The sequence below is a fragment of the Micromonospora sp. NPDC048170 genome (assembly GCF_040652795.1).
GTDB lineage: Bacteria > Actinomycetota > Actinomycetes > Mycobacteriales > Micromonosporaceae > Micromonospora.
This window is the reverse complement of record NZ_JBEZMR010000017.1, coordinates 56,696-112,669: the sequence shown is the minus strand read 5'-3', so window position 1 is coordinate 112,669 and position 55,974 is coordinate 56,696. Positions and strand designations below refer to the sequence as shown.

Here is a 55,974-nt window from a genome sequence, read left to right as displayed (position 1 = left end):
AGGCGGGCCGACGTGTGTGTGTTCACGGTCCGTCCGAACTATCTGTGCGATTACCTGCCGGGGCAGTCGCTGCCGGTGCAGGTGCCGCAGTTGCGGACGTGGCGGTATCTGTCGCCGGCGAACGCGCCGCGCCCGGACGGGACGATCGAGTTCCATGTGCGGGCGACGGGCCGGTTCTCCACCCACCTGGTCCGGAAGCTGCGTGAGGGTGACCGGGTGCTGTTGGGCTTGCCGGTGGGCACGGCGTTGTCGTCGTACGACCGGTCGCCGGATGTGCCGTTGCTGCTGGTGGCGGGGGGCACGGGGCTGGCGCCGCTGCGGGCGGTGGTGGAGGCGTTGCGGCAGGGGCCGGGTCGGGCGACGACGCTGGTGGTGGGGGAGAGGACCCCGGACGACCTGTACGACGATCAGTCGTTGCGGGAGCTGGCGTCGACCCCGCCGGGGCGGTCGTGGCAGTCCGGTGGGGGCGGCGGGTGGCTGCGGTACGTGCCGACGGTGGAGTCGGGCTGGCAGTGGCAGGGGGCGGTCGGCACGGCCGGTGACACGGCGGTGCGGTTGGGGCCGTGGCGCGACACCGACGTGCTGGTGTGTGGCAGCGCGGAGATGAGCAGGGCGACGGTTGCCACGCTGACCGCGTCGGGGGTGCCGCCGGAGCGGATCCTGGTGGAGAGTTACGACCATTCCCTCTATCCTCCTCTGGCCGGCGGGGCTGTCGCCGTGCCGGACGACTTCAGTTGGACGGGTGCCCGATGAGCATCGATCACGGCGACCGGGTCGCCGATCCGCACGGTGGGCTGAGCCGGGCGGTGGGCGCGTTGGAGGCGCGCCGGTTCCGGGGCGGCTGGTGGTTGGCCGCCGACGAGGTCGCCGGCCTGGCCCGGTCGGCTGATGAGCGGGCGGTGTTGCTGGACGGTGAGGTGGACCGGCTGCGGCGGGAGAACGAGGGCCTGGCGCGGCAGGTGGAGATGTTGCGTCATGGCGCGTTGCCCAGCACCGCCCCGCAGGGCCCGGACCCGATGATGATCGAGTTGGCGGTGCGGGCGCAGGACGAGGCGAACCGGACGATCAGTGAGGCCAGCGCGGAGGGCGCGGAGATCATCGCTGAGGCGCGGCGGCAGGCCGACGAGATCCTCGCCGAGGCGCGGGCGTCGGCGCAGGTCGCCGGCCCGCAGGGGGTGCGGGGCGGGGAGTTGCCGCGGCAGGTGCGGGAGTTGGAGGAGCGGCACGCGGCGTTGGTGGCGGCGGTGGCGGCGGCCCAACAGCACCTGAGCCGGTGGCAGGCGTACCTGTCGGAGCAGTCCGAGCAGTTGCGGGCCGACGCGGCGGCGGCCGGGGCGGTAGGTGCGCAGTTGCGCGCCGTGCTCGGCGAGTAGCGGGGTCGGGGGTCAGCGCCGGTCGGCGGCGGCCCGGTCGACGGTGTTCCTTGCGGGCGGCGCCCGGCGGCGAAGAGGACCGCGTCGGCGCCGTGCAGGTGGTCGGCGAGTTCGTCGACGCCGACGTGTTCGAGGTCTGGGGGAGGGCTTCGGGACGCCGGCCGGTCGGTGTTCGCCGTCGGGTGGATGCCTGAGGCAGCATGGACGGGTGACGGAGACGGTCGACGCGTTGGCCGGCCTGGTGGCCGGCGGTGGTGTCGTGGTGTTGAGCGGGGCGGGCCTGTCCACCGAGTCGGGCATCCCGGACTACCGGGGGCCCAGTGGCGTGGCGCGGCGGCACACCCCCATGACGTACCAGGTGTTCACGCGCGACGCGCAGGCGCGGCGGCGCTACTGGGCGCGCAGCCACCTGGGGTGGCGGGTGATCGCGCGGGCGGCCCCGAACGAGGGGCACCGGGCGGTGGCGCGGCTGCAACAGGGTGGGCTGGTCGACGGGATCATCACGCAGAACGTGGACGGGCTGCACACCGTCGCGGGCAGCACCGGGGTGGTGGAGTTGCACGGGCGTCTCGACGAGGTGGTGTGCCTGGGCTGCGGTAACCAGACGTCACGGGAGGAGTTGGACCGGCGGCTGCGGGAGGCGAACCCGACCTTCGACGCGCGGGTCGCGGCGGTCAACCCGGACGGTGACGTGGATCTCGCCGACGACGAGGTGGCCCGGTTCCGTACGGTCGACTGCACGTTCTGCCGGGGCGGCATGCTGAAGCCGGACGTGGTGTTCTTCGGCGAGACGGTGCCGGCGCAGCGGGTGGCCCGCTGTTTCGGCCTGGTGGCGCGGGCGCGGCTGCTGCTGGTGCTGGGGTCGTCGTTGACGGTGCTGTCGGGTCGACGGTTCGTGCTGCGTGCGGCGAAGCTGGGCATTCCGGTGGTGATCGTCAACCAGGGGCCGACCCGGGGGGACGGGTGTGCGGTGTTGACGGTCGACGCGCCGCTGGGCCGGCTGCTGCCGGCGCTGGCCGACCGGGTGGCGGGTGCGGCGGTCGGTGCGTGCGGCGGGCGGGGGTAGGACCTTCGGTGGGCAGGCCGGCGCTGGTAGCGTTGACCATGCCGGTAGTACCCACGTGGGAGAGACCGCCCAGCAGCATCTCGGGCGGCGCCGAAGGGGCAAATCCTCCCCGGAACCTCTCAGGCAAAAGGACCTCGTGGGCAGGCACTGTGGAGCGCCTCGCGGGCGCGACAGAGGGGGAGGCCGACCTGTCGACCTCGCCCCCCGGGAGCGCCGCCCATGACCACAGAGCAGTTCGCCGCCCGCCACATCGGCCCCGATCCGGACGACGAGCGCCGGATGCTGGAGGCTGTCGGCTACGGCTCGATCGAGGAGCTGATGGACGCGGCGATCCCCGAGGTGATCCGCTGGCACGGCACCCTGGATCTGCCGGAGCCGGCCAGCGAGCACGACGCCCTCGCCGAGCTGCGGGCCCTGGCGGCCCGTAACACCGTCGCGGTGTCCATGATCGGTCTGGGCTACCACGGCACGCACACTCCGCCGGTGATCCGCCGTAACGTGCTGGAGGACCCGGCCTGGTACACGGCGTACACGCCGTACCAGCCGGAGATCAGCCAGGGGCGGCTGGAGGCGTTGCTGAACTTCCAGACGATGGTCACCGACCTGACCGGGCTGGCCACCGCGAACGCGTCGATGCTCGACGAGGGCACCGCCGCGGCCGAGGCGATGACCCTGGCGCGCCGCGCGTCGAAGAGCCGCAGCGCGGTGTACGTCGTCGACGCCGACACCCTGCCGCAGACCATCGCGGTGATCAGCAGCCGGGCGGAGCCGCTCGGTATCGACGTGCGGGTCGTCGACGTCGCGCGCGACGGGTTGCCGGCGGAGTTCTTCGGCCTGCACCTGCAGTACCCGGGGGCGTCCGGGGCGGTGCGTGAGCAGGCAGGCCTGGTGGAGGCGGCGCACGCCGTCGGGGCGCTGGTCACCGTCGCGGCGGACCTGCTGGCCCTGACGCTGCTGCGCCCGCCGGGGGAGATCGGCGCGGACATCGCCGCCGGCACCACCCAGCGCTTCGGCGTACCGATGGGCTTCGGTGGGCCGCACGCCGGCTACCTGGCGGTACGGGCGGGGCTGGAGCGGATGCTGCCCGGCCGGCTGGTCGGGGTGTCGCGCGACGCGGCCGGCAATCCGGCGTACCGGCTGGCGTTGCAGACCCGTGAGCAGCACATCCGGCGGGAGAAGGCGACCAGCAACATCTGCACCGCGCAGGTGCTGCTCGCCGTGATGGCGGGCATGTACGCCGTCTACCACGGCCCGGACGGGCTGCGGGAGATCGCCCGGCGTACCCATGACATGGCGGCGCGGTTGGCGGCGACGCTGCGGGGTGTGGACGGCGTCGAGGTGGTGCACGACGCGTTCTTCGACACCGTCCTGGTGCGGGTTCCCGGCGGCGCCGAGACGGTCGTCTCCGACGCCGCCGCCCGGGGCGTGAACCTGCGGCTGGTCGACGCCGACCATGTGGGGGTGTCCTGCGACGAGACGACCACTCCCGCCCACCTGCGGAAGGTGTTCGACGCGTTCGGGGCCACCGTCGGCGGGCGGCCGGTGGAGGTTGCGCCGGCGTGGTGGGACGCGCCGGTGGAGGGCGCGGTGCCGGCGGCGCTGACCCGCACGTCGGACTTCCTCACCCACGCGGTGTTCCGCACCCACCATTCCGAGACGGCGATGCTGCGCTATCTGCGGCGGTTGTCGGACTTCGACTACGCCCTGGACCGGGGCATGATCCCGCTCGGGTCGTGCACGATGAAGCTCAACGCCACCACCGAGATGGAGCCGGTGAGCTGGCCGGAGTTCGCGCACGTGCACCCGTTCGCGCCGGACGCGCAGACCACCGGCTACCGGCAGATGATCGCCCAGTTGGAGGGGTGGCTGGCGGAGGTGACCGGCTACGACGCGGTCAGCGTGCAGCCCAACGCCGGCTCGCAGGGCGAGTTGGCGGGCCTGCTGGCGATCCGCGCCTACCACCGGGACCGGGGCGAGGGGCACCGGGACGTGTGCCTGATCCCGTCGTCGGCGCACGGCACCAACGCGGCGAGCGCGGTGATGGCCGGGATGCGGGTCGTCGTGGTGGGCTGCGACGACGGGGGCAACGTCGACCTGGTGGACCTCGACGCGAAGATCGACAAGCACCGGGACGCCCTCGCGGCGATCATGGTGACGTATCCGTCGACGCACGGGGTGTACGAGACGGGCGTCGCGTCGCTGTGCGCGAAGGTCCACGACGCGGGCGGTCAGGTGTACGTCGACGGGGCGAACCTGAACGCGCTGGTCGGGTTCGCCAAGCCGGGCAAGTTCGGGGCGGACGTGTCGCACCTGAACCTGCACAAGACGTTCTGCATTCCGCACGGCGGCGGCGGGCCGGGGGTGGGTCCGGTGGCGGTGCGGTCGCACCTGGCGCCGTTCCTGCCGGGTGACCCGCTGGGCGCGCACGTCGACGGTCGGCCGGCGATCTCGGCGGCCCGGTACGGGTCGGCGGGGATCCTGCCGATTCCGTGGGCGTACCTGCGGATGATGGGTGCGGCGGGGCTGGTCCGGGCCACCGGGGTGGCGGTGCTGGCGGCGAACTACGTGGCGGCGCGGCTGCGCGGGCACTTCCCGGTGCTGTACGCGGGCAACAAGGGCCTGGTGGCGCACGAGTGCATCCTGGATTTGCGTCCGTTGACGAAGGCGACCGGGGTGAGCGTGGACGACGTGGCGAAGCGGCTGATCGACTACGGGTTCCACGCGCCGACGATGTCGTTCCCGGTGGCGGGGACGCTGATGGTGGAGCCCACCGAGAGCGAGGACCTGGCCGAGCTGGACCGGTTCTGCGATGCGATGATCGCCATTCGGGCGGAGGTCGACGCGGTGGGGTCGGGGCAGTGGCCGGCGGGCGACAATCCGCTCGCCAACGCCCCGCACACGGCGGCGATGGTGTCGGCTGACGAGTGGGCGCACCCGTATCCGCGGTCGGTGGGCGCGTACCCGGGCGGGGTGGACCGGGCCGGGAAGTACTGGCCGCCGGTGCGGCGGATCGACGGCGCCTACGGCGACCGGAACCTGGTGTGTTCCTGCCCGGCGCCGGAGGCGTTCGAGAGCTGACGTCGCGTGACGCCGGGGCGGTCCGTGGTGCCGCCCCGGCGGTGCGTCGACCTGGGCGGGGGTGTCCCGACCGGGGACTGGCCTGGATCGACGAGACAAAAACGTGTTACGGAGGGTGACAGGTTAGGCGACGAGGGCGTGTCGGGCCGGGCCGCGGTGCGGGGCGATGCTGCTGCCGTCGGGGAGTAGTTCGCCGGTGTCCTCGAAGACGATGACACCGTTGCAGAGCAGGCTCCAGCCCTGCTCAGGGAAGCAGGCGAGGACTCGGGCGGCGTCCCGGTCGGTCGCTTCGGCGGAGGGGCAGGTGGGTTGGTGCTGGCACATCGGGTTCTCCGGACTGTGGGGGCACTGTGTCATGGTTCACATGACCCAGTGACGCACAGTACCAAGCGAAAGTGGCTGGCATCGAGCAGGTATACGCATGGTTTATGGGAAATCCACTGAACGGATGAGGGAGAATGGGCCAGATGGCGTGGAAGCGCTCCCAGGGCTAGGGGTCGATACGCCGGGAGCGCCGCCCGGCTGCCGCCGTACGCTCGTCGAGTGGGCCCGGTGGCAGTGGTGGCCCACCGACGGCGGGGACCCGGCGGCGGGCGCCGAGGAGTTCCTCGCGGCGTACGGCCTGCCGCTGCACGACCTGGCCCGCCCCGCCCCCCGCCACGATGCGACCGGGGTGTGCGGGGCCGCCCTCTACGTCTCCGCCGCCGCCGGCGCGGCCCTGGTCGGCGCGCCGGCCGGCGCGGCCAACCCGGCGCCCGCGCTGCCGGAGGTCGCCGTGGTCGTCTACGGCCACGGCCCGGCCGTCCCGCCGCCGACCGACCAACCCCGGGCGCACTGGTGGCGGGGCGACTGGGCGGAGAGCTGGACGCCCCGCCAGCACGCCGACGCCGTGACGGCGGTCCGCGCGGCGATCAGCCGCGGCGACGTCTACCAGGTCAACCTCGTCGGCCACGCCGCCGCCCACTACACCGGCGACCCGCTGCCGGCCCTGGCCCGGCTGGCCGCGCTGCCCGGCGCCCGCTACGGCGGCACCCTCACCGGGGCGGGCTGGGCGATCGGCTGCGCCAGCCCGGAGACGCTGGTGGAGCTGGCCGACGGACGGTTGATCACCAGGCCGATCAAGGGCACCCGCCCGGCCACCGCCGCCGGCCGCGTCGCGCTGCTCGCCTCGGCCAAGGAACGCGCCGAGCACGTGATGATCGTCGACCTGGAACGCAACGACCTGGCCCGCGTCGCCCGCACCGGCAGCGTGCGGGTCGACGAACTGTTCGCCGTACGCCGGTGGTGCGACCTGTGGCAGGCGGAGTCGACGGTGTCCGCGGCGGTCGCCGACGGGCTCGGCCTGGCGGACCTGCTGCGCGCGGTCTGCCCCGGCGGCTCGGTCACCGGCGCCCCGAAGCTCGCCGCGCTGGACCGGATCGCCGCGCTCGAGCCGGTCGGTCGGGGCGCCGGCATGGGCGCGCTCGGCTGGGTCGCTCCTGGGCGCATCGACCTGGGGTTGACCATCCGCACCGCGGCCGTGGACGCCGACCGGGTGCACGTGTGGGCGGGCGGGGGCATCACCTGGGGCAGTGACCCCGACGCCGAGGTCGCCGAGGCGGCCGCGAAGACCGCCCCGGTGCGCGCCGCGCTCGCCAGCCGCTGAACGGGCGCCAGACCGACCGGCCCGGCGGCACCTTTCTCGGCCTTCTCCGACGGTCGGGTCCCTTCCACAGGGCCTCACCGACAATAAAGTCTGTCTTGACAGGAAAATATATCGGCGGGAGCATGTTCCTCGTTGAAGGAGCGGGGCCGGCGTCGCGCTGCCGGTCTTCGCCAGCGCCGCACCAGCGGTGCCGTAGACAGGGAGACGGCCATGCAGATCAGCGTCCACACCTTCGTCAGCCTCGACGGCGTCATGCAGGGACCGGGCGGGGCCGAGGAGGACACCAGCAACGGCTTCACCCGCGGCGGGTGGCTCGTGCCCCACAGCGAGGACGGTCAGCTCGACGCCGTCGACGGCTGGTTCCGGCAGGCCGACGCCTTCCTGCTGGGGCGCCGCACCTTCGAGATGATGCGCGGCTACTGGTCACAGGTCACCGACCCCGACAACCTCGTGGCCACCGCCCTCAACACCTGGCCGAAGTACGTCGCCAGCAACACCCTCTCCGACGCCGACGCGGCCTGGGCGAACACCACCGTGCTGCGCGGCGACGTCGTCGCGCAGGTGCGCCAGCTCAAGGAGCGGGCGGGCGGCGAGCTCCAGGTGCACGGCAGCTGGCAGTTGGCGCGCACCCTGCACGACGCGGGACTCGTCGACACCTACCGGTTGCCCCAGTTCCCCGTCGTCGTCGGCGAGGGCAAGCGCCTGTTCGCCGACGGCGCGACCCCGGCGTCCTACCGGATCACCGACTCGACCGTGGCCGGCGGGGGTGCGGGGGCAGTCGCGCTGACCCTGCGCCGGACCGGGTTCGGCTCCACGGCCGCGGGCGAGTTCGTCGTACGCGGTGGCCGCGAGGCCGTGGCGTGAGATTGGCAGCCATGGGGCCGGCCGTCAGCGGCGGCCGGCGAAGTCGTCCAGCGCCGCCACGACCCGCTCGGCCATTCCGTTGCCGGATCCGTGCCCGGCGGCGTCCAGCAGTTCCAGGCGGGCGTCGGGCCACGCCTGCGCCAGCCGCCACGCGGTGTCCGACGGGCTGCTGATGTCGAGCCTGCCGTGCAGCAGCACCCCGGGGATGCCGGCCAGCCGCCCCGCCTCGCGCAGCAGCTGCCCCTCCGGCAGGAAGCACCCGTGCCGCCAGTAGTGGGTGACCAGCCGGGTCATCGCCATCCGGAACACCGGGTCGTCGTAGCGGGGGTCGGGCCGGTGCCCGGGGGCGGTGGCGACGTGGGTGTCCTCCCAGTCGCACCAGTCCCGCGCCGCCCGGTGGCGCACCGCCGGGTCCGGGTCGGCCAGCAGCCGGGCGTACGCGTCGGCCAGGTCGCCGTCGCGGTCGGCCGGCGGCACGCCGTCACGGAAGCGGGCCCACTCGGCCGGGAACACCCGCCCCATCTCCCGCGTGATCCACTCGATCTCCCGTCGGGTGCCGGCGGTGACGCTGAACAGCACCAGTTCACTGACCCGCTGCGGGTGTCGCTGCGCGTACGCCAGGCCGAGGGAGGAGCCCCAGGAGGCGCCGAGCACCAGCCAGCGGTCCACGCCGAGGTGTTCGCGCAGCAGTTCGACGTCGGCGATCAGATGGTCGGTGGTGTTGGTGGACAGGTCCACGTCCGGGTCGGCGGCGTGCGGGGTGCTACGGCCGCAGCCCCGCTGGTCGAACAGGAGCATCCGGTAGCGGGCCGGGTCGAAGAAGGTCCGCCAGCCGGGCCCGCAGCCGGAGCCGGGCCCGCCGTGCAGCACGACGGCTGGCTTGCCGTCCGGGTTGCCGCAGGTCTCCCAGTACACGAGCTGGCCGTCACCCACGTCGAGCATCCCGTGCGCGTCCGGCTCGACCAGGGGGTACCGCTCCGCCATCGTCCTCTCCTCCCGCTCCACACCAATGCAACAGCGCTGTTACATTAGCGGGGTGGCAGACACACCGGAACGGGAGGCACTGGGAACGTTGCTGCGGCACGTCCTCGACGTGCTCGACGGCGACGTCGCCGCCGTCTACGCCGAACGGGGGCTGGCCGACTACCGGCCCCGGTTCTCGCCGCCGCTGCGGGTGCTGGTCGCCGACGGGCCGCTGCCCATCCGGGACCTGGCCCGCCGGGTCGGCGTGACCCACTCGGCGGCCAGCCAGACCGTCGCCCAGATGGCCCGCGCCGGCCTGGTCGAGCTGACCCCCGGCGCGGACGCCCGGCAGCGCATCGTGCACCTGACCGACCGGGCCCGCGAGCTGCTGCCGCTGATCGAGGCGGAGTGGGCGGCGACGACCGCAGCGATACGCGAACTGGACGCGGAGCTGCCCGTGCCGCTGGGCGACCTGCTGTACGAGGTGCTCGCCGCGACGCGCCGCCGACCGATGCGTCAACGCATCGCCGACGCGGGCCTGCCGCCGCCGACCTGAGCCACCCGGCCGGTCACGCCGCGCTCCGTACGGCGCGCACCAGGCCGGCGACGCGATGGTCGGGATCCGAACCCGTGTGCAACCGGTTCAGCACGTAACCGAAGGCGATGCCGCTGGCGGGGTCGGCGTAGCCGAGGAATCCACCGTGCCCGGCGTGGCCGAAGGACGTGGGGGTCCGCCAGGGCAGGCCCTCCGGCGGTAGTCCGAAGCCGAGGGCGGGCCGGGTGGGCAGGTGCAGGATCCGGTCGAGGCCACTGGCCTGCTCGGTGACGGCGGTGGCCAGTGTCGACTCGTCGAGGATGCGGTGGCCGTCGACGTCTCCGATCAGCGCGGCGTAGAAGCGTGCCAGCGCCCGCGCCGTGCAGATCCCGTTGACGGCGGGAATCTCGGCGGTCCGCAGGTCGGCACGGTTGAGGTCCATCGGCTCGCCGGTGGGCAGGAGGGCGCGCATGGTCAGCGACGTCGGATCGGTGTAGGCGGCCGTCAGCTCGCGCAACTCTTCGGGCACCGCGTCCAGGTCGACGTCGGCCTGCTGCGCAGCGGCCGGCGGTTCGACGATCCGGCTCACCCGGGGCAGTTCGGCCTCCGGCAGTCCGATCCAGAAATCCAGGCCCAACGGCGCGGCGATCTCCTGGGCGAAGAAGTTGCCGAGGCTGCGGCCGGACACCCGCCGGACCACTTCACCGACCAGCCAGCCGAAGGTCAGGCCGTGGTAGCCGTGAGCGCTGCCCGGCACCCAGGCGGGGGCCTGCGCGGCCAGCGCGCTCACCACCGGATCCCAGGAAGTGACGTCCTGAAGGGTCACCGTCTTGTCCAGGGCGGGAAGTCCCGCCTGGTGCGACAGCAGCCACCGCACCGGTATGCGGCCCTTGCCGGCCGCGGCGAACTCGGGCCAGTAGTGCGCCACCGGCGCCTCCAGGTCCAGTTCGCCGCGTTGCGCCAGCAGGTGCGCGCAGGCCGCGGTGGCACTCTTCGTCGCCGAGTAGATCACCGCCAGGGTGTCCTCGCGCCAGGGGCGGCCGGTGTCGGCGTCGGCGGTGCCCGCCCACACGTCGACCACCGGGCGACCGTGGCGGTAGACGCACACCGCAGCCCCCACCTCGGCGTGCTGCTGGAAGTGCTGCTCGAACACCTCCCGTACGGACTCGAAGCCGGGTGACACCGAACCGTGAACCTCGAACATTTTGCCGCACCCTCGTCTCGCTGGTCGTGCGCTCAGTGGTGGAGGCGTCAGGCTAGCCGTATGGGTGAAGTCTGGCAATCCTTACCTCTCCTGTCAGGAGAGCCTGACGGTAGGGTACTGTGGTGGCATGGAGATCAAGCTCGACGACCTTCCAGGGCACGCCGGAGCCGTCGCCGTCCGGCTGCCTGACGGGTCACTGACCGTCACCGCCGACCGTCCCGCCGGGGCCGTCGGCATCCGCGCGCAGTGTTCGTGCGGGTGGTGTGGTCCCTGCGATCACCCGCCGAACGACACGGGCCACATGTCGGCGACCTCCGACTGGATCGCCCACATGAAGCCGCTGTGGGCCGCCGCGCCACCGGCATGGCTGGTGGCCCGTTCCGAGGCGCTGCGCGACAGCCTCGCAGAACTCGCCGCCGACTGGCCCCTGCAGGCGCTCGGCGTCCTTGCCCACGTCGAACGGTGGCACCAGGGCGTCACCGCACAGGCAGTCGCCGAAGCCAGGGCCGCGGGCAGGTCGTGGGCAGAGGTCGGCGCCGCTCTCGGCATCACGAAACAGTCCGCCCACGAACGATTCAGGGCCAGCGAGCAGAAACCTGCGCGACCAGGCGCTGCCGGCTCCACCGATCGGCACGGCTCGGGCCGTTGACCAGCGGCCCATGGCGCGGGACGGCTGGCCCCATCAGGTGATCCCGGCCCGGGCCACCGACTCGGCGTTCACTTCGTGGCATCCGTACGCCCGCCGTGCAGCAGCGCCGCCGCACGGCCGGCTGCCACGGCCACAGCCGCGCGCAGCGCGTCAACGTCCACGTCGGCCCCGGGCGGCAGCAGCGGCAGTGTGGGCCCGTCCGGCACCGGCTGCGGCGCGGGTGGCAGCGGCGGCACCACCCGGGCGTACGCCTCGGCGGCGGCCGTCCCCGTCCCCTCGGCCCGCCCGATGGCGGCGGCCGCCGGTGCGCCGTCGCCAGGTACGGCAACACCGTCGGGCACGAGTGTGCGCGCGTCGCGGCCCCGGATCAGCAGCAGCAGGGCCGGGTCGGCGTCCAGCAGCCAGGACACCTGGTGGCACAGTGCGGCGGCGTGCCGGCACGGGTGCTCCCACTGCGGGCAGTCGCACTCCGGGGCGACCTCGCCCAGCCCCGGCAGCAGCGGCACCCCGGCCACGTCGGCCAGGTCGCGGGGCAACTGCCCGGCCAGCAGTGCCGCCTGGTGCCCGGCGCGGGCGGCCACCTCGCCGGCCAGCCGGTCCCAGTCGCCCCCACCCAGCGGCGCGACACGCACCCGGGTGGCGTACGCCTGCTCGGTGTCGCCGTCGTGCACGGCCGCGGCGATTCGGCCGGGGCTGACGGTGATCGCGCCGACGTGCCCGCCGACAGCCAGCCGGCGCCCGGCGCGCAGCGGCCGGACGTCCAGGGCCTCGGCCTCCCACGCCCGGTTCCACGCGGTGCCCCACCAGGTGCGGGGCCGGCGGGCCCGTCCGGGTGGGAAGGCGGGAAAACCGCGCGGCGTCATCGGTCTCCTCCGAGGGCGACCAGGCGGGCCAGTTCGGTGTCGCTGAGCGCGGCCAGTGCCGCCGGCCCGACGTCGAGGACGGCTTCGGCGAGTTCCCGCTTGCCGGCGAGCAGCGCGGCGACGCGGTCCTCGACGGTGCCCTCGGCGATCAGCCGGTGCACCTGCACCGGCCGGGTCTGCCCGATGCGGTACGCCCGGTCGGTGGCCTGGTCCTCCACGGCCGGGTTCCACCACCTGTCGTAGTGCACGACGTGATCGGCGCGGGTGAGGTTCAGGCCGGTGCCGGCGGCGCGCAGGGACAGCAGGAACACCGGGGCCTCGCCGGCGTCGAAGCGGCGCACCAGGTCGTCGCGGGCGGCCACGGTCAGCCCGCCGTGCAGCAGCAGCGCGGCGACGCCACGGTCGGTCAGGTGCCGGTGCAGCAGCCGGGCCATCGCCACATACTGGGTGAAGACCAGCACCGCGCCGCCGGCGGGCAGGATCGCGTCGAGCAGTTCGTCGAGCAGGTCCAGCTTGCCGGAGCGGCCGGCCAGCCGCGGGGCGGCCTCCCGCAGGTACTGGGCGGGATGGTTGCAGATCTGTTTGAGCGCGGTGAGCAGCTTGACCACCAGCCCGTGCCGGGCGAACCCGTCGGCGCCGGCGATCGCCTCGAGCAGTTCGGTGACGCAGGCCTGGTAGAGGGCGGCCTGTTCGGCGGTGAGCGCGACCGGCTGGTCGGTTTCGGTCTTGGCGGGCAGCTCGGGGGCGATGCCGGGGTCGCTCTTGCGGCGGCGCAGCAGGAACGGCCCGACCAGCCGGGCCAGCTCCCGGCCCGCGTCGGGGTCGCGGTCGGTCTGCACCGGCTTCACCCAGCGGGCCCGGAACTCGGTCAGGGTGCCGAGCAGCCCGGGGGTGCTCCAGTCCAGGATCGCCCACAGGTCGGTGAGGTCGTTCTCCACGGGGGTGCCGGTGAGGGCGACGCGGGCGGCGGCGGGGATCGTGCGCAGCGCCGCCGCGGTCTCCGAGTGCGGGTTCTTGACGTGTTGGGCCTCGTCGGCGGCGAGCAGCGGCCACCGTCGGGCGGAGAGCCGGGCGGCGTCGCGGCGCAGGGTGGCCCAGGTGGTGAGCACGAACCCGCCGTCGAGCCCGTCGAGGGTGCGTTCGGGGCCGTGGAAGCGGCGTACGGGGGTGCCGGGGGCGAAGCGCCGGATCTCGCGCTCCCAGTTGCCGAGCAGCGACGCCGGGCACAGCACCAGGGTCGGGCCGGCGGTGGCGGGGTCGGCCTGACGGTGCAGGTGCAGGGCGATCAACGTGACGGTCTTGCCCAGCCCCATGTCGTCGGCGAGGCAGCCGCCGAGGCCGAGCGCGGTCAGCCCGGCCAGCCAGCGCAGCCCGTGGCGCTGGTAGTCGCGCAGCGTCGCGGCCAGCCCGCCCGGAACGGGAACCGGGGGCGCGGCCGCACCGTCGGTGAGCCGCCGGACGGCGTCGGCCAGCCAACCCTCGGCGCGCACCTCGACGCGTTCGCCGTCGACGTGCGTCACGCCGGTCAGCGCGGCGCGCAGGGCGGGCATCGCGGCCAGCGACCCGGCACGCGGCTCGCGGGCGCGGCGGGCCAACTCCGGTGGCACCAGCACCCACCGCTCGCGCAGCCGCACCACGGGCCGGTGCGCGTCGGCGAGCAGCGCCAACTCGGCGGGGGTGAGCGGGGTGCCGTGCAGGCTGAGCCGCCAGTGCAGCGCCAGGTCGCCCGGCTCGGCGAGCAGCCCGGGGCCGTCGGCGCGACGGACCGGGGCGCGCAGCACCGCCGAGGCGGTGAGGTCCCGGTCGAGTCCGGCCGGCCAGTGCACGTCGACACCCTCGGCGGCGAGCCGGGCCGCCGCGCCGGTGGCCAGGTCGACGACCTGCGCGGCGGTGGGCGTCAGCGCGTCGGGCACCGCCGCCTCCAGCAGCCCGGCCAGAGGCGGCCACACCCGTGCGGCGTGCCGCAGGGCCAGCAGCGCGGCGTCCCGGGACCCGGGCGGGAACCCGGGAACCGTGGCACGCCACAGCGTGCCGGTGTCGGTGAGCAGCCCCGGCGTGGTGCGGTGGTGCGCCTGCGCCACCAGCCGCCACGGTTCGTCGAGGGTGTCGCGGTACTCCAGGCGCAGCGACAGTCGTACGGCCGTGTCGGCGTCGGCGGCGACCCGGGCGGCCCAGTGGCGTAGCCGCCCGACCGGGGTGGGTGGCAGCGCCGACCAGGCCCCGCTGCCCGCGTCGTCGCGGGGCAGGGTGTCGGCGACCGCGTCGAGGAAGTCGCGCAGCAGCCGCACCGGGTCGGGCAGCCACGTCGGGGTGCGCCCGGGCACCGGCGTGGCGCGCGCGGCGGCGGGCATCGCGGCGGCGAGTCGCGCCTGCCGGGCCTCGTCGTCGGCGGTGAGCGGCCCGACCCGCCAGGTGTCGTGCCCGGCCGGGGTCACCGCGGGCAGCAGCAGGCCGCGGGCGGCCAGGTGCAGGGCCTCGCGGGCCGCCGCGGCCCAGAACGCCGCCGCCGGGTGAGCGGGCGGCCCGGCCAGCAGCAGTGGTACGCCGGTGGCCACGGCCACCCGCCGTACGGGCACCGGCGTCGGGCGGCCGTGCGGCGGCGTCGCGAGGGTGACCTCCACGGGCTCGCCGGGCACGTCGGGCGGGGCGTCGCCGTCGGGCGACCAGACGAGCAGCGCCCCGGTGCGGGGCGGGTCGGCGGGGGCGAACGTGACGGCGTGGGAGCCGATCGTCACGGCTGTCCTTCCGGGAGCGGGGTCGGCGGTCGGGTCCTCGGGACCGGCCCCGCCGCGACGCCGACGGGGCCCGGGTCTCACCGGCCGAGCCTGCGGTACCGGTGTACCGCCAGGGGCAGGAACACGGCGATCAGCAGCAACGGCCAGGCCACGGCGAGCACGACGGCGTGCTGCGCGGCGAACGACTCGCCACCCCAGCCGGGGTTGCCGAACAGCTGCCGGCAGGCCCCGACGGTAGCCGACAGGGGGTTCCACTCGGCGATCGCGGCGAGCCAGCCGGGCATGGTGTCGGGGGAGACGAACGCGTTGGAGGTGAACCCGAGCGGCCAGACGAGGATCTGCAGCACCACCACAGACTCGGGTCTGCGCAGCACCAGCGCCAGGTGGATGCCGACCCAGATCAGCGCGAGGCGCAGCAGCAGGAGCAGCCCGATCGCGGCCAGCGCCGCCGACGCCCCGGCCCGCCACTGCCAGCCGACGGCGACGCCGCAGGCGAGCATGACGGCCAGGCCGGCGGCGCAGTGCAACAGGTCCGCGGCGGCCCGGCCGGTGAGAACCGCCGAGGGCGTCATCGGCAGGGACCGGAACCTGTCGGTGACGCCGCGCGCGGTGTCGGTGGCCACGGCCGCGTACGTCGACTCGATGCCGAAGACCACCGTCATGGCGAACATGCCGGGCAGCAGGAACTCCCGGTAGTCGCCGCCGCCGGGCACGGTCATCGCACCGCCGAACAGGTAGCCGAACATGAGCACCATCAGCACCGGGAAGAGCAGCCCGATGACGAACTGCGCGGGCTGCCGGGCCCAGTGCGCCAGGGCCCGGCCGGTGAGGGTGACGCCGTCGGCGGCGGCCCAGCGCAGGCGCTGCGGCCGTGGCTGGGCGGTTGTCGCGCTCATGCGGTCACCTTCTTCCCGGTGGGGCGGGCGGCGGGGGAGTCGTGGCCGGTGAGCCGCAGGAACACCTCGTCGAGGGTGGGGCGGCGTACCGCGACGTCGGCGGCGCTCAGGCCGGCGTCGTCCAGCGCCCGCAGCACGGCGGCCAGCGCGGCGACCCGCCCGGTGACGGGAACGCTGAGGCGCAGGCCAGCCTCGTCGACGAGCGGGGTCGCGGCGACGGCGGCGCCGACGACGCGTACGGCCCGGTCCAGGTCGGCGGCGCGGGCCAGCTCGACGTCGACGCGGTCGCCGCCGAGCGCGGTCTTCAGCTGCTCCGGGGTGCCGTCGGCGATCACCCGACCGGCGTCGACGACCCGGATGCTGTGGGCGAGCTGGTCGGCCTCCTCCAGGTACTGCGTGGTCAGCAGCACGGTGGTGCCGTCGGTGACGAGCCGCCGTACCGCGTCCCACACCTGCGCGCGGGCGCGCGGGTCGAGGCCGGTGGTGGGCTCGTCGAGGAAGAGCACCGGCGGGTCGAGGATCAGGCTCGCCGCGAGGTCGAGTCGGCGGCGCATCCCGCCGGAGTACGTGCCGACCGGCCGGTCGGCGGCGTCGGTCAGGTCGAAGCGGGCGAGCAGCTCGGCGGCCCGGGCGCGGGCCCGCGTGCCGCCGAGGTGGTGCAGCCGGCCGAACAGGACCAGGTTCTGCCGGCCGCTGAGCACCTCGTCCAGCGCGGCGTGCTGGCCGACCAGGCCGATGCGGGCGCGGACCCGCTCGGGGTGGCGCAGGACGTCGGCTCCGGCGACCCGCGCCGCGCCGGCGTCGGGCCGCAGCAGGGTGGTCAGCACCCGCACGGCCGTGGTCTTGCCCGCCCCGTTCGGGCCGAGCAGACCGCAGACGGTGCCGGCGGGCACCGTCAGGTCCAGCCCGGAGAGGGCCTCGGTGTCGCCGTAGCGCTTGCGTAGCCCCTCGGCCTCGATGGCCGGTCCGTCGTCGTGCATCCGTGCCCCCGCCCACTCGCGTTTCGTACGCCGTACCGTACAGCATACGGTACGGCGCACGATAGAGTGCCGGGATGACGACCGAGTACAGCGGCACCGGCGACCCCGCGCGCAGCCTCGCCCTGCTCTGGCGCACCCGCGAACGCACCAGCCGCAAGGGCCGGCCCGACCTGTCCGTGGACGGCATCGTGCGCGCCGCCATCGAGGTGGCCGACGCCGAGGGCCTCGCCGCCCTGTCCATGCGCCGGGTCGCCGAGCGCCTCGGCGTCGGCACCATGTCCCTCTACACCTACGTCCCCGGCAAGGGCGAACTGCTCGACGTCATGCTCGACACCGTCTACGGCGAGACCGCCCGCCCCGACGACGTGCCCGGCGGCTGGCGCGGCCGGCTCACCCACATCGCCCGCGAAAGCTGGGCGCTCTACCTGCGCCACCCCTGGCTGTTGCAGGTCGCCACCACCCGCCCCCCGCTGGGCCCCCACGTCATCGCCCGCTACGAGTACGAACTGCGCGCCGTCGACGGCATCGGCCTGACCGACCTGGAGATGGACGCCGTCCTCACCCTCGTCTCCGGGTACGTGCACGGCGCCGTACGCAGCGCGGTGGAGGCCGCCCAGGCCGCCGCGCACACCGGCATGACCGAGCAGCAGTGGTGGCAGGCCCACGCCCCCTACCTGGAGAGGGCCCTCGACCCGCGTCGCTACCCCCTCGCGGCCCGCGTCGGCACCGCCGCCGGCCAGGAGTACCAGGCCGCCGCCGACCCGCACGGCGCGTTCGAGTTCGGCCTGACCCGCATCCTCGACGGCATCGAGGTGCTCGTCGCCGGCCGCCCGGATGCCGCCGCCGCGACCGGCGACCGATAACCTTGCCGGCATGACCATGCGTCCCATCAGGATCATCGGTGACCCCGTGCTGCGCACCCCCAGCGAGCCCGTCACCAGTTTCGACGCCGAACTGCGAGCCCTGGTCACCGACCTGATGGACACCCTGCTCGGCGCACCCGGGCGCGCCGGTGTCGCCGCCCCCCAGATCGGCGTCAACGCCCAGGTGTTCGTCTACGACGCCGACGGGCACCGCGGCCACCTGGTCAACCCGACGCTCGAGGTGTCGGAGGAGCTCCAGGACGACGATGAGGGCTGCCTGTCCATCCCCGGCCTCTACTTCCCGACCCCGCGCGCCCTGCACGCCACCGCCCACGGCTTCGACCAGCACGGCGAGCCGCTCACCATCTCGGGCAGCGGATTCCTCGCCCGGGCCCTGCAACACGAGACCGACCACCTCGCCGGCCGCCTCTACGTCGACACCCTGCGCGGGGACACCCGCCGCCGGGCGCTGCGGGAGATCCGTGCCGGCCGCTTCGACTCGCCCAGCCGCCACAGCTGAGGCACCCGAGCCGCCGGACGTCGACGGCCGTGTGACGGCACACGCCCAGGTGTGCCGTCACACGGCCGTCGGAGTTCGTCACCGGCACGGAAGCCGACGGTCACCGCGGGTGGGCGCTCAGCGCGTACTCGCCGTAGTCGGCCACCCGGGTGAAGCCCAGCCGCCCGTAGAGCCGCAACGCCGCCGCGTTGTCCGCCTTCACGTTGAGCGTGACGTGCGTGACGTGCGCCCGCAGCCGCCGGCACAGCGTGGCCACCACCGCGCCGGCCAGCCCCTGCCCGCGCAGCCGGGGATGGGTGGTGACGTTGCCCAGCGCCGCCACCCGGTACGCCGGCGAGAACACGTGCACCCCGGCGACCGCCACCAGCTCGCCGCCGTCGCGGACCCCCACGTACTGGCCGGTGTCCAGCATTCGGGGATCGAACCAGTTGCCCGGGTAGGCGACGTCGTACAGCCGGCGCAGCGCCGGCAGGTCGCCCGCGTCCAGCACCGTCCCGGCGGGCGTCACCGTGGCCAGTCGCGCCGGGTCGGTCAGCGCCATCCTGTGGTGCGGGCCGGCCGCGTCCAGCCGGAACGCCCCCGCCAGGGCCGACTCCAGACCGGGGGACAGGTGCGCCCACAGGCGCACCGGCAGCACCGGCGCCAGCTCCCGCAGCAGCGCCGCCAGCCGGCCCACCCGCGGCGGGGGCGCGAACGCCAGCAGGGTGGGCGGGTCGGCGCCGTGGTACAGCAACGCCACCTCCTCGTCGCGACGGAACCAGGAGGTGTACGGCCAGAAGAAGTCGTCCAGGTCACCCAACTGGTACGCGTGCAGCACCGGGTCCCGCCCGAGCAGCGCGGCGAGGACGGCCCGGTCGTGTTCGGCGCGTACCGGCATCCGCCGATGATCACACACCGAACCGGCCCGCACCCGCCTCGGCGGCGGTCTTGCCTGGTGTGGCCCTCAGCAGCCCTGCGGCGGGACGGCGTTCGGCTCGGCGGGCAGGTGCTCGTGCGCCCACCGGCCCAGCGCGTCGAGGACCGGCAGTAGTGTGGCGCCCGGCCCGGTGAGCTCGTAGCGCACTCCCACCGGGGGGCCCTGCCGGACCGTCCGGCTGACCAGCCCGAGCCGGACGAGCTCGCCCAGCCGGTCGGAGAGCACCGACTCGCTGATCCCGGGCAGGGCACGGGTCAGTTCGGCGAACCCGGCCGGCCCATCGGCGAGGGTGCTCAGCAGCATGCCGTTCCACCGCTTGCCGAGGAACGCGAAGGCCCGGGCGACGCCACCGTCACACGTACGGGGCGTGGCACCCACCTCCGGCCTGACCGTCATGTCTTCCAGAATACGACGACCACCCCCCAAGGTTGGGGCTACTAAAAAGCTAGCTGCTACCGTGGCCGAAGTAGTTCAGTCGATTCCATGGAGATGCCCCGATGACCGACGTCCACTCGCCCCTGATCAACCTCGACCCCGAGGCCCAGGCGCTGCTGTTCACCGACGCCCGCACCGCCAACACCTTCACCGACGAACCGGTCACCGACGAACAGCTCCAGGCGATCTACGAACTCGCCAAGTTCCCGCCCACCGCCGCCAACATCCAGCCGCTGCGCGTCCTCTACGTCCGCCCCGGCGAGGCCCGCACCCGCCTGACCGCCCACATGAACGAAGGCAACCGGGCCAAGACCGGCAGCGCCCCCATGGTCGCCGTGCTCGCCGCCGACACCGACTTCCACGAGTTCATCCCGCGGGTGTTCCCCATCCGGCCCCAGATGCGCGACGACCTCGCCGGCAACCCCGAGGCACGCGACCACATGGCCCGCTTCAACGCCACCCTGCAGATCGGCTACTTCCTGCTCGCCGTCCGCGCCGCCGGCCTGGCCGCCGGCCCCATGGCCGGCTTCGACGCCGCCGGCATCGACCGCGAATTCTTCGCCGACAGCACCTGGAAGACCCTGCTCGTGGTCAACATCGGCCGCCCCGGCGAGAACGCCTGGTTCCCGCGCCTGCCCCGCCTCGACTACACCGACGTCGTCCGGCACGCCTGACCACCCGGCCGACCAGTGGGTGGCGGCCCGTCAGGCCGCCACCCACTGGTCGAAGCCCAACTTGCCGACCAACGCCACCACCACCACCAACAGCACGACCCGCACGAAACCGGAGCCACGCCGCAACGCCATCCGCGCCCCCAACGCGGCCCCCGCGATGTTGCACACCGCCATCGCCGCCCCCAACAGCCACCACACGTGCCCGGTCGCCGCGAACACCGCCAACGCCCCCAGATTCGTGCCCACGTTCACGACCTTCGCCATCGCCGAACCGTGCACGAAGTCCGCGCCCACCAACGCCGTGAACGCCACCACCAGGAACGTCCCCGTACCCGGCCCCACCAACCCGTCGTACAACGCGATACCCACCCCGGCCACCGCCACCGCCACACCCACCCGCACCCGCGTACGGCGATGCGGCAACGCCACCACCCCCAACCGCGGACGCAACACCACGAACGCCGCCACCGACACCAGCACCACCAGCACCACCGGCCGGTACGCCGACGCCGGCACCGCACCCGCCAACGCCGCACCCACCCCGGCACAGCACATCGCCAACACCGCCGACGGCCCCGCCACCGCCCAGTCGATCTTCGTACGCCGCGCGTACGTCACCGCCGCCGTCGTCGTACCCGCGATCGCCGTCAACTTGTTCGTGGCCAACGCCGACGCCACCGGCATCCCCGGCACCGCCACCATCAACACCGGCAACAGCAACAGCCCACCACCACCCACCACCGCATCGATCCAACCGGCCATCGCGGCCACGGCGAGCAGGGTGCCCAGCGACAAGGGATCCACATCCACGGGCCGCCATTCTTCCCACCAGCACCCACCCCACGACGCCACCTGTGTCCAGCCTCACCTGCCCCGACCACGCCAAAGGCTCACCGACCCCGAACCCGACGCAGCCACACCCCCACCGCCCCCAACGCCACGAACAACAGCACCGAGCAGAACAACACCTTCAACACCGGGCAACCCTCCCACCGCCACGTAGGGTGCAAACGTGCGCCTGGCCACCTTCAACCTGCTGCACGGCCGGTCCCTCGCCGACGGCAACGTCGACCCCGACCGGCTCACCGCCGCCGTCACCACACTCGACGCCGACATCCTCGCCCTCCAGGAAGTCGACCGCGACCAGAGCCGCAGCGGCAAACTCGACCTCACCGCCATCGCCGCCCGCGCCCTCGACGCCCGCGAACACCGCTTCGCCGCCGCCGTCGTCGGCACCCCCGGCGAACAGTTCCGCCCCCTGACCCACGACGACGACGGACACGGCAAACCCTGCTACGGCGTCGGCCTCGTCACCCGCCACCACGTACACACCTGGCAGGTCACCCGACTACGCCCCGCCCCCGTACGCTCACCCGTCTACGTCCCCGGCCCCGGCGGCGGACTCGTCCTCCTGCGCGACGAACCCCGCGTCGTCCTCGCCGCCGTCCTCGACACCCCCCACGGCCGACTCACCGTCGCCGCCACCCACCTGTCCTTCGTCCCCGGCTGGAACGCCCACCAACTCCGCCAGACCGTCCGCGCCCTACGCACCCTGCCCGCCCCGCGCATCCTCCTCAGCGACCTCAACCTGCCCGCCGGCCCCGCCCGACTCCTCACCGGCTGGCGCCCCCTCGGCCGCCGCCCCACCTACCCGGCCGGGCAGCCCCGCGTCCAACTCGACCACATCCTCGCCGACCGCCATGGCCTCGACCAACTGCCACCCGTCACCGCCGTACACACCCCCCTGTCCACCATCTCCGACCACCGCCCCCTCCTGGTCGACCTCGGCTGACCCGCGGGGGAGAGAACACCACCACCGGCAGTCGCGTGACGGTCACCGCACCCAGCGTTGACACCACCTGCGGCATCGGCGAAGGTCTCTGGCGTGACGGCACCCACACCAGGCCCGACGAGCCACCACGACCCCACCACCGAACAGCACCGATACGTGATCATCGGAGCCGGACCAGCCGGACTCCAACTCAGCTACTACCTCCAACAGGCCGGCTGCGACTACATCACCCTCGAACGCGCCACCGCGCCCGCCGAGTTCTTCCGCCACTTCCCCCGGCACCGCCGACTCATCTCCCTCAACAAGGTCCACACCACCAGCACCGACCCCGAGATCCGGCTGCGCTGGGACTGGAACTCCCTGCTGCACGAACCCGCCGACCTCCCCTTCGCCAAATACAGCAGCGAATACTTCCCCCACGCCGACGACATGGTCCGCTACCTCACCGACTTCCAGCGCCACCACCAACTCGCCATCCGCTTCGACACGCCCGTCGAACGCATCGAACGACTCGACGACGACTTCCTCGTACACACCCCCGAGCACACCCTGCGCTGCCGCAGCGTCATCGTCGCCACCGGCTGGGGCCGACCCAACATCCCCGCCATCCCCGGCATCGAACACACCACCGGCTACGAGAACATGCACACCGACCCCGCCGCCTACACCGGCCAACGCGTCCTCATCCTCGGCAAGGGCAACTCCGCATTCGAAACCGCCTCGGCGATCCTCGGCCACGCCGCCATGATCCACCTCGCCAGCCCCCGACCACTGCGCCTCGCCTGGAACACCAAACACCCCGGAGACGTCCGCGGCCACCACGGCGCCGTCCTCGACAGCTACCAGTTCAAGACCCTGCACTCCGTCCTCGACTGCGTCATCGACGAGATCCGCCCCCTCGACAACCGCTACCAGGTACACCTCACCTACACCCACGCCGACGGCGAAACCGCCGTCATGGAATACGAATCCGTCCTGCGCTGCACCGGCTTCGCCATGGACACCACCCCGTTCGACCCCACCTGCCGACCCGACATGGTCCCCAGCGGCCGGCTACCCGCCACCACCGGCGACTGGCAGTCCACCAACATCGACGGCCTCTACTTCGCCGGTACCCTCGCCCAGGACCGCGACTTCAAGAAGGCCTCCTCCGCCTTCATCGACGGCTTCCGGTACAACCTGCGCACCCTCACCGCCCTGCTCCTCGAACGCTACGAGGGCATCCCACTGCCACACGCCCTCGTCCACCCCGACCCCGACACCGTCACCACCCTCGTCCTCGACCGGGTCAACTGGAGCTCCGCACTGTGGACCCAGTTCGAATTCCTCTGCGACGCCCTCGTCGTCGACCCCGACGGACACCTACGCCACTACACCGACCTGCCCGAGGACCACGTCCGGACCCGCTTCCACGACCACCCGCACTACTACACCGTCAGCCTCCGCTGGGGCCGCGACGACTACGGCGACGTGTTCGCCATCGAACGCCACCCCCAACCCGACCGGGCCGCGGAAAGCGCCTTCGTCCACCCCGTCATCCGCCGCTACCACGGCGACACCCTCGTCGACGAACTACACCTGCTCGAAGACCTGCTCGCCGAATGGCGCCGCCCCGACCGCCACGTCACACCCCTGCGCGAATACTTCGCCCGGGAACTGCACCGCGACCGCTGACCCCGACCGGGCGAGCCGGAGACCACCGGCACACCTACACGGGCTGCCGCGCGTCCACCGCCGTCTGCGCGACCAGAAAATCCACCACATCCGTCAGCCGCCCCCGACGACCCGCCGCCCCCCGCTGCCGCACCGCACCGCTACCCACCGCCAACAACCGCCCCGAGAACTCCCGCACCAAATCCTCGTCCCCACCCGCCCGCAACACCGGCGCCAACCACGCCACCACCTCACCCAACACCTCCCGGGCCGGGCGCAACCGACCCGAACCGACCTCCAGCAACGCACCCTCCAGACCGTCACGCGCCGCCCGCCAGTACGCCGCCCGCAACCACTCCCCGGCAAGCTCCGGACCGTGATCACCCCGATCCACCGCCTCCAACGCCCGCACCACCAACCCCCGCACCAACGCCGCCACCAACCCCGACTCCCACGCCGACACCGGCACGTCCGCCACCCGCACCTCCAACGTCGGATGCGCCACCGACGGCCGAATGTCCCAGAACAACGTCCCCGGATCCACGATCGCCCCCGCCGCCGACAACATCTCCACCACCCGCTCGTAGTGCGCCACCGACGTGAACCGCGGCGGCGGCCCCGCCACCGGCCACCGCGGCCAGACCATCGACCGCCAACTCGCGTAACCGGAATCCCGCCCCTCCCAGTACGGCGAATTCGCCGTCACCGCCATCAACAACGGCAGATACGCCCGCAGATGGTTGCTGACCAGCAACGCACGCTCCCGATCCGGCAACTCCACGTGCACGTGCAACGCACAGATCGCCAACTCGTCGTGCAACCCCCGAAACGTCGCCGTACCCCGCTCCTGCCGAGGCCCCTGCGTGACCGGCGGCGCCATCGCTCCCGGCAACACCGACGTACCGGTCGCGACGACCCGCAACCCGTCGACCGCCGCACACTCCGCCACCACCCGCCGCGCCTGCACCAACTGCTCCACCAACTCCCGCACCGACGACGTCGGATCCGTCTTCGTCTCCACATGCAGCGTCGTGATCTCACCCGACACCCGCGACCCCAACCGCGCCGCCGCCCGACCCACCACCGCCCCCGCACCCGGCACCACACACCGACTCACCGGATCAACCAGCAGGAACTCCTCCTCCACCCCCAACCGCGGACCCGACGCCACACCGTCCCCGCCGACCTGCACCGGCACCATGGCCTCCACTCACGACACCCGACGGCCGCGCCGACACGACCCGGCCGACAGGGTAGCCCGAACCAGTGACGAACGGGACACCCACAGTCAACCCACCGACATGCGACCCCACCCCGACCCCGGCCCACCGACATCCACACCAGGGCACACCCGACCCGAACCGCTGTGGCAAGCTGGCACCAGACGCGACTGGCGGCCAGAGGATGGGCACCAAACCATCGGGGAGCTCCACGCGCGGAGGTCGACCGCCTGGGCCCCGCCGGCTGAGGAGCACCATGCCCACCGCCCGACTCCTGCCCGGCACCCCCGTCGCCGAACGCATCCTCACCGACGTCGCCGCCGGCGTCACCGCACTGCGCGCCACCGGCACCACCCCCGGCCTCGCCACCATCCTCGTCGGCGACGACGACGCCAGCGCCGGCTACATCCGCATCAAACAACGCCAGGCCACCGAACTCGGCTTCACCTCACCCCACGTGCACCTGCCCGCCACCGCCACCCAGGCAGACCTGCACCACGCCATCGCCGACTTCAACACCGCACCCGACGTGCACGGCCTACTCATCCAGCACCCCATCCCCGCACACCTCGACTACGACCGGGCCCTGCAAACCATGGACCCCGACCTCGACGTCGACGGCATGCACCCCCTCAACATGGGACGCCTCGCCCTCGGCCTACCCGGCCCCCTGCCCTGCACACCCGCCGGCATCGAAGCCCTGCTCGCCTTCCACGACATCCCCGTCGCCGGCCGCGACGTCGTCATCCTCGGCCGCGGTGCCACCCTCGGCCGCCCCCTGGCCCTGCTGCTCACCCAGAAACGCCCCACCGCCAACGCCGCCGTCACCGTCGTGCACACCGGCGTACCCGACTGGGCCACCCACACCCGCCGCGCCGACATCCTCATCGCCGCCGCCGGCGTCCCCGGCATCATCCGACCCGAACACGTCCGCCCCGGCGCCACCGTCATCGGCGGAGGCGTCCGCTACGCAGGCCGGCGCCTCCTGCCCGACGTCGACGAAAGCTGCGCCGACGTCGCCGGCGCCATCACCCCCCGCGTCGGCGGCGTCGGCCCCACCACCGTCGCCATGCTCTTCCGCAACGCCCTCGACGCCGCCCACCGCGCCACCGACGACCAAACCCCCGCCGAACAGCGCAACGCGCAGTAACCCCGTGGCCCGCCACCCGTGGTGCAGCGAGTCGGGTCGATCGCCGCACCACGGGTGGCGGGCCATCGGATGATCGGATCGGGCCGCAGCGATCGGGCACACCCAGGGTGCCTTCCGCCAGGATCGACGTCGAAGGAGGCCCCGTGATCTCAGCACTCAACCGGCTCGTCGACCTTGTCGAGAAGCACCTCACCGCGGAACTCGACGTCGCCGGACTCGCCGCCACGGTCGGCACGACCGAATACCACCTGCGCCGGATGTTCTCGTCGCTGGCCGGCCTGCCACTGTCCGAGTACGTGCGCCGGCGCCGCATGACCGTCGCCGCCGCCGACGTCGTCCGAGGCGAGGACGACCTGCTGAGCATCGCCGTCCGGCACGGATACGGCTCCACCGAGGCGTTCGGTCGCGCGTTCCGAGCGGTCCACGGCGCCAACCCCGGCGACGTCCGCCGCGACGGAGGCCCCCTTCGCACACAACCGCAGCTCAGGTTCCGCCTGACCGTCGAAGGGAGCATCCCCATGCACACCCGCATCGTCGAGCGCCCCGCGTTCCGGCTCGTCGGACACGCAGCCCGGGTGCCGCTCATCCACCAGGGCATCAACCCGCACATCCAGCAGCACATCACCGCACTACCGCAGGAGGAGCACCTGCGCCTGAAGGCCCTCGGCGACACCGAGCCGGAGGGCCTGCTGCAAGTCTGCGACGACGTCGACCCCGACGGCGCCGAAGGCACCGAACTGACGTACCTGCACGGCGTCGCCGTTTCCCAGGACACGTCGGCCCCCGACGACCTCGACGCCATCGAGGTCCCGGCCGGCACGTGGGCGGTCTTCCGCACCACCGGACCCCATCCGCAGGCCCTACAGGACACCTGGGCCGCGACCGCGACCGAGTGGTTCCCGTCCACCCCGTGGCGGCTGCGACCAGGACCCTCGCTCGTCGCGATCCTCGAGCGCGCGGACGACTTCAGCACCGCGACCTGCGAGCTGTGGCTACCCGTCGAACCGACGTGACGGATCCCGCATAGATCCGGACAGCGCCGACGACCCGGCCCGGCCGCCCTCTCCGTCACCAGACTGGGCGCCGGGCCGGCCACCGAACCTCACGACCGTGCGTCCGGCGGCATCGGCGCCAACGCCGCCAAAGCCCGATTGGTACGGTTGGAACGCACCGCCTCGCGCTGCTGCCCGGCCGTCACCTCGATGTACGTCTGCGACGACGCCAACGACGCGTGACCCAGCAACCGCATGATCTCCGCCGCACTCGCCCCGTCCTCCGCCAACCGGGTCGCGAAGGTGTGCCGCAGCGCGTGCAACCGCGCCCCGCGCGGCACCCGGTCGGTGATGCCCGCCCGGCGGTAGCAGGACTCCACCAGATACTGCAGCCCACCCCGGCGCAGCGGCTCACCCCGACGGTCCACGAGCAGCGGTGCGTCCGGCCGCACGGTCCGCGACCCGAACCGGTGGCGCCGGCTGTCCAGGTAACCCACCAGCACCCGGTCCAACTCCGGCTCGATCGGCACCACCCGGGGCCGGCCGCCCTTGCCGGCGACCTCGACGCGGCGCTCGCCCGGGCGCCCCGTCAGTGAGCCCACCCGCAGCGCCAACAACTCCGACAGCCGCAGGCCCGCGCAGAGCGCCAACGCCAGCACGGCCAGGTCGCGCTCCGGCCACGGGTCGCGCTGCCGGCCCTCCTGCCGGGCCACCGAGGCGAGCAACCGCTCGGGGGTGTCCGTGCCGCGCAGCGGCTTGGGCTGGGGGAGAGGGGCCCGGGGGCGACCGACGGCCGGCATCGGGTTGCCGGCGACCACCCCGTCGGCGACCAGGAAGGAGAAGAAACTGTTCCAGGTGGACCAGGCCCGGTGCACCGAGGCGGCCGCGCGGGGCGCGGCGAACCGGGCGAACGCCGCACGCATGACGCGGGCGGTGAGGGCGGCGACGGGCAGCGCGTCGAGGGGGAGGGGAGGGGCGACTTCGTCGGCAGCCAGCACGGCGACCGTACACAGGTCCCGCCGGTACGCCTCCAGCGTGTGGGGGGAGGGCTTGCGGGTGGTGCGGGCGATCAGGAACTCTTCGATCAACTGCTGCACCGATTCGTCCTGTTTGTCATGCATAAGGAATATTATGCATGATTTTCGGGTTGGCCGGCAACGGCGGGAGAGGGGGAGAGCGTGCGGCGTTACGTACTGACCGGTGCGCCAGGGGCGGGCAAGACGACGCTCGCCGACGCGCTGCGACGACGGGGCTGGAGTGTCGTTGCCGAGGCGGCCACCGACGTCATCGCGACGGAACAGGCACGGGGCGTCGCCGAACCGTGGGGCGGGCCCGGTTTCGTCGACGCGGTGGCGCGGCTCCAGCGGGAGCGCCGGGAGGCGTCGGGGGCGCCCGGGGTCGTGCAGGTTCACGACCGGTCGCCCCTGTGCACCCTGGCCCTCGCGCGGTACCTGGGCCGACCGCCGGGGCGCGCGCTCGTCGGCGAGATCGAGCAGGTGCTCCGGGAGGGCGCCTACCAGCGGCAGGTGTTCCTCGTCCAGCCGTTGGGCTTCGTGACGGCGACCGACGCCCGCCGGATCAGCTACGCCGAGTCGCTGGCGTTCGCCCGCGTACACGAGGAGATCTACCGCAGGCACGGTCATCACCTGATCGTGGTGCCGCCCGCGCCGGTGCGGACGCGCGTCACGCTGGTGGAGGCGCACCTGCGGCGGCTCGCCGACCTTCCGCCCGACGGGGCCGAGGGAGTGCCGGATCCTGCTTACTTTACATAATGTACATTATCGAATCGCCGACTCGGGTTGCCGTGAGCACGACTTTCGTGGCGTATCGGCCACGCGCCGCACGCTTCGGAGGCACCGGTGAACCCGGTGCCTCCGAAGCGTCGGTCAGGTGCCGACGTAGGCCGCGAGGTGCTCGCCGGTGAGGGTGGAGCCGGCGGCGACGAGGTCGGCTGGCGTGCCCTCGAAGACGATCCGGCCGCCGTCGTGGCCGGCACCGGGACCGAGGTCGATGATCCAGTCGGCGTGGGCCATGACCGCCTGGTGGTGCTCGACGACGATGACCGACTTGCCGGAGTCGACGAGCCGGTCGAGCAGGCCGAGCAGCTGCTCGACGTCGGCGAGGTGCAGGCCGGTGGTCGGCTCGTCGAGGATGTAGACACCCCCCTTCTCACCGAGGTGGGTGGCGAGTTTGAGGCGTTGCCGCTCGCCGCCGGACAGCGTGGTGAGCGGCTGCCCCAGCGAGAGGTAGCCGAGCCCGACGTCGGCGAGCCGCCGCAGGATCGTGTGGGCCGCGGGGATCCGTGCCTCGCCGGCGCCGAAGAACTCCTCGGCCTCGGTGACCGACATCGCGAGCACCTCGCTGATGTCGCGGCCACCGAGGTGGTATTCCAGCACCGATGCCTGGAACCGCTTCCCCTCGCACTCCTCGCAGGTGGTGGCGATGCCGGCCATCATCCCCAGGTCGGTGTAGATGACGCCGGCGCCGTTGCAGGTGGGGCAGGCGCCCTCGGAGTTGGCGCTGAATAGGGCCGGCTTCACGCCGTTGGCCTTCGCGAACGCCTTGCGGATCGGGTCGAGCAGTCCGGTGTACGTCGCCGGGTTGCTCCGTCGTGAGCCGCGGATCGCGCCCTGGTCGATGGAGACCACGTCCGCTCCTGCGGGGATCGACCCGTGTACGAGCGAGCTCTTGCCGGAGCCGGCGACACCGGTGACGACGACGAGCACCCCGAGGGGGACGTCGACGTCCACCGACCGCAGGTTGTGCGTTGTCGCGTCGCGGATCTCCAGCGTGCCGGTGGGCTCGCGTGTGGTCTTCTTGAGGGCGGCCCGGTCGTCGAGGTGGCGGCCGGTGAGGGTGCGGCTGGCGCGGAGCCCCTCGACGGTGCCCTCGAAGCAGATGGTGCCGCCCGCCGTGCCGGCGCCGGGGCCGAGGTCGACGACGTGGTCGGCGATCGCGATGGCCTCCGGCTTGTGCTCGACGACCAGCACGGTGTTGCCCTTGTCGCGCAGCCGCAGCAGCAGGTTGTTCATCCGCTGGATGTCGTGCGGGTGCAGGCCGATGGTGGGCTCGTCGAAGACGTAGGTGACGTCGGTGAGTGAGGACCCGAGGTGGCGGATCATCTTGGTGCGCTGGGCCTCGCCGCCGGAGAGGGTGCCTGACGGCCGGTCGAGGCTGAGGTAGCCGAGCCCGATCTCGACGAACGAGTCCAGGGTCTCCCCCAGCGCCGCCAGCAGCGGCGCGACCGAGGGCTCGTGCAGGGATCGGACCCATTCGGCCAGGTCGCTGATCTGCATTGCGCAGGCGTCGGCGATGCTGGTGTCCTTGATCTTGGACGATCGGGCTGCCTCGTTGAGCCGGGTGCCGCCGCAGTCCGGGCAGGTCGTGAAGGTGACGGCGCGATCCACGAACGCCCGGATGTGTGGCTGCATCGCCTCCTTGTCCTTGGAGAGGAACGACTTCTGGATCCTGGGGATCAGGCCCTCGTACGTGAGGTTGACGTTGTCGACCTTGATCTTGGTCGGCTCCTTGTGGAGCAGGTCGTGGAGTTCCCGCTTGGTGAACTTGCGGATCGGCTTGTCCGGGTCGAAGAATCCGCATCCGCTGAAGATGCGGCCGTACCATCCGTCGACGCTGTAGCCGGGGATGGTGAGGGCGCCCTCGTTGAGCGACTTGCTGTCGTCGTAGAGCGCGGACAGGTCGAAGTCGGTGACCCGGCCCATGCCCTCGCAGCGTGGGCACATCCCACCGATGATGGAGAAGCTCTGTCGGACGGCCTTCTGGGATCCGCGCTCGACGGTGACGGCGCCGGCGCCGTGGGCCGAGGCGACGTTGAAGGAGTATGCCTGGGGCGAGCCGATGTGGGGTTGCCCGAGTCGGCTGAAGAGGATGCGCAGCATCGCGTTGGCGTCGGTGACGGTGCCGACCGTGGAGCGGACGTTGGCGCCCATCCGCTCCTGGTCGACGATGATCGCGGTCGTCAGCCCGTCGAGCACGTCGACGTCCGGCCGTGCCAGCGTCGGCATGAAGCCCTGGACGAAGGCGCTGTAGGTTTCGTTGATCATCCGCTGTGACTCCGCGGCGATCGTGCCGAACACGAGGGAGCTCTTGCCGGAGCCGGACACGCCGGTGAAAACGGTCAGGCGGCGCTTCGGGAGTTCGACGCTGACGTTCTTGAGGTTGTTCTCGCGTGCGCCCTGCACGCGGATCAGATCGTGGCTGTCGGCGACGTGCGGCGTGGGCGACTGCGTGTCCGTTCTCGTGGCCGTGCTCATCCTGTCTCCATCTGTTTCGTCGGCGCGTTCGCGGCACCGCGTGTGGTGCCGCGAACGGGTGCATCCATGGGTGGGACGCGGTCAGCGGACGGCTGGGCGCAGTTCCTGGATGCGGATCATGTTGCCTGCGGGATCGCGGAAGGCGCAGTCGCGCACCCCGTACGGTTGCTCGGTCGGCTCCTGGACCACTTCGGCGCTGCTGGCTTCCAGTTTCGCGAAGGTGTCGTCGAGGTCGGCGGTGGCCAGGTTGACACCGAAGTAGCTGCCCTTGGCCATCAGTTCGAGGATGGTGCGGCGCTCGTCGTCGGTGATGCCGGGGGTGGCGGCCGGCGGGTGCAGGACGATGGACGTGTCGGGCTGGCCGGAGGGGCCGACGGTGATCCAGCGCATCCCCTCGTATCCGACGTCGTTGCGGACCTCGAAGCCGAGGATGTCGCGGTAGAAGGTCAGGGAGGCGTCCGGGTCGGTGTGCGGGAGGAAGCTGGAGTGAATGGTGATGTTCATGGCAGTCACGCTATGTGTGGCTCGGGGCCGGCGCTTCTCGATTCCTGATCGGTCTGGTCACCTGTTTCGCCGTGCAGGACGGCATCCCCGCTGTCGCGCGGGTTTCCTGGCGGCGGTAGACGCTGGGTGGTACGCCGACCAGTTCGGTGAAGCGGGTGCTGAAGGTGCCCAGCGACGAGCAGCCGACCGCGAAGCAGATTTCGGTGACGGTGAGGTCGCCCCGGCGCAGCAGGGCCATCGCGCGTTCGATGCGTCGGGTCATCAGGTAGCTGTACGGTGACTCGCCGTAGGCGAGCCGGAACTGGCGGCTGAGGTGCCCGGCCGACATGTGCGCGCTGCGGGCGAGTGCCTCGACATCCAGCGGTTGCGCGTACTCCCGGTCGATCCGGTCGCGGACGCGGCGCAGTCGTGCGAGGTCGTGCAGGTGCTGCGCTTCAGCGGGTCTGCTGGTCACATGCGAGATCGTACGTCGCGTCGGGGTCGTCGGGCGGCGTCGCCTCGGTCTGCGGCACGTCACCGTCGGCGCTGATGGTGTCGGCGTCCGGCCGGGGTGTTCGTGGGCGCGGATGTCCGTCCCGTCGGGTGGCCGCTCCCCCGCCGCGCCTGATGCCTGGCGCTCGGTGGGAAGCGGTGGCGGTCAGGTGAGCCGCGTCGGCCCGGCCGGGGCGTCCGGTGGTGGACGTTCCTCGGGCGGGTCGACGTGGCGGGGATCGGCTCCAGCGGTCCGCCCCTGGGCGTGGCGCCCAGGGGCGGTTCCTTTTCTGTCGGCGGTGGTGTCAGGCCGTGTCGAGTGCGCGGCGCAGGCGGCGGGCCTCGGTGACGAGGCGGCTGGTCCCGCCCCGGGCGGCGATGTCGTCCAGGCCGGGCACGTCGATGCGAACGCCGGTCGTGCTGGCCGTTTCCGCCGCCAGGCTCAGCAGGTCGGGCAGGCCGCGCGGGGGTGTGGGCGTGGCGAGTATGGCCGGCAGTGCGGCGGCGGTCATCCGCCACACGGTCAGCGGCGCTCCGGCCAGGGCGGCGTCGCGGAGCGGTTCGAGTGCTCTGGTCAGCTTGACGAGTTGCCCGGCGATCAGTCGGCCGAGTTGCTCGCCCGTTCCGGTGGCGTCGAGTTGTCCGGCTCCGGCGAGGCCGAGCAGGGCGTCCAGGGCGGATACCCGGTCGGCGCCGTGGCGTGCCCCGAGACCGTAGGCCAGGGCGAGGTCGAGGGCGACGCCGCCGGGGCCGGTGGTCTCGGCGAGTGGCGGCAGTATCGCGGTGCCGTCGCGTTGGTCCATGTCCGCGGTGGCGGCCACGATGGGCAGGGCGTACGCGGCGACCACGCCTCGGTGCCCCGGCAGGATCGACGGCAGTTGGTGGGCCCAGCCGGAGTGTTCGTCGGCGGCGAGTGGTGCCGGGTCGGCGGTGAGCAGCCCGTACCGGTCGTCGTATCCGTCGGGTGGGCGCAGTTCGACGAGGATGCGTTCGGGTGGCAGTTGGTCGTGTTCCCAGTCGTAGCCGCCCTTGCGGGAGCGTTTGGTGACGGTGGTGGTGCGCATGACGGGTTGTGGTAGTCCGCCGCAGCGGAGCCAGGTGGCGAGCCGCTCCCCCGCCGGTGTGCCCAGTGCCGCCGCCTTGCTGGCGAGTGCCTCGTCGGCGTCGGTGGGTAGGCGTAGCAGCGCCTGGGTGAGGTCCCAGTGCCAGGGTGTGTGGTCGCCGAGTGCCGCGAGCCGTTCGACGAGGGTGAGTGGGTCGAGCATGCCGTTGGCTGAGGTGGGGGCGGCGAGCAGGCCGGAATGTCCGGGTTCGTTGATGTGTGCGCCGATTTCGAGGAGGCGGGCGCGTAGCAGCCGGTGTGGTGCGGGCACCCGGGGGTTGGTGGCGAGCAGTTCCGGCTGCGGTGTCGTCCGGTCGGTGCGGCGTACGGCGGCGAGCAGTGTCTCCCACCGGTTGCGTCGTCGGGCCTGCTGGTCGGTGGTTCCGGCGGTGGTGAGTACGTCGACGACCACCTCGCACAGGCAGAGGGGGTCGTAGCGGTGTTCGTTGCCCCAGGACCAGTGTCGGCGTTCGATGACGGGGGTGAGGGCGGCGTGCACCCGGGTGCTGTCGGTCGTGGTGAGCCGGACGAGTCCGTCGAGGATGCGGTCGAGTGGTGTGCCCTGCGACGGGGTGCCGAGCAGGGCGGCGACCTCCTCGACGAGTTCGTCGACGTCGGTGATGGGGGTGGGCGCCGGTGCGGGTGGCGGGGGTGGGGGCAGGTCGTCGCCGCGTGGCTGGGCGGTCGCCCGGTCGGTGCCGCCTGCTGTCGGGTCGTGGCCGTGGCGGGTGGCCAGGGTGTGCGCGCGGTCGCGTAGCTCGACGGCGGGGTGTTTGGCGGCGACAGCGATGACCTCGGCGATCTCGGCCGACCGGTCGCGGTGCTGGCGGGCCAGGCGGTCGAGCCAGGTGAGTTGGGCCTTTACGAGTGCCTTGTCTGGTCGGAGCAGCACGTCCCGGGAGGTGTCGAGAACGGTGTCGATCTCGAGGTCGGGCAGGTCTCGTAGTGCCTTCTGGGCCATGGTGGCGGTGGGGGCCGGCGCGTCGGCGAGCAGGCGGAGGTAGTCGGTGGCGTGGGCGGCGACTTCGGCGGTGGTGGGTTTCAGTTCGGTGAGCAGGACGGTGAAGGCGCGTAGGGCGGCCGCCCGGTCGCCGCGCAGCAGTCGGCCGATGGAGCCGTCGATCAGTGTGGCCCGGGCGATGGTGCCTTCGGTGGCGAGCTGCGCCAGGGCGGTGGGCAGGGCGTGTGGTTGCCGGTCGTCCCAGGTCGCGGTGGCTTCGTCGAACATCATGCGGGTGCCGAGGCCGTCGACCTCGAAGAGGCGGGGCAGCATGGCGGTGAGGTACGGGTCGTCGCGTAGCCGGTCGATCAGGGGGGTGGGGCGGCCGCGGTGTTGCCGGTCCGGCATTGCGACGGAGTCCAGCCACAGCTCGACGAAGCGGTCGTTGGTGGGTGCTGTGGTGTGCGTGAGGTGCAGCAGGGCGGCGATGAAGCGCCAGCGTTCGGTCAAGGTCTGTTGGTTGACCTTGGTGGCGAGCCGGTGCGCCAGGTCGCCGAGCCAGGTGATGCCGCGTTCTTCGGCGGCCTGTGCCACGAGGGTTGCGGCGCGTTGGCCGTGAGGGTTGACGGAGTTGCGGCCGAGGATCTTCGCGGCCTGTGCGGCGGTGGGCAGGCAGCCGACCACGGCGACGGCCAGGGCGGTGCCGGAGCCGACGGGCCACCAGGTGTTGCGGTGTCGTTGGGTGAGCCATGTCGTCAGGTCGTCGCCGATCTCGCGACGGCGTTGTTCGGGCAGGCCGGCGAGGGCGGCGGTGATCTGGCTGGCGGCGCTCTTCTGGATGAGGTCGAACAGGTCGCTGGTGCCGCCTGCGGCCAGTTCGCGCTGGCGTCGTGCGGTGCTCTTCATGAAGAGCGTCTGCTCTGCGTGTGTCACACCCGCTCCTCTGCCCGGTCGACGGTCAGCATCCGGGTGGCCAGCGCGTGCCGGCACGGGCCGCGTTGGCCGCGGTGCTTGGCCCACCAGGGGCAGGTGCAGGTGAGGTTGCCGTCGGGCAGGTGGCGGACCCGGTAGATCTGGTCGCCGCTGCGGATCGTGGCGGTCGTTCCGTCGAGTTCGACGGCTCCGGCGTCGAGGAGTGTGCGGGCGCCGACGAGGCGGGGGTTGTCGCGTTCGGCGCGGCCCGCGTCGTAGGGCATGACGCGGTGGAAGTAGGCGGCCTCGGAGACGTCGTAGCCGACGCGGCCGGCGGTGCCGAGTTGGGCGAGTGCGGCGCGGACCCGTGCCGGGTCGAGGCCGGTGTCGGTCGCCAGTTGGTCCACGTCGATGGTGGGATCCCAGGAGAGTACGGCGGCGACGAGGTTGGCGTCGTCGACCACGTCGTCGCCGGCGAGTGCGGTGAGTGCGGCGCCTTCGCCGGAGAATCCGCGGTACGGCTCGGGTGAGAGGGTGAGGGAGAGCCGTAGCGCGCCGGTGTCGAGTTCCCACGTGCTCGGTACGGGTGCGGAGCCGGCGGTGACGGTCGGCCCGTAGACCCGCAGGGTCCGGGCGAAGCGGAGCATGCCGCGCAGGGCGGTCAGGCGGCTTGCTCTGGCGAGGCAGACGGCGCCGGGGACCGCTCGGGAGGTCAGTCGCAGTGACCTTCCGGCCGGCACGGCCCAGAGCACGGACCGGTCGCTGGTGGTGGGCAGTCGGCGCAGGAAGGTCGCCGCCTCGGTGGCGGGGATCTCGGCTCGGGGTTCGAACGCGGCGGCCAGGATCTGGACCTCGGCGAAGCCGCGCAGCCAGCGCACCGGGAGGGGGACCTTCTTCTCGACGACCGGGCCGTCCATGGTGGAGACGGTCAGGTCGTCGGGGCCGACGGACAGGTGCAGGGGGTCGAGGCCGCCGACGCGGGCCAGTGCCTCCCGGAGCGGGTTGTTGACGTCGACGTTGGTGGTGCCGTGTTCGACCACGTCGCCGTCGATGCCGGCGGGCAGGGTGTCGAGGCGGGCGTAGACGCCGCAGCAGCCGGAGAAGGATTCGAAGCGGAGCCGGTCGCGGCTGCCGGTGACGACGGGGTCGAGGCTGGCGGGGCTGACCGGCCGGTGGTAGCGGGTGCGGGCCACCTCGGCGACGGCGAGCAGGCCGACGGCCGCCGCCTGGGGGGTGGTGAGGAACCCGGTGAAGAATCGGGGGTTCGGGGTGGGGCCGCCGCTGGTCTGCAGGGCGAGTTCGCCCTGTCCGAGGGCGGAGGATCCGAGATACCGGTACGTCTGGACTGCGCTCACGTTCGCGGACAGTAGAGGACCCCTGCGACAGGAATCAGCCGGGCTGGCCGTCAGCCCGTCGTCGTGGTTCAGAGGCCGCCGGCGACGCGCAGGACGGTGCCGGTGGTGTAGGTGGCGTCGGGGCCGAGCAGCCAGGCGATGGCGCCGGCGACCTCGTCGGGTTCGCCGGGGCGGCCCAGCGGGATGCGGGCGGCGGCCCGGTCGGCCCGGTCGGGTTGGCCGGAGAGGGTGTGGATGTCGGTGCGGATGATGCCGGGGGCGACGGCGTTGACGCGGATGCCTCGGGGGGCGAGTTCCTTGGCGAGGCCGATGGTCAGGGCGTCGGTGGCGGCCTTGACGGCGGCGTAGTGGACGTACTCGCCGGGGCTGCCGAGGGTGGCGGCGACGGAGGAGACGTTGACGATGGCGGCGCCGGTGTCCATCCGGCGGGCGGCCTGCTGGGCGCAGAGGACGTAGCCGATGAGGTTGACGTCGACGACGTCGCGCAGGTCGGTGGGGTCGAGGTCGACGAAGGCGCCGATGGGGCTGGTGATGCCGGCGTTGTTGACCAGGCCGGTGATCGGGCCGAGGTCGGCGGCGGCGTCGAAGAGGGCGGCGACGTGGTCGGGGTCGCGGGTGTCGGCGGGGACGGCGAGGCCGCGTACGCCGGTGGCTTCGATGTCGGCGAGCACGGCGCTGGCGGCGGTGTGGTCGCGGCGGTAACTGAAGGCGACGTGGTGGCCGGCGTTGGCGAGGCGGCGGGCGGTGGCCGCGCCGATGCCGCGGCTGCCGCCGGTGATGACGGTGACCGGTTCCATGGGGCTGCTCTTTCCTGCTGTGGCTGCGGGGCCGACGCTACCGTGGCGGCGCGTCGTCGGGGTGGCGGCGGAGATCACATGCCGGTGGGCGGCGGCGGTCAGGTGACGTCGCGGCGCATCGGCACGAGGACGGCGGCGGCGGAGGCGAGAAGGGTGTACGCCAGGAGCAGCAGGGCCGCGGCGGCCGGTGGGAGGAGTTGGGCGGGTGCGGTGCCGAGCTCCTGTGCCATGGCGTCGGTCAGGTAGGTGAAGCCGGTCAGGGCCGCGGTCGCGCCGCCGGGCAGGACGGGATAGAGCAGGTTCACGCCGGGAATCATCATGAGCAGGGTCTCGCCGAGGTAGAGGTAGCCGACCACCACGCACAGGGCGACGACCTGGTTGCCGATGAGCGCGCCCATGCCGACGCCGAGGAGCAGGTAGGCGGCCATGGCGACGCCGATGCGGGCCAGCAGTGCCAGCACGGTGCCGGTGGGGAGGCCGAGTGACACACCCTGTGCGGCGGTGACGGTGAAGAGCGCGGCGGAGGACGTGCCGGCGAGCATCGTGCCGTAGGCGAGTGCGGCGGCGCCGTAGACGACGAGTTTGGCGGCGAGTACGCGCCCTCGGCGGGGTGCGAAAAGGAACGTGACGGCGGCGGTGTGGTGCCGGTACTCGGAGGTGACGGCGACGGTGCCGATCGCGGCGGGCACCAACGCGGTGAGGCCCAGGATGCCCAGGAGCGCGCGGACGCCGGTGTCGGTGTCCAGGCCGGGCAGGGGTGGGGTGAAGTTCTGCGGGCCGACGAGGGCCATGGCGGCGGTGAGGCCGCCGCCGAGCAGGGCGGCGGTGAGCAGGAGCGCGGCCGGTGTGCGGGTGGCTCGCAGTCTGCGGAACTCGGCGGTGATCAGTGGGGTCACGGGGTGGGCGCCTGTCCTGTGGTGGTGGTCTGGTCGGTGGTGAGGTGGAGGAAGAGTTGTTCGAGGCCGGTGTGCTCGGTGGTGAGTTCGTGCACCCGCAGCCGGTGTCGGGCGGCGATGTCGGCGACGGTGGGGGTGTCGAGTCCGTGTACGCGCAGCCGGTCGGGGCCGTCGCGTTCGACGTGGGTGCCGGTGAGGGCGGTGAGCAGCGCGTCGGCGTCGGGGGTGCGGACCACGACGGTGGGGGGTCCGGTGAGTTGTGCCCAGGGTCCGGCGGCGACGAGTTCGCCGCGGCGGATGACGACGACGTTCTCGGCGAGGGTCTCCAGTTCGTTGAGCACGTGGCTGGAGACCAGGACGGTGCGTCCGTCGGCGGCGAGGTCGCGCAGGAGTTGCCGCAGCCAGGACATGCCTTCCGGGTCGAGGCCGTTGCTGGGTTCGTCGAGCAGCAGCACCCGGGGGTCGCCGAGCAGGGCGGTGGCGAGGTTGAGTCGCTGGCGCATGCCGGTGGAGAAGGTGCGGGTGCGCCGGTCGGCGGCCGTCGCGAGGCCGAGCCGGTCGAGCAGCTCGTCGACGCGGCTGTCGGGGTGGCCGCCCATCGCGGCGTAGACGCGCAGGTGGTCGCGGGCGGTGTGGCCGGGGTGGAAGGCGACGGTGTCGAGGACGGCGCCGACGGTTCGGGAGGGGTGGGGTAGGCGCCGGTAGGGCAGGCCGCCGATGGTGGCGGTGCCGGTGGTGGGGGTTACCAGGCCGGTGAGGGCGCGCAGGGTGGTGGTCTTGCCGGCGCCGTTGGGTCCGAGGAAGCCGGTGACGGTGCCGGGTTCGACGGTGAAGCTGAGGTCGTGTACGGCGGTGACGGCGCCGAAGCGTTTGGTCAGGTGGGAGACCTCGACGGGGAGGCGCTCGCCGGTCACGCCCGACTCCGGATGGCGTCGACGATGGCGGGTGCGGCGGGGTCGGACAGCAGGATCTCGTCGAAGCCGGTGGCGGTGCGGTCGACGGTGAGGTGCAGGCCGGGCTGGCCGGCGCGGGCGGACACGAGTTGTCGGGGTCTACCGAAGACACCCCAGACGCCGATCTTGACGAAGCCGGAGATGGTGAGGCCGCTGCGGGCGCCACGGGCCAGGCGCAGCGGCTCGGCGACGGCGGTGGCCTCCCGGACGGCGGTCAGGGGCACGGTCAGGTGCTGTTGCCTGGTCCACATCCGTTCGCCGGCGGTGAAGCGGATGTGGAGTTGGCCGGGGGTCAGGGTGATGGTGGCCATCAGGGAAGTCCTTCCGTGGTGTCCGGGTCGTGGGTGGGCCCGGTGTGGGGTGGGTCGACCGGCAGCAGGACGGTGGCGAGCAGCCGGGGAATCCGGTCGGCGGTCGGTTCGTGCCCGACGAGTGGGAGCAGCAGTGCGCTGAGGTCCTGGGCGAGTCGGGCCAGTTCCGCGTCGCTGAGGTGCAGCACGAGCTGTTGGTATCCGACGCCGTCGGCGGCGTAGTCGATGTGCTCGCGGTCGAGGTAGCGGGTGAACTCCGACAGCAGGCTCGACACGAAGGCGGTGAACCAGCGGGCGTGGTCCTCGCGGGTGGCGGCGGCGAGGGCGGTGGCGTCGGGTGTGACGGCCCCGCCGGGCAGCGCGTAGATCCGTTCGGTGGCGCCGCCGACGCGCCGCTGTTCGACGACCTCGACGAGGCCGGCCCGGACGAGGGTGGCCAGGTGTCGGTAGAGGGTGGCCTGGGGGACGTCGGGCAGGGCGGCGGCGAGGTCGCGGGTGGTGCGGCGGGTGCCGGCGACGGTGCGCAGGATGCGGATCCGTACCGGGTGCAGGGCCAGGTCGGACCAGCGGTGAGGCGAGGTGTCCACACCTGCACTTTATCACTATCGAGAATGGGAACGCTAACGGCAGGCGAGATCGCATACGCTCGGCGCACTGCGGTGGCGACGACGGAGGTGCGCAAGTGGCGGGTGTGGGTGTCGGGGACGTGGTGGAGGACTTCGAACTGCCCGACGAGACGGGCACGCCCCGACGGCTGTCGGAGTTCCTGGCCGCCGGCCCGGTGGTGCTGTTCTTCTACCCGGCGGCGTCGACCCGGGGGTGCACGGCGGAGAGTTGCCACTTCCGGGACCTGGCGGCGCAGTTCGCGGCGGTGGGCGCGACCCGGGTGGGGATCAGCCGCGATCCGGTGGCGAAGCAGGCGGAGTTCTCCCGCCGGCACGGGTTCGACTATCCGCTGCTGTCGGATGCCGACGGAGTGGTGGCGCAGCGGCTCGGGGTGCGGCGGCGGTTGCCGTTGGGCGCGTTGAGTACGCGACGGATGACGTTCGTGATCGGCACCGACCGGCGGGTGATCGAGGTCGTCCACAGTGAGCTGGACATGAACGAGCACGCGGACGCGGCGTTGCGGGCACTGGGGGGTTGATCTTCCGGTTGTCGGGCCGGGCTGGTATCAAGGCAGGCGTCTGAACAGGTGTACGAGGAAAGAGGTTGCTGATGGGTGCCGCTGGCCAGGGTTTGTCCACTGACGAGGTGCAGAGCATCCGGGAGTCGCTGGCGGCGGGCCGCAAGCCGAAGGTGGTGTTCACCGCTTCGGCGGGCCAGATCGCCGGCCAGGTGGGTCAGGTGGTGGAGCTGACCGACCCGACGGTCTCGGACGACTTCGTGGTGGTCCGGTTCGGGCGCGACGAGCTGCCCTTCTCCCCCGCCGACGTGGCGGTGGCGCCCCGGGGCGCGGGGCGCAAGGCGGCGGAACCGCAGCCGGAACCGGAGGTGGATGCGGCGCCGGCTGCGGCGGACCCGGAGTTCGTGTTGGATCGGGCGCCGGCGCCGGCGCCGAGGGAGGAGCCGAAGGCGGAGTCGGCGGACGCGAAGCCGGCGCCGGCGCGCAAGGCGGTGAAGGCCGTGAAGCCCAAGACCCCGGCGGGACTGACGGTGACGCTGGCGTACGCCGACGGCGAGTGGACGGTGGCGGCGCAGCAGGGCAGCAAGTCCCTCGCCAAGCCGTACGTGGTGAAGCCGGCAGAGGCGCTGCGCATGGTGGCGCTCGTCGACGTGCCGGGGGTGCACGAGGCGGTGGAGCAGATCATGGCCGCCGAGCGGGCCGAGGCGGAGCAGCAGGCCGAGAAGCTGCGGGCGGAACTGGCCGAGATCGAGGCGCGGCTGGCGGAGTTGCGCGAGGCGCGCTGAGCTCGGCGGTCGGCGGGGTGGGTGACCTGGTCACCCACCCCGCCGTCGCGTTACCAGGTCGCGGGTGGCGCGTTCGGGTGACGGTGGCGACGACGCCACTGCGGTCGTCTCCGCCGCGCGCGGCCCGAACGGCCGGCGGGCCGCCTGGGCCGACGCGGGCGGGGAAGCTTCGCGTCGGTCCAGGCGGCCCGGTGCGGGTGGCGGCGGGACCCACGGCCACCCGGCGGGGGGTGGGTCAGTGCTGCGGGATGTGGGCCACCCCGATGCGCTTGCGGAACACCCAGTACGTCCAGCCCTGGTAGGCCAGCACGATCGGGGTGAACACCACCGCCACCCAGGTCATGATCTTCAGGGTGTAGGGGGTGGAGGCGGCGTTGGTGGCGGTCAGCGTCCCGGCCGCGTCGAGGGTGGAGGGCAGCACGTTCGGGAACAGCGCCGCGAACAGCGTCGCCACGGCCAGCGCGATCGCCACGGCGGTGCCGGCGAACGCCCAGCCCTCGCGACGTACCCGGGCGGCGGCGAGGCCACCGAGCAGCGCGAGGGCCGCGCCGACGGCGAACACGACGGCGGCCGTGCTGGAACGGATGGTCAGCGTCCAGCTCAGGAACGCCACCGCGAGCACGGCGGCGGCCACGCCCAGGCGCACCGCGAGCGCGCCGGCGCGCTCGCGGACCTCACCCACGGTCTTCAGCGCGATGAACACGGCGCCGTGGGTGAGGAACAGCGCCGCGGTGGTCGCCCCGCCGAGCAGCGCGTACGGGTGCAGCAGGTCGACCAGGCCGCCGACGTACTCGTGCTCGGCGTCGAGCGGCACGCCGCGCAGGATGTTGGCGAACGCCACGCCCCACAGCACCGCGGGCACCACCGAGCCGACGAAGATCGCCGTGTCCCAGCGGCGCTTCCAGGACGCCTCGGGGCGCTTGTGGCGGTACTCGAAGGCGACGCCGCGGATGATCAGGGCCAGCAGGATCAGCAGCAGCGGCAGGTAGAAGCCGGAGAACAGGGTGGCGTACCACTCGGGGAACGCGGCGAACATGGCGCCGCCGGCGGTGATCAGCCAGACCTCGTTGCCGTCCCAGACCGGCCCGATGGTGTTGATCAGGACGCGGCGTTCCCGGTCGTCGCGGCCGAGCACCGGCAGCAGCATGCCGACGCCGAAGTCGAAGCCCTCGAGGATGAAGTACCCGGTGAACAGGACCGCGACGAGCAGGAACCAGATGGTGGTGAGTTCCACGGTTGTCTCCGGTGATCAGTAGGCGAACGCGAGCGGGCGCTCGGCGTCGTCGTCGGTGTCGTCGGTCTCCGGTGCCGGCTCGAGGTCGGGTACGCCGGCCTTGGCGTAGCGCAACAGCAGCTTGACCTCGACCACGGCGAGGGTGGCGTAGATGAGGGTGAAGGCGGTGAACGAGGTGAGCACCTCGGTCAGCGAGACGCTGCGGGACACGCCGTCGCGGGTTAGCATCTCGCCGAAGACGATCCACGGCTGGCGGCCCATCTCGGTGAAGATCCAGCCGAAGGAGTTCGCGGCCAGCGGCAGCAGCGGCATGATCAGGCCGGCGCGCAGCAGCCACTTGCTGGTGGGGGTGCGGCCCTTGCGCTGGCTCCAGAGGACCAGCAGGGCGATCGCGGCGGCGGCCATCCCGAAGCCGATCATGAAGCGGAAGCTCCAGTAGGTGACCGGGATGATCGGGGTGTAACTGCCGGCGCCGTACTGCGCGGCGTACTGGGCCTGGAGGTCGTTGATGCCGTGCACGGTGCCGTTCGGGTCGCCGGTGCCCAGCCAGGACAGCAGGTATGGGATCTTGAGGGCGAACACCTCGCGGCTGCCGTCGAGGCTGCCGACGGTGAGTACGGAGAACGAGGCGGGGCTCTCGGTGGTGTAGAGGCCCTCGGCGGCGGCCATCTTCATGGGCTGCACCTCGGTCATGATCTTGCCCTGGATGTCGCCGGTGAACGCGACGGCGGCGGCGGAGAGCAGGGTGACCCAGGAGCCGAACTTCGCGGCGAACCGGTAGGCGGGGGTGTCGGCGGAGTCGCGGTTGCGCACCAGGTGCCACACGGCGACAGCGACCAGCAGCGAGCCGGCCACCAGGAACGCGCCGGCGATGGTGTGCGGGAAGGTGATCATGGCGACCTTGTTGGTCAGCACGGCCATGAAGTCGGTGAGTTCGGCGCGCCCGGTGTCGGGGTTGATCCGGTAGCCGACCGGGTTCTGCATGAACGAGTTCGCCGCGAGGATGAAGTACGCGCTGAGGTTGCTGCCGATCGCGGCGGCCCAGATGGCGGCCAGGTGCAGCCGCTTGGGCAGCCGGTCCCAGCCGAAGATCCACAGGCCGATGAAGGTCGACTCCAGGAAGAACGCGACCAGCGCCTCGATCGCCAGGGGGGCGCCGAAGATGTCGCCGACGAAGCGGGAGTAGTCGCTCCAGTTCATGCCGAACTGGAACTCCTGCACGATGCCGGTCACCACGCCCATGGCGAAGTTGATCAGGAAGAGCTTGCCGTAGAACTTGGTGAGCTTCAGGTACTTCTCGTCACCGGTGCGGTGCCACATCGTCTGGAGGATCGCCACCAGCACGGACAGGCCGATGGTCAACGGCACGAAGAGAAAGTGGTAGACGGTGGTGACACCGAACTGCCAGCGGGCGACGTCCAACGCGTCCACCAGTAACCCCCAGGCTTTGCATACTACGAGACGTAGTAAATACTACCGCCCGTCGTAGAAAATGCGGCAGGGGCGGGGGTCCCGAAGCGACCCGGGACCAATGACCCTGATCACCACTGCCGGACGGCCCGGCCGCCCGCCTCGCACGCAGGCCCCGCACCGCACGACCCGGGCCCCGCGTGCGACCATTGCGCGCTGATGGACACCACCCGCCCGACCTGGCAGCCGCCGCTGATCTGGCGCGCCGCACAACTGCTCGCCCGCGTCGTCATCGCGCTCGTGGCCCGCCTGGAGGTCACCGGCGACGTGCCCGAGGCGCTGCGCCGTGGCCCGCTGATCCTGGCCGCCAACCACATCAGCCCGTTCGACCCCGTCGTGCTCGCCGCCGCCTGCCGCGCCCGGGGCGTCGCCCCCCGGATCATGGCCACCGGCGGGCTGTTCCGCACCCCCGTGCTCGGCGCCGCGATGCGCCGAGCCGGGCACCTGCGAGTCGACCGGGGCACCGCCGCCGTCGGCCGCGCCCTCGACGACGCCGCGGCGGCCGTCTCCGCCGGCTCGGTGATCCTCGTCTACCCGGAGGGTCGCATCGGCCTGGACCCCGGAATGTGGCCCGAACGCGGCAAGACCGGCACCGCTCGCCTCGCCCTCGCCTGCGGCGCCCCGGTGATCCCCGTCGCCCAGTGGGGCTCGCACGAGGTGGTGCCCTACCGCGCCCCGAAGGGCCTGCTGCGCGGCGTCGCCCGCGCGGTGTGGCACCGCCCGGTGGTGCGCGTGCACTTCGGCGACCCCGTCGACCTGGCCGCCCTCCCCCACGGCGTGCCCGGCGCCGCCCGCCAGGCCACCGACCGGATCATCGACGCCGTCACCGACGCCCTCGGGCCGCTGCGCCCCGACGAACCCGACCGGCCCCGGCACGTCGACCCCGGACGCCCGACCGACACCAGCCGCGCGCACCGCCGGACGCCCGGCTGACCTGCCGGGGGTGGTGCCGCCACGCGGGCCGGCTCCGACGGCTCGCCCCGGTGCCGGTCGAGCACCTCCACCAGTCGCCGTCCCGGTGCCACCGGGCGGTCGCCGGCTGGCCATCGGGGCCGGGCATACTCCCCGCGTGACCCACGCCTACCTCGACGGCCCCGCACCGTTGGCGTTCGCCCACCGGGGCGGCGCCGCGGAGGGCGACGAGAACACCGCGGCGGCGTTCGCCCGCGCGATCGGGCTCGGCTACCGGTACGTCGAGACCGACGTGCACGGTACCGCCGACGGCGTCGCGGTGGTCTTCCACGACGCCACGCTGGCCCGGGTCACCGGCGAGCCGGGACGCATCGCCGACCTGCGCTGGGTCGACCTGGCCTCGGTACGCGTCGGCGGCGCCGCCGTGCTCCCCCGGCTCGACGAGGTCCTCGACGCCTGGCCGCAGGTGCGCTTCAACATCGACGTCAAGGCCGACGGCGGCGTAGACCCGGCCGTGGCCGCCGTGGCGCGCGCCGGGGCCGGCGACCGGGTGCTGCTCGCCTCGTTCAGTGACGCCCGCCTGGCCCGGCTGCGCGCCCTCACCCAGGGACGGGTCGCCACCAGTCTCGGCATGCGCGGGGTGGCCCAGCTGCGGATGGCCTCCCTGACCGGGCGAGCGCTGCGGCTGCCCCCGTCGGTCGTCGCCGCGCAGGTGCCGGTGCGGTACGGGCGGGTGCCCGTGGTGGACCGCCGGTTCCTGCGTTACGCCCACCGACTCGGTCTGCACGTGCATGTCTGGACGATCGACGAACCTGCCGAGATGCACGAGTTACTTGATCTTGGGGTGGATGGCATCATGACCGATCACGTCGGCGTGCTGCGCGACGTCTACCGCAGCCGCGGCCACTGGGCCGCCTGACCTGTTCGAAGGACCCCGATGGCCGAGACCACCACCCCCACGGTGGACGACACCCCCGCCCCGGCGAGCACCCGCCGCGAACGCAGCGGCTGGTACTTCTACGACTGGGCGATGTCCGCCTTCTCCACCACGGTCATCACCGTGTTCCTCGGCCCGTTCCTGACCACCGTCACCGAACTCGCCGCCGGCTGCGAACTCGGCGCCGACAGCTGCTCCGGGTACGTCTACCCGCTGGGCGTCAAGGTCGCCGCCGGCTCGTACTTCCCGTACCTGGTGTCGCTGTCGGTGTTCCTCACCGTGTTCGCGCTGCCGGTCGTCGGCGCCATCGCCGACCGCTCGGCGCACAAGAAGCGGCTGCTCGCCGCCGCCGCGTTCACCGGCGCTGGCGCCACCATCGGGATGCTCTTCGTCACCGGCGACCGGTACCTGCTCGGCGGGGTGCTGTTCATGGTCGCCAACATCGCCTTCGGCGCCGGTGTGGTGGTCTACAACTCGTTCCTGCCGCAGCTCGGTGGCCCCGACGACCGCGACGGCATCTCCAGCCGCGGCTGGGCGCTGGGCTACCTGGGCGGCGGCCTGCTGCTGGCACTCAACCTCGTCGCCGTCAGCATGCTCGGCGAGGAGGGCAACCATCAGCGCACCCTCGACCTGGCCCGCTGGTCGATCGTGTCCGCCGGCGTGTGGTGGGCGGTGTTCACCCTGGTCCCGCTGCGCTGGCTGCGGGAGCACCCCACCGCCGCCGCGCTGGCCGGCGGCAACCCGGTCACCGACGGGTTCCGGCAGCTCGGCCGCACCCTGCGCGAGATCAAGGCGTACCCGCTGACGCTGTTCTTCCTGCTCGCCTTCCTGGTCTACAACGACGGCATCCAGACCGTCATCGCCCTGGCCAGCCAGTACGGCACCGAGGAGCTGAGGCTCGGGCAGACCACGCTGATCGTCACCATCCTGCTGGTGCAGTTCCTCGCCTTCGGCGGCGCGCTGCTGCTCGGCGCCCTCGCCAAGCGCATCGGCGCCTGGAAGACCGTGCTGATCAGCCTGGTGCTGTGGACCGGGGTGATCCTCGGCGCGTTCCGGCTGCCCGCCGAGGCCCCGCTGCCGTTCATGATCCTCGGCGCGGCCATCGGCCTGGTCCTCGGCGGCAGCCAGGCCCTGAGCCGGTCGCTGTTCAGCCAGCTCATCCCCGCCGGCAAGGAGGGCGAGTACTATGGCTTCTACGAGATCAGCGACAAGGGCACCAGCTGGCTCGGCCCGCTGGCCTTCGGCATCGTGTTCCAGCTCACCAACTCCTACCGGGTGGGCCTGGTCTCCCTGCTGATCTTCTTCGTCGTCGGGTTCCTGCTGCTGCTGGCCGTGCCGATCCGCCGGGCCATCGTCGCCGCCGGCAACACCCCGCCCCGGGTGCTCTGAGGCGGGCGGGCCCGACCGCGCCGGCCTGATCGGGCGGCGTCGATCGGCTAGGCTGCCCGACCGTGACCGACCACGCCGCCGCCCCGACCTGCCTGGCGCGCCCGCCGCTGGGCCCCGACGAATCCCCCGCCGGGTGCGCCGCGGCGCGGGGCGTGGACGGGCGTCCGCTGCACGCGGCGGCCTTGAAGTTCTTCTGGGGGCCGATGGACTGCGGCAAGTCCACGATGGCGTTGCAGATGAACCACAACCACTCCCGGCAGGGCCGCCGCGGGCTGGTCACCACCCGCATCGACCGCTCGCTCGGCCCGCAGGTCACCACCCGCATCGGCCTCGCGCACGAGGCCATCGAGGTCACCGACGAGGTGGACCTGCGTGCCCTCGTGCGCGACACCTGGGCCGAGGGGGTCCGCGTCGACTACCTGATCTGCGACGAGGCGTCGTTCTACAACCTGGAGCACATCGAGCAGATGGCCGAGCTGGTCGACAGCTACGACGTCGACGTGTACGCGTTCGGGTTGGCCACCGACTTTCGGTCCTGCCTGTTCCCGGCGGCGCAGCGGCTGTTCGAACTGGCCGACGAGGTGGCCCGCATCCAGGTCGAGGTGCTCTGCTGGTGCGGCCGGGAAGGGCTGCTGAACGCCCGGGTGGTCGGCGGTCGGGTGGTCCGCGAGGGCCTTCAGGTCGTGATCGGAGACACCGTGGACAGCGCCGAGGTGCGCTACCAGGTGCTCTGCCGCCGGCACTACCGCGCGGGCGAGCTCGGCCCCCGGCGCTGACGGTCAGTACGGGTCACCGCACACCCGCCAGCCCCCGTCCTCCCGCACCACCGACAGCTTCCGCTCCTCGGTGAGGCCGCTGTCGCGGGTCAGCCGCACCGTGACCGTGCCACGCGGGCGGCCACCCCGGGTCGCCACCGACACGTCGACGATCTCGTAGCCGTCGACCACCGGCGGGGTACGCAGCCAGCTGGTGAACCCGATCGGGCTCCACCGGCTGCGCGCGTCGGCGCAGAGCCGGTCGTACGCGCCGTCGGTGTCGCCCGCCGCCACCGACCGCAGGAACCCGTCGGCGGTCTCCCGCACCGGGCCGCTGGCCTGCGTGACGACCTGCACGTTCCAGGCGCCCAGCCCGGCCACCCCGATGCAGCACAGCAGCACGCTCACGCCCGCGAACACCAGGCCGGTACGCACCGGGCGGCGCCGACGGGCCGGCCGGCTCCACGGCTGCTCAGCGCCCACCCGTCGACCGTAGAGAACCGGCGGGCCCGCCCGCAGGAAAGTCGGCTCTGTCGCCGGATCGTCCCCGCGCCGCCCGGCCGGATCGGTGTGCCGTCGATGTCCCGCCGGTCACGGTTCGATGAGCCCGGCCCGGATGGCGTAGCGGGTGAGTTCGAGTCGATCCCTGAGGCCGAGCTTCTGCAGCAGGTTGGCCCGGTGCCGCTCGACGGTCTTGACGCTGATGAACAGCAGGCGGGCGATCTCCTTGGACGAGTGGCCCTCGGCGACGAGCTTGAGGATCTCCTCCTCACGTTCGGTGATGGCCCTGGCCGGCAGGCTCTCGCCCCGTGCCGTGCGCTCCAGGTAGGTGCGGATGAGGGCGTTGATGGCGCCGGGATAGAGGAACGGCTCGTCGCGTACGGCCGCGCGACAGGCCTCCACCAGGTCGCGGTCCGCGACGGACTTGAGCACGTAGCCGTTGGCGCCGACCTTGAGGGCTTCGAAGAAGTACTGCTCGTTGTCGTACATCGTCAGGATGAGGATGCGCAGGCCCGGCTGCTGCCGGGACAGCTCGCGGGCCGCCTGCAGGCCGGTCAGCCGCGGCATGGCGATGTCGAGGATGGCCAAGTCGGGTCGCTCGGTCTGGGCCAGGGCGATGGCCTCGGCGCCGTCGCCGGCCTCGGCGACGACCGTCAGGTCCGGTTCGCTGTCGAGGATGAGGCGAACGCCGCGACGCACCAGGGCGTGGTCGTCGGCGAGCAGGATGCGGGTCGTCACGGCCGGGCCTTCCGCTCGCCGACCGGCACCCGCAGTCGCACCTCGGTGCCGCCGGCCGGGCCGGGTGCCACGGTCAACTGGGCGCCGATGAGCAGGGCCCGTTCGCGCATGCCGCGTACGCCGGCACCCTCGGTGGCGTCGCCGATGCCCCGGCCGTCGTCGCGGATCCGCAGCTGCACGTGACCCGGCTGGCGGACCAGGGACAACTCGACGGTGGTGGCCCGGGCGTGGCGGACGGTGTTGGTGAGGGCCTCCTGCGCCACCCGGTAGATCACCAGTTCGGCCTCGCCGTCGAGGGCGGGCAGGTCTGCGTCGAGGTGCTGGCGCACGGACACCTCCGTGTGCCCGGTGACCTCCGTGACGAGGGCCTTGAGGGCGCTGGTGAGGCCGAGTTCCTCCAGCACGCCGGGGCGCAGCCGGCGCGCGATGCGGCGGATCTCGTCGAGGCTGTCGCGGGTGGTCTCCTGCACCTGGACGAGTTGGGCGCGGACCGGTTCGGGAGCGTGCCGGGCGACCTGCTTGAGTTCCAGCAGGACCGCGGTGAGCGTCTGGCCCACCTCGTCGTGCAGTTCCTGGGCGACGCGGCGGCGCTCGGCCTCCTGGGCGGACAGGGCGCTGGCGGCGCTGGAGGCCCGCTCCGCCTCCAGCCGGTCGACCATGGCGTTGAAGGTGCGGATCAGGTCCGCGATGCCGGCCTGACCGGCCGGGACCGGGCGGGGTTCGGGCTGGAGCAGGTCGACGGTGGTCATGGCCCGGGTCAGCCGGTGCAGCGGCGCCAGCCCGACCCGCAGCAGCGCGGCGTTTGCGACCAGCATCGCGACGAGGCCCAAGGTCAGCACGACGGCCTCGGTGAGCAGGACCGGGGTGGACACCGTGACCGGACCGAGCAGCAGCAACGTGGCGGCGACGAGCACGGCGGCGTTGAGCAGGAAGATCCGCCAGAACAGCGACACGACGGCGCCTCCTCTCCCCACCTGGTGCGACGCCGTGCGAGGCCGGCGGTTGCCGACGTGTCGGGACGCGACGGACCGGCACGCCCCGCGGCGGTGATCACCCTCGTCATGGTCAGCCTGTCGGCCGGGGCGTGTCCTGTAAATGCGTGCTCGCACCCATTATCCGTCGCGGGCCCGCCGGGCCGCCGCGCAGTCCCGCACCGGCCGGGGCGGCAAATGGGTGTCAGCCCCGATGTCGGCCCGCGCCGCAGCGATGACCATGAACGCGAGACCGGGGCCGGGAGTCGCCCCGGGCTCCGATCCCCCCTGCCCGGCTCCGCCCCGACGCCGTCCGTGCGGACGGGGCCCGCCGTGCCGAACCCCGGAGGACCCTGTGAACCGTCATGTCTTGGTGGCCGAGCCCACACCACCGGAAGCCGTCGCCACGGTCACGCGCGGGCACCGCCGTACCGGCACGGAGAGCGGCCCGCCGGGCGGTTGCCCGTGAGCGCGTGGCCCGCCCTCGCCGCGATCGTCATCTTCACGGTCGCGTTCGCCCTCATCGCCACCGAGAAGATCAACCGGGTCGCGGTGGTGCTGGGCGCCGCCGGTCTGATGGCCGCGCTCGGGCTCGTGCCCGGATCGGACGTGTTCTACTCGCACCACGCCGGCATCGACTGGGACGTCATCTTCCTGCTCCTCGGCATGATGATCATCGTTGGGGTGATCAAGCAGACCGGCGTCTTCGAGTTCATGGCGATCTGGGCCGCACAACGCTCGCAGGGGCGGCCGTACCGGCTGATGGTGCTGCTCGTCGTGATCACCGGCGTCGCCTCGCCGGTCCTGGACAACGTCACCACGGTCATGCTGGTCGCCCCGATCACCATCTCCGTGTGCCGCCGGCTGGGCATCCCGGCCGCGCCGTACCTGATCGCCGAGGTGCTCGCCGCCAACATCGGCGGCGCGGCCACCCTGATCGGCGACCCGCCCAACATCATCATCGGCAGCCGGGCCGGACTGAACTTCAACGACTTCCTCTGGCACATGGCCCCGATCACGGTGCTCATGTTCCTGGTGTTCCTGCTGCTGGCGCGGGTCATGTTCCGCCGGTCGTTCACGTACCGCCCGGAGCGGTTCGAGGCCGTACGCGACATGGACGCCCGCGCCGCCATCACCGACCCGGGGATGCTGACCCGCTGCCTGGTCGTACTCGGCGTGGTGATCGTCGCGTTCATGTTGCACACGGTGATCCACATCGACGTCGCCGTCATCGCGCTGCTCGGCGCCGGGATGATGATCCTGGTGTCCAGGGCGGACAGGTCCGCCTACCTCGGCGAGGTCGAGTGGCCGACGCTGGTGTTCTTCACCGGCCTGTTCGTGATGGTCGCCGGCCTGACCGAGACCGGGGTGATCCGCCAGATCGGCGAATGGGCCAGCGACGCCGTCGGCGACAACTACTTCGCGGCGGCGACGGGTCTGGTCTTCGGCTCGGCGGTGCTCGGCGCGTTCTTCGACAACATCCCCTACGCGGCGACCATGGCGCCGATCGTGGAGGGCCTCGTCGCCGGGGCCCCGGATCCGGGCACCGGACAGGCGTTGTGGTGGTCCTTCGCCCTCGGCGCCGACCTGAGCGGAAACGGCACGGCCGTGGCGGCCAGCGCCAACATCGTCGTGCTGGGCATCGCCGCCCGCGCCGGCGAACCGATCAGCTTCTGGCAGTTCACCCGGTACGGCATCGTCACCACGGTCGTGACCACCGTGATCGCCTGGGCGTACGTGTGGCTGCGCTACTTCGCGGCGTAGCCGCCCCCACCGCAAGCGCGGGGATCGACGTGGACCCCGGCGACCTGTGCGCGCTCACCCGCGCCGGGCGGCCGGTCACCTGGTCCGGCGAAGCCGGCCATTCCGCTGCACCACACGACAGGAGGCAATGATGCAGATAGAACGCGTGCCGCTGCCCGGCATCGGCGTCGGCTACACCATGCACACCAGCGAAGGGCAGGTGCTCGGGGTCGTCTGCCACCGCAACGGCCGACGGGACGTCGTCGTCTACGCGCCCGGTGATCCGGACACCGTCGAGCGGTCCGTGACCCTGAGCCCGGCGGAGGCGCAGGAGATGGCCGAGCTGCTGCACCCCATCGCCACCATCGACCACGTCACGCACCTGGAACGGCACCGGGAGGCGATCAGCGTCGCCGAGCTGCCGGTCCCGGCGGCGTCGCCCTACGACGGCCGTACCCTGGCCGAGGCCGTGGCGCGCACCCAGGGGGTGAGCGTCATCGCCGTCATCCGGGACGGACACACGCTCACCGCACCAGGGTCCGGGCACGTCCTCGCCCACGGCGACGTCCTGATCGCCGCCGGAGGTCAGCAGGGCATCGGCGAGCTGAGCCGCGCGCTCGTCCACACGGACCCGTAGACCGCAGGCCGCCGTCGGAGACATCCGGGCCGTGCCCCTCAGCCGCGGCGGCGGGCCCGGGCGGCCCAGATGGCGTACGCGGGGTCGCGGTCGAGGTTGTGCCGGTCCCGGTCGTAGCGGCGGGTCGTACGCGGATCGGCGTGGCCCATCGCGTCCTGCACATCCTCCAGGGGCACACCCTCGGCGCGGGCGGTGGTGGCGAACGCGTGCCGCAGCGAGTGCGGCGACAGCCGAGCCCAGGCCGGGATGCCCGCCGTCCGGGCCAACCGGCGCACCAGCCGGAACATCGCGTGCCGGTCCAGCCGGGCCCCGCTGGCGGTGACCAGCAGCGGGCCGGCCAGCTCGTGCACCGTCACGCCCTGCGCGGCGGCCCGCTGGGCCAGGTAGGCGTCGACCGCGTACGCGGTGCCGGGGGTCAGGGCGCGGCGGCGGGGCCTGCCGCCCTTGCCGACGAACCGCACGCTGCGGTGACCCCGCTCGGCACCGAGGTCGGCCAGGTCGAGCGAGACCAGCTCACCCACGCGCAGCCCGAGGTCGGCCAGCAGCGCGATCGCGGCCCGGTTGCGGACGGCGGTCGGCCCGGTGTCGGCCTCGGCGGCGGCGAGCAGCGCGTCGACCTCCTCGGGGGTGAGGCCCACGGTGGCGGAGTGGTCCCGGTCGATCCTGGGGCGGTCGGCGCCGGCGACCGGGTTGGCCTCGACCGCGCGTAGCTTGACCAGGAAGTCGTACCAACTGGACAGGGCGGAGAGCCGGCGGGCGACGGTGGCGGGGGTGAGCGGCTTGCCGGTGCGCGCGCCGAGGGTGGCCTCCAGCGCCCGGCCGTACTCGTTGACGTGCAGGAAGTTCGCCTGCAGCGGGTCCAGCTCGCGGGCGGCGCACCAGGCGAGCCACCCGGCGACGTCGCGCCGGTACGCGTCGCGGGTGTGCTCGGACAGTCGCCGGTTGCGCAGCCACGCCTCGGTGAAGTCGACCGGCCTCCCGGGCAGGGCCAGCGGGGCGGCCCGGCTCGGGCGAGCCGGAACGTTCGGGGAGAGCATGTGAAAAAGGCTCTCAGCTCCGGGTCGCGAACCGGAGGAGGCGCGCCCTACACGATCATGTCCGCCGCCGGTTCGCTCGGGGGTGGGCGGCCGCACCGGCCGTCCCACCCCCGGGGTCGGGATCAGGCGTCGATTTCCTTGCGACCGTTGCCGGTGGCCGTGACGGTGACCCGGCGGGGCTTGGCCCGCTCCGCGACGGGGATCCGCAGGGTCAGCACCCCGCTGTCGTAGCCCGCCTCGAGCTTCTCGGTGTCGAGGGTGTCGCCGAGGAAGAGTCGCCTGGTGAAGGTGCCCATCGGGCGTTCGGCGGCGACGAGCTCGACGTTGTCACCGGCCGGCCGCCGCCGCTCGGCGCGTACGGTCAGCACGTTGCGCTCGACCGTGCAGTCGATGCTGTCCGGGTCGACGCCCGGCAGGTCGAACGCCGCGTAGAACCAGTCGCCGTCGCGGTAGGCGTCCAGCGGCATGACCGCGGGGCGCGCGGCGGTGCCGAAGAACTGCTCGGTGATCCGGTCGATCTCACGGAACGGGTCGGTACGCATCAGCATGGTCCTGCCTCCTCGGTTCTCCTGGCCGAAGGTCCTTGAGTTGAGCCGGAGCGACTCAACTCTCCCCTCTTTATTTAGCGCAGCCCGATCGCGTCGTCAACTCAGGACCTTCTCGAACCAGTGCTCGGCGTAGGTGTCGTCGTTGTACGCCGGGATCTCCTGATAGCCGTGCCGCGCGTACAGGGCGCGGGCCTCGACCAGGTCGCTGCGGGTGTCCAGCCGGATCCGGGTGGCCCCGGCGGCACGGGCCCGCTCCTGCACGGCGGCGAGCAGGGCCGCCCCGCCACCGTGGCCGCGATGCGCGGGGTGCACGTACACCCGGGTCAGTTCCGCCCAGCCCGGCCGGTACCGCAGCCCGGCGCAGGCTGCCGGACCGCCGCCGCGGTGTGCGACCAGCAGGATCCCGGTGGGAGCCACGAGGTCGTCGCTCGGCTCCTCGGCCATCGCCGAAGCGACCTCGCCCGGCAGGACCGGGCGGCCGTGGTAGCGGCGGACCATCTCCTCGTAGTACGCCTCGAGCAGGGCCACCGCCTCGGGCTGATCGGGTCGGGTCGGGGCCATCGTCCAGTCTGTCGCGCTCACCCGCCGATCTTCGCGCTCGGGTCAACGGGATATCCGCGCTGGCGGGCGGGACGGCTGACGCAGGCGATGTGCCGGCGGGCCGGCAGCAGCGGGATCAGTCGCCGACGCGCCAGTAGACGCCCTGCTCCCGGGCCAGCAACTGCTCGTCGACCAGATACCGGCGCAGTGTCACGTGGTCGGAGCCGCCACGCTCGCACCAGTGCCGCAACACGTCGTCCACCGCCCGCTCGGGATAGCGCACCCCGGGCTCGAAGGACTTCGCCACGTGCGCCAGCACCACCCGCCGCCGGCCGCGCTGCGCCGGCAGGCCGGTCAGCCTGTCGTCGCACACGAACGTGCGCAGCACCCGGTCGGTGGAGTCGTCGGCCGGGCGGGAGGCCGACGGCCTGCGGGCCGCCTCCCGCAACCGGTCGGCGTCCACCCGCAGGTCACGGTCACCGCCGGTGACCAGGCCCGCGTCGACGAGCCGGCGGATCGCGGTGACCACCTGCCGCGCCGGCAGGCCCGTCCGGTCGGCCACCGCCGGGGCGTCGGCGCCGCCCAGCACGATCGCCGCGAAGACCTGCCGCCGTACGTCGTCGGCGAGTGCCCCCGCCAGTGCCTGTGCCGTCATGCCGGCCACCCTGCCAGCCGGCGTACGCGGGCCGCACGTCATTTCCGGCGGGCGAGGCGGGAGGCGGACCGCCGCGGGCGGGGCCGGTCAGTCGCCCGGTCGCTCGGCGCGCAGCACCACCCGGCGCAGCAGGTCGGCCAACTGCCGTCGCTCGTGCGCGCCGAGCGCGGCCAGCAGGCGGTGTTCCTCGGCACCCCGCACGTCCATGGCGCCGTGCCAGGCCGCCTGCCCCGCCTCGGTCAGCTCCACGTCGACCCGTCGCCGGTCGGTGGTGGACGGGATCCGGCGCACGAAGCCGCGCCGGACCAGCGCGTCGACCCGGGCGGTGACGGAGGCGGGGGCCATCGCCAGGTCGCGGGCCAGGTCCGACGGGGCCGCCCGCCCGCCCCGCCCGGCCAGGGCGTGCAGGGTGTCGTAC

56 protein-coding genes and 1 riboswitch (2 of these 57 only partly in view) are annotated in these 55,974 nt (G+C 72.8%); of the genes, 24 read left to right on the top strand and 32 right to left on the bottom strand.

All coding sequences use genetic code 11. The features are described from left to right. From AB0D32_RS21215 to gcvP, 4 genes are all read left to right on the top strand, one after another. A protein-coding gene (locus AB0D32_RS21215) for a globin domain-containing protein (RefSeq protein ID WP_357092614.1) crosses the window boundary here: on the top strand, positions 1-753 show its 3' portion. It extends 480 nt beyond the left edge of the window; the window shows 753 of its 1,233 coding nt (coding positions 481-1,233); its start codon lies beyond the left edge, outside the window; the stop codon is at positions 751-753. Continuing rightward, complete coding sequence (locus AB0D32_RS21210; RefSeq protein ID WP_357092611.1) at positions 750-1,373, top strand: hypothetical protein; 624 nt, start codon at positions 750-752, stop codon at positions 1,371-1,373. Before AB0D32_RS21215 ends, AB0D32_RS21210 begins: the two co-directional genes overlap by 4 nt. Before the next feature lie 208 nt (positions 1,374-1,581). Further along, on the top strand, positions 1,582-2,439 hold the full coding sequence (locus AB0D32_RS21205; protein ID WP_357092609.1) for an NAD-dependent protein deacetylase: 858 nt from the start codon (positions 1,582-1,584) through the stop codon (positions 2,437-2,439). A 46-nt stretch (positions 2,440-2,485) separates the two neighbouring features. Continuing rightward, positions 2,486-2,584, top strand: a riboswitch (glycine riboswitch). A gap of 74 nt (positions 2,585-2,658) precedes the next feature. After that, a complete protein-coding gene (gene gcvP / locus AB0D32_RS21200) occupies positions 2,659-5,517 on the top strand; it encodes an aminomethyl-transferring glycine dehydrogenase (protein WP_357092607.1) in 2,859 nt (952 codons plus the stop codon). 123 nt (positions 5,518-5,640) lie between these two features. Here the strand turns inward: gcvP and AB0D32_RS21195 are convergent, their stop codons facing one another. Beyond that, positions 5,641-5,841: a DUF5999 family protein gene (locus AB0D32_RS21195; RefSeq protein WP_151456036.1), complete on the bottom strand. Its 201-nt coding sequence runs from the start codon at positions 5,839-5,841 to the stop codon at positions 5,641-5,643. Between the two features lie 97 nt (positions 5,842-5,938). On the opposite strand from AB0D32_RS21195, the gene AB0D32_RS21190 reads away from it, so the two are divergent. Both AB0D32_RS21190 and AB0D32_RS21185 read left to right on the top strand, forming a co-directional pair. Beyond that, positions 5,939-7,162, top strand: a complete 1,224-nt coding sequence (locus AB0D32_RS21190) for a chorismate-binding protein (protein WP_357092603.1) — start codon at positions 5,939-5,941, stop codon at positions 7,160-7,162. Positions 7,163-7,372: 210 nt separating this feature from the next. Beyond that, a complete protein-coding gene (locus AB0D32_RS21185; protein ID WP_357092600.1) occupies positions 7,373-8,026 on the top strand; it encodes a dihydrofolate reductase family protein in 654 nt (217 codons plus the stop codon). Positions 8,027-8,050: 24 nt separating this feature from the next. Here AB0D32_RS21185 and pip read toward each other — a convergent pair whose 3' ends face one another. Beyond that, a complete protein-coding gene (pip, locus tag AB0D32_RS21180) occupies positions 8,051-9,010 on the bottom strand; it encodes a prolyl aminopeptidase (RefSeq protein ID WP_357092597.1) in 960 nt (319 codons plus the stop codon). A gap of 52 nt (positions 9,011-9,062) precedes the next feature. On the opposite strand from pip, the gene AB0D32_RS21175 reads away from it, so the two are divergent. Beyond that, on the top strand, positions 9,063-9,545 hold the full coding sequence (locus AB0D32_RS21175; protein ID WP_357092594.1) for a MarR family transcriptional regulator: 483 nt from the start codon (positions 9,063-9,065) through the stop codon (positions 9,543-9,545). Between the two features lie 13 nt (positions 9,546-9,558). Here the strand turns inward: AB0D32_RS21175 and AB0D32_RS21170 are convergent, their stop codons facing one another. Further along, positions 9,559-10,728 carry a serine hydrolase domain-containing protein gene (locus AB0D32_RS21170; protein ID WP_357092591.1) on the bottom strand — a complete coding sequence of 390 codons (1,170 nt, stop codon included), beginning with the start codon at positions 10,726-10,728 and terminating at the stop codon, positions 9,559-9,561. A 133-nt stretch (positions 10,729-10,861) separates the two neighbouring features. Between AB0D32_RS21170 and AB0D32_RS21165 the strand changes: the two genes are divergently transcribed. After that, complete coding sequence (locus AB0D32_RS21165) at positions 10,862-11,377, top strand: hypothetical protein (RefSeq protein ID WP_357092695.1); 516 nt, start codon at positions 10,862-10,864, stop codon at positions 11,375-11,377. A gap of 68 nt (positions 11,378-11,445) precedes the next feature. Here AB0D32_RS21165 and AB0D32_RS21160 read toward each other — a convergent pair whose 3' ends face one another. From AB0D32_RS21160 to AB0D32_RS21145, 4 genes are all read right to left on the bottom strand, one after another. Further along, positions 11,446-12,240: a hypothetical protein gene (locus AB0D32_RS21160; RefSeq protein ID WP_357092588.1), complete on the bottom strand. Its 795-nt coding sequence runs from the start codon at positions 12,238-12,240 to the stop codon at positions 11,446-11,448. Further along, on the bottom strand, positions 12,237-14,975 hold the full coding sequence (locus AB0D32_RS21155) for a DEAD/DEAH box helicase (protein ID WP_357092586.1): 2,739 nt from the start codon (positions 14,973-14,975) through the stop codon (positions 12,237-12,239). Before AB0D32_RS21155 ends, AB0D32_RS21160 begins: the two co-directional genes overlap by 4 nt. Before the next feature lie 77 nt (positions 14,976-15,052). Then, positions 15,053-15,871, bottom strand: a complete 819-nt coding sequence (locus tag AB0D32_RS21150) for an ABC transporter permease (RefSeq protein ID WP_357092584.1) — start codon at positions 15,869-15,871, stop codon at positions 15,053-15,055. Beyond that, entirely contained in the window at positions 15,868-16,851 is a 984-nt protein-coding gene (locus AB0D32_RS21145) for an ATP-binding cassette domain-containing protein (RefSeq protein ID WP_357092581.1), read from the bottom strand. The genes AB0D32_RS21150 and AB0D32_RS21145 overlap by 4 nt, the downstream gene beginning before the upstream one ends. A 74-nt stretch (positions 16,852-16,925) precedes the next feature. Here AB0D32_RS21145 and AB0D32_RS21140 point away from each other — a divergent pair, with 74 nt between their 5' ends. Further along, positions 16,926-17,714, top strand: coding sequence for a TetR/AcrR family transcriptional regulator (locus AB0D32_RS21140; protein ID WP_357092578.1), 789 nt, complete (start codon positions 16,926-16,928; stop codon positions 17,712-17,714). A gap of 10 nt (positions 17,715-17,724) precedes the next feature. After that, positions 17,725-18,234 (top strand): peptide deformylase, encoded by a 510-nt coding sequence (gene def / locus AB0D32_RS21135; RefSeq protein WP_357092576.1) that lies wholly within the window; start codon positions 17,725-17,727, stop codon positions 18,232-18,234. A gap of 100 nt (positions 18,235-18,334) precedes the next feature. Here def and AB0D32_RS21130 read toward each other — a convergent pair whose 3' ends face one another. Both AB0D32_RS21130 and AB0D32_RS21125 read right to left on the bottom strand, forming a co-directional pair. Further along, complete coding sequence (locus AB0D32_RS21130) at positions 18,335-19,111, bottom strand: GNAT family N-acetyltransferase (protein WP_357092573.1); 777 nt, start codon at positions 19,109-19,111, stop codon at positions 18,335-18,337. 66 nt (positions 19,112-19,177) lie between these two features. Further along, a complete protein-coding gene (locus AB0D32_RS21125; RefSeq protein ID WP_357092570.1) occupies positions 19,178-19,546 on the bottom strand; it encodes a helix-turn-helix domain-containing protein in 369 nt (122 codons plus the stop codon). 101 nt (positions 19,547-19,647) lie between these two features. Between AB0D32_RS21125 and AB0D32_RS21120 the strand changes: the two genes are divergently transcribed. Further along, on the top strand, positions 19,648-20,259 hold the full coding sequence (locus AB0D32_RS21120; protein ID WP_357092567.1) for a malonic semialdehyde reductase: 612 nt from the start codon (positions 19,648-19,650) through the stop codon (positions 20,257-20,259). 30 nt (positions 20,260-20,289) lie between these two features. Here the strand turns inward: AB0D32_RS21120 and AB0D32_RS21115 are convergent, their stop codons facing one another. Further along, entirely contained in the window at positions 20,290-21,069 is a 780-nt protein-coding gene (locus AB0D32_RS21115; protein WP_357092564.1) for a TSUP family transporter, read from the bottom strand. 202 nt (positions 21,070-21,271) lie between these two features. Here AB0D32_RS21115 and AB0D32_RS21110 point away from each other — a divergent pair, with 202 nt between their 5' ends. Next, complete coding sequence (locus AB0D32_RS21110) at positions 21,272-22,051, top strand: endonuclease/exonuclease/phosphatase family protein (protein ID WP_357092561.1); 780 nt, start codon at positions 21,272-21,274, stop codon at positions 22,049-22,051. A gap of 93 nt (positions 22,052-22,144) precedes the next feature. Beyond that, positions 22,145-23,725, top strand: a complete 1,581-nt coding sequence (locus AB0D32_RS21105; protein WP_357092558.1) for an NAD(P)-binding domain-containing protein — start codon at positions 22,145-22,147, stop codon at positions 23,723-23,725. A gap of 34 nt (positions 23,726-23,759) precedes the next feature. On the opposite strand, the gene AB0D32_RS21100 is transcribed toward AB0D32_RS21105, so the two are convergent. Beyond that, positions 23,760-24,905 (bottom strand): glutamate--cysteine ligase, encoded by a 1,146-nt coding sequence (locus AB0D32_RS21100; protein ID WP_357092692.1) that lies wholly within the window; start codon positions 24,903-24,905, stop codon positions 23,760-23,762. Positions 24,906-25,180: 275 nt separating this feature from the next. Here AB0D32_RS21100 and AB0D32_RS21095 point away from each other — a divergent pair, with 275 nt between their 5' ends. Both AB0D32_RS21095 and AB0D32_RS21090 read left to right on the top strand, forming a co-directional pair. Then, a complete protein-coding gene (locus AB0D32_RS21095; RefSeq protein ID WP_357092555.1) occupies positions 25,181-26,074 on the top strand; it encodes a bifunctional 5,10-methylenetetrahydrofolate dehydrogenase/5,10-methenyltetrahydrofolate cyclohydrolase in 894 nt (297 codons plus the stop codon). Positions 26,075-26,217: 143 nt separating this feature from the next. Continuing rightward, positions 26,218-27,087: an AraC family transcriptional regulator gene (locus AB0D32_RS21090; protein WP_357092552.1), complete on the top strand. Its 870-nt coding sequence runs from the start codon at positions 26,218-26,220 to the stop codon at positions 27,085-27,087. Between the two features lie 89 nt (positions 27,088-27,176). On the opposite strand, the gene AB0D32_RS21085 is transcribed toward AB0D32_RS21090, so the two are convergent. Next, positions 27,177-28,187, bottom strand: coding sequence for a tyrosine-type recombinase/integrase (locus AB0D32_RS21085; protein WP_357092549.1), 1,011 nt, complete (start codon positions 28,185-28,187; stop codon positions 27,177-27,179). Between the two features lie 57 nt (positions 28,188-28,244). On the opposite strand from AB0D32_RS21085, the gene AB0D32_RS21080 reads away from it, so the two are divergent. After that, positions 28,245-28,838, top strand: a complete 594-nt coding sequence (locus tag AB0D32_RS21080; protein WP_357092546.1) for an AAA family ATPase — start codon at positions 28,245-28,247, stop codon at positions 28,836-28,838. A gap of 114 nt (positions 28,839-28,952) precedes the next feature. On the opposite strand, the gene AB0D32_RS21075 is transcribed toward AB0D32_RS21080, so the two are convergent. The 10 genes from AB0D32_RS21075 to AB0D32_RS21030 all read right to left on the bottom strand — a co-directional run bounded on the left by AB0D32_RS21075 (position 28,953) and on the right by AB0D32_RS21030 (position 40,168). Next, positions 28,953-31,340 (bottom strand): excinuclease ABC subunit UvrA, encoded by a 2,388-nt coding sequence (locus AB0D32_RS21075; RefSeq protein ID WP_357092543.1) that lies wholly within the window; start codon positions 31,338-31,340, stop codon positions 28,953-28,955. Positions 31,341-31,421: 81 nt separating this feature from the next. Continuing rightward, complete coding sequence (locus tag AB0D32_RS21070; protein ID WP_357092540.1) at positions 31,422-31,844, bottom strand: VOC family protein; 423 nt, start codon at positions 31,842-31,844, stop codon at positions 31,422-31,424. A gap of 10 nt (positions 31,845-31,854) precedes the next feature. After that, positions 31,855-32,298, bottom strand: coding sequence for a helix-turn-helix transcriptional regulator (locus tag AB0D32_RS21065; protein ID WP_357092537.1), 444 nt, complete (start codon positions 32,296-32,298; stop codon positions 31,855-31,857). Between the two features lie 322 nt (positions 32,299-32,620). Then, complete coding sequence (locus AB0D32_RS21060; RefSeq protein WP_357092534.1) at positions 32,621-35,290, bottom strand: DUF6493 family protein; 2,670 nt, start codon at positions 35,288-35,290, stop codon at positions 32,621-32,623. Continuing rightward, positions 35,287-36,624 (bottom strand): SWIM zinc finger family protein, encoded by a 1,338-nt coding sequence (locus tag AB0D32_RS21055; protein WP_357092531.1) that lies wholly within the window; start codon positions 36,622-36,624, stop codon positions 35,287-35,289. The genes AB0D32_RS21060 and AB0D32_RS21055 overlap by 4 nt, the downstream gene beginning before the upstream one ends. Before the next feature lie 68 nt (positions 36,625-36,692). After that, positions 36,693-37,421: an SDR family oxidoreductase gene (locus AB0D32_RS21050; protein WP_357092527.1), complete on the bottom strand. Its 729-nt coding sequence runs from the start codon at positions 37,419-37,421 to the stop codon at positions 36,693-36,695. Between the two features lie 98 nt (positions 37,422-37,519). Next, positions 37,520-38,317 carry an ABC transporter permease gene (locus AB0D32_RS21045; protein WP_357092524.1) on the bottom strand — a complete coding sequence of 266 codons (798 nt, stop codon included), beginning with the start codon at positions 38,315-38,317 and terminating at the stop codon, positions 37,520-37,522. After that, positions 38,314-39,231, bottom strand: coding sequence for an ATP-binding cassette domain-containing protein (locus tag AB0D32_RS21040; RefSeq protein WP_357092522.1), 918 nt, complete (start codon positions 39,229-39,231; stop codon positions 38,314-38,316). Before AB0D32_RS21040 ends, AB0D32_RS21045 begins: the two co-directional genes overlap by 4 nt. Then, entirely contained in the window at positions 39,228-39,581 is a 354-nt protein-coding gene (locus tag AB0D32_RS21035; protein WP_357092519.1) for a hypothetical protein, read from the bottom strand. The genes AB0D32_RS21040 and AB0D32_RS21035 overlap by 4 nt, the downstream gene beginning before the upstream one ends. Next, positions 39,581-40,168 (bottom strand): helix-turn-helix domain-containing protein, encoded by a 588-nt coding sequence (locus tag AB0D32_RS21030; RefSeq protein ID WP_357092516.1) that lies wholly within the window; start codon positions 40,166-40,168, stop codon positions 39,581-39,583. The genes AB0D32_RS21035 and AB0D32_RS21030 overlap by 1 nt, the downstream gene beginning before the upstream one ends. A gap of 95 nt (positions 40,169-40,263) precedes the next feature. Here AB0D32_RS21030 and AB0D32_RS21025 point away from each other — a divergent pair, with 95 nt between their 5' ends. Further along, positions 40,264-40,725: a peroxiredoxin gene (locus AB0D32_RS21025; RefSeq protein ID WP_357092513.1), complete on the top strand. Its 462-nt coding sequence runs from the start codon at positions 40,264-40,266 to the stop codon at positions 40,723-40,725. Positions 40,726-40,796: 71 nt separating this feature from the next. Further along, positions 40,797-41,489, top strand: coding sequence for a hypothetical protein (locus AB0D32_RS21020; protein ID WP_357092510.1), 693 nt, complete (start codon positions 40,797-40,799; stop codon positions 41,487-41,489). 235 nt (positions 41,490-41,724) lie between these two features. On the opposite strand, the gene cydB is transcribed toward AB0D32_RS21020, so the two are convergent. Then, entirely contained in the window at positions 41,725-42,723 is a 999-nt protein-coding gene (cydB, locus tag AB0D32_RS21015; RefSeq protein ID WP_357092508.1) for a cytochrome d ubiquinol oxidase subunit II, read from the bottom strand. A 15-nt stretch (positions 42,724-42,738) separates the two neighbouring features. Beyond that, positions 42,739-44,154 (bottom strand): cytochrome ubiquinol oxidase subunit I, encoded by a 1,416-nt coding sequence (locus tag AB0D32_RS21010; protein ID WP_357092505.1) that lies wholly within the window; start codon positions 44,152-44,154, stop codon positions 42,739-42,741. A gap of 198 nt (positions 44,155-44,352) precedes the next feature. Here AB0D32_RS21010 and AB0D32_RS21005 point away from each other — a divergent pair, with 198 nt between their 5' ends. The 4 genes from AB0D32_RS21005 (at position 44,353) to AB0D32_RS20990 (ending at position 48,207) form a co-directional block, all read left to right on the top strand. Continuing rightward, on the top strand, positions 44,353-45,126 hold the full coding sequence (locus AB0D32_RS21005; protein ID WP_357092502.1) for a lysophospholipid acyltransferase family protein: 774 nt from the start codon (positions 44,353-44,355) through the stop codon (positions 45,124-45,126). A gap of 136 nt (positions 45,127-45,262) precedes the next feature. Beyond that, a complete protein-coding gene (locus tag AB0D32_RS21000; RefSeq protein WP_357092500.1) occupies positions 45,263-46,024 on the top strand; it encodes a glycerophosphodiester phosphodiesterase in 762 nt (253 codons plus the stop codon). Between the two features lie 18 nt (positions 46,025-46,042). Beyond that, a complete protein-coding gene (locus AB0D32_RS20995) occupies positions 46,043-47,431 on the top strand; it encodes an MFS transporter (RefSeq protein ID WP_357092497.1) in 1,389 nt (462 codons plus the stop codon). Positions 47,432-47,493: 62 nt separating this feature from the next. After that, a complete protein-coding gene (locus tag AB0D32_RS20990) occupies positions 47,494-48,207 on the top strand; it encodes a thymidine kinase (protein WP_357092494.1) in 714 nt (237 codons plus the stop codon). Positions 48,208-48,210: 3 nt separating this feature from the next. On the opposite strand, the gene AB0D32_RS20985 is transcribed toward AB0D32_RS20990, so the two are convergent. From AB0D32_RS20985 to AB0D32_RS20975, 3 genes are all read right to left on the bottom strand, one after another. Next, a complete protein-coding gene (locus tag AB0D32_RS20985) occupies positions 48,211-48,669 on the bottom strand; it encodes a hypothetical protein (RefSeq protein ID WP_357092491.1) in 459 nt (152 codons plus the stop codon). Between the two features lie 108 nt (positions 48,670-48,777). Next, complete coding sequence (locus tag AB0D32_RS20980; RefSeq protein ID WP_357092488.1) at positions 48,778-49,425, bottom strand: response regulator transcription factor; 648 nt, start codon at positions 49,423-49,425, stop codon at positions 48,778-48,780. Continuing rightward, a complete protein-coding gene (locus AB0D32_RS20975; RefSeq protein ID WP_357092485.1) occupies positions 49,422-50,378 on the bottom strand; it encodes a histidine kinase in 957 nt (318 codons plus the stop codon). The genes AB0D32_RS20980 and AB0D32_RS20975 overlap by 4 nt, the downstream gene beginning before the upstream one ends. A 483-nt stretch (positions 50,379-50,861) precedes the next feature. Here AB0D32_RS20975 and AB0D32_RS20970 point away from each other — a divergent pair, with 483 nt between their 5' ends. Beyond that, the gene (locus tag AB0D32_RS20970; RefSeq protein WP_357092483.1) at positions 50,862-52,160 is read left to right on the top strand and encodes an ArsB/NhaD family transporter; all 1,299 of its coding nucleotides are present in this window, start codon (positions 50,862-50,864) and stop codon (positions 52,158-52,160) included. A gap of 130 nt (positions 52,161-52,290) precedes the next feature. Next, a complete protein-coding gene (locus AB0D32_RS20965) occupies positions 52,291-52,776 on the top strand; it encodes a TrkA C-terminal domain-containing protein (RefSeq protein WP_357092480.1) in 486 nt (161 codons plus the stop codon). A 38-nt stretch (positions 52,777-52,814) separates the two neighbouring features. Here AB0D32_RS20965 and AB0D32_RS20960 read toward each other — a convergent pair whose 3' ends face one another. The 5 genes from AB0D32_RS20960 to AB0D32_RS20940 all read right to left on the bottom strand — a co-directional run. After that, the gene (locus tag AB0D32_RS20960; protein WP_357092476.1) at positions 52,815-53,813 is read right to left on the bottom strand and encodes a tyrosine-type recombinase/integrase; all 999 of its coding nucleotides are present in this window, start codon (positions 53,811-53,813) and stop codon (positions 52,815-52,817) included. Positions 53,814-53,935: 122 nt separating this feature from the next. Further along, on the bottom strand, positions 53,936-54,361 hold the full coding sequence (locus tag AB0D32_RS20955; RefSeq protein ID WP_357092473.1) for an Hsp20/alpha crystallin family protein: 426 nt from the start codon (positions 54,359-54,361) through the stop codon (positions 53,936-53,938). Between the two features lie 96 nt (positions 54,362-54,457). Continuing rightward, on the bottom strand, positions 54,458-54,943 hold the full coding sequence (locus AB0D32_RS20950; RefSeq protein WP_357092470.1) for a GNAT family N-acetyltransferase: 486 nt from the start codon (positions 54,941-54,943) through the stop codon (positions 54,458-54,460). Positions 54,944-55,037: 94 nt separating this feature from the next. Further along, positions 55,038-55,556 carry a DUF2087 domain-containing protein gene (locus AB0D32_RS20945; RefSeq protein ID WP_357092467.1) on the bottom strand — a complete coding sequence of 173 codons (519 nt, stop codon included), beginning with the start codon at positions 55,554-55,556 and terminating at the stop codon, positions 55,038-55,040. Between the two features lie 87 nt (positions 55,557-55,643). Next, positions 55,644-55,974 carry the 3' portion of a MarR family transcriptional regulator gene (locus tag AB0D32_RS20940; protein WP_357092464.1) on the bottom strand. Its footprint extends 167 nt past the window's final position, so 331 of the gene's 498 nt are visible here — the last part of the coding sequence; the start codon falls outside the window, past its right edge — the gene reads right to left on this strand; its stop codon occupies positions 55,644-55,646.

Bases quoted from the DNA above. Each gene is read 5' to 3' on its own strand.
- AB0D32_RS21170 (WP_357092591.1), bottom strand. From the start codon at position 10,728: ATGTTCGAGGTTCACGGTTCGGTGTCACCCGGCTTCGAGTCCGTACGG.
- AB0D32_RS20960 (WP_357092476.1), bottom strand. From the start codon at position 53,813: ATGCTCTCCCCGAACGTTCCGGCTCGCCCGAGCCGGGCCGCCCCGCTG.
- AB0D32_RS21120 (WP_357092567.1), top strand. From the start codon at position 19,648: ATGACCGACGTCCACTCGCCCCTGATCAACCTCGACCCCGAGGCCCAG.
- AB0D32_RS21185 (WP_357092600.1), top strand. From the start codon at position 7,373: ATGCAGATCAGCGTCCACACCTTCGTCAGCCTCGACGGCGTCATGCAG.
- def (WP_357092576.1), top strand. From the start codon at position 17,725: ATGACCATGCGTCCCATCAGGATCATCGGTGACCCCGTGCTGCGCACC.
- AB0D32_RS21035 (WP_357092519.1), bottom strand. From the start codon at position 39,581: ATGGCCACCATCACCCTGACCCCCGGCCAACTCCACATCCGCTTCACC.
- AB0D32_RS21100 (WP_357092692.1), bottom strand. From the start codon at position 24,905: ATGGTGCCGGTGCAGGTCGGCGGGGACGGTGTGGCGTCGGGTCCGCGG.
- AB0D32_RS21050 (WP_357092527.1), bottom strand. From the start codon at position 37,421: ATGGAACCGGTCACCGTCATCACCGGCGGCAGCCGCGGCATCGGCGCG.
- AB0D32_RS20965 (WP_357092480.1), top strand. From the start codon at position 52,291: ATGCAGATAGAACGCGTGCCGCTGCCCGGCATCGGCGTCGGCTACACC.
- pip (WP_357092597.1), bottom strand. From the start codon at position 9,010: ATGGCGGAGCGGTACCCCCTGGTCGAGCCGGACGCGCACGGGATGCTC.
- AB0D32_RS21195 (WP_151456036.1), bottom strand. From the start codon at position 5,841: ATGTGCCAGCACCAACCCACCTGCCCCTCCGCCGAAGCGACCGACCGG.
- AB0D32_RS20995 (WP_357092497.1), top strand. From the start codon at position 46,043: ATGGCCGAGACCACCACCCCCACGGTGGACGACACCCCCGCCCCGGCG.
- AB0D32_RS21140 (WP_357092578.1), top strand. From the start codon at position 16,926: ATGACGACCGAGTACAGCGGCACCGGCGACCCCGCGCGCAGCCTCGCC.
- AB0D32_RS20955 (WP_357092473.1), bottom strand. From the start codon at position 54,361: ATGCTGATGCGTACCGACCCGTTCCGTGAGATCGACCGGATCACCGAG.
- AB0D32_RS21085 (WP_357092549.1), bottom strand. From the start codon at position 28,187: ATGCATGACAAACAGGACGAATCGGTGCAGCAGTTGATCGAAGAGTTC.
- AB0D32_RS21190 (WP_357092603.1), top strand. From the start codon at position 5,939: ATGGTTTATGGGAAATCCACTGAACGGATGAGGGAGAATGGGCCAGAT.
- AB0D32_RS21005 (WP_357092502.1), top strand. From the start codon at position 44,353: ATGGACACCACCCGCCCGACCTGGCAGCCGCCGCTGATCTGGCGCGCC.
- AB0D32_RS21020 (WP_357092510.1), top strand. From the start codon at position 40,797: ATGGGTGCCGCTGGCCAGGGTTTGTCCACTGACGAGGTGCAGAGCATC.
- AB0D32_RS21125 (WP_357092570.1), bottom strand. From the start codon at position 19,546: ATGACGGTCAGGCCGGAGGTGGGTGCCACGCCCCGTACGTGTGACGGT.
- AB0D32_RS21210 (WP_357092611.1), top strand. From the start codon at position 750: ATGAGCATCGATCACGGCGACCGGGTCGCCGATCCGCACGGTGGGCTG.
- AB0D32_RS21070 (WP_357092540.1), bottom strand. From the start codon at position 31,844: ATGAACATCACCATTCACTCCAGCTTCCTCCCGCACACCGACCCGGAC.
- AB0D32_RS20945 (WP_357092467.1), bottom strand. From the start codon at position 55,556: ATGACGGCACAGGCACTGGCGGGGGCACTCGCCGACGACGTACGGCGG.
- AB0D32_RS21130 (WP_357092573.1), bottom strand. From the start codon at position 19,111: ATGCCGGTACGCGCCGAACACGACCGGGCCGTCCTCGCCGCGCTGCTC.
- gcvP (WP_357092607.1), top strand. From the start codon at position 2,659: ATGACCACAGAGCAGTTCGCCGCCCGCCACATCGGCCCCGATCCGGAC.
- AB0D32_RS21095 (WP_357092555.1), top strand. From the start codon at position 25,181: ATGCCCACCGCCCGACTCCTGCCCGGCACCCCCGTCGCCGAACGCATC.
- AB0D32_RS21075 (WP_357092543.1), bottom strand. From the start codon at position 31,340: ATGAGCACGGCCACGAGAACGGACACGCAGTCGCCCACGCCGCACGTC.
- AB0D32_RS21145 (WP_357092581.1), bottom strand. From the start codon at position 16,851: ATGCACGACGACGGACCGGCCATCGAGGCCGAGGGGCTACGCAAGCGC.
- AB0D32_RS21160 (WP_357092588.1), bottom strand. From the start codon at position 12,240: ATGACGCCGCGCGGTTTTCCCGCCTTCCCACCCGGACGGGCCCGCCGG.
- AB0D32_RS21150 (WP_357092584.1), bottom strand. From the start codon at position 15,871: ATGAGCGCGACAACCGCCCAGCCACGGCCGCAGCGCCTGCGCTGGGCC.